General features: G+C 70.3%; 46 protein-coding genes. 23 read left to right on the forward strand and 23 right to left on the reverse strand.

Annotation, left to right across the window (positions count from 1 at the left end):
- Window positions 1-256 precede the first annotated feature (256 nt).
- Window positions 257-688, forward strand: a complete 432-nt coding sequence (locus AC5P1C_RS08345) for a Zn-ribbon domain-containing OB-fold protein (RefSeq protein WP_493865040.1) — start codon at window positions 257-259, stop codon at window positions 686-688.
- A 40-nt stretch (window positions 689-728) separates the two neighbouring features.
- Window positions 729-1,616: a GNAT family N-acetyltransferase gene (locus tag AC5P1C_RS08350; RefSeq protein WP_493865041.1), complete on the forward strand. Its 888-nt coding sequence runs from the start codon at window positions 729-731 to the stop codon at window positions 1,614-1,616.
- Between the two features lie 21 nt (window positions 1,617-1,637).
- Here AC5P1C_RS08350 and AC5P1C_RS08355 read toward each other — a convergent pair whose 3' ends face one another.
- Together AC5P1C_RS08355 and AC5P1C_RS08360 are read right to left on the reverse strand one after the other, a co-directional pair.
- Window positions 1,638-2,324, reverse strand: a complete 687-nt coding sequence (locus tag AC5P1C_RS08355; protein ID WP_493865042.1) for a pyridoxine/pyridoxamine 5'-phosphate oxidase — start codon at window positions 2,322-2,324, stop codon at window positions 1,638-1,640.
- Window positions 2,325-2,403: 79 nt separating this feature from the next.
- Window positions 2,404-3,660 carry a thiolase C-terminal domain-containing protein gene (locus AC5P1C_RS08360; RefSeq protein WP_493865043.1) on the reverse strand — a complete coding sequence of 419 codons (1,257 nt, stop codon included), beginning with the start codon at window positions 3,658-3,660 and terminating at the stop codon, window positions 2,404-2,406.
- A gap of 148 nt (window positions 3,661-3,808) precedes the next feature.
- Here AC5P1C_RS08360 and AC5P1C_RS08365 point away from each other — a divergent pair, with 148 nt between their 5' ends.
- Together AC5P1C_RS08365 and AC5P1C_RS08370 are read left to right on the forward strand one after the other, a co-directional pair.
- Entirely contained in the window at window positions 3,809-5,134 is a 1,326-nt protein-coding gene (locus AC5P1C_RS08365) for an acyl-CoA dehydrogenase family protein (RefSeq protein ID WP_493865044.1), read from the forward strand.
- Window positions 5,134-5,607 (forward strand): nitroreductase family deazaflavin-dependent oxidoreductase, encoded by a 474-nt coding sequence (locus AC5P1C_RS08370; protein WP_493865045.1) that lies wholly within the window; start codon window positions 5,134-5,136, stop codon window positions 5,605-5,607. Before AC5P1C_RS08365 ends, AC5P1C_RS08370 begins: the two co-directional genes overlap by 1 nt.
- Window positions 5,608-5,752: 145 nt before the next feature.
- Here the strand turns inward: AC5P1C_RS08370 and AC5P1C_RS08375 are convergent, their stop codons facing one another.
- Complete coding sequence (locus AC5P1C_RS08375; protein ID WP_135335578.1) at window positions 5,753-6,400, reverse strand: TetR family transcriptional regulator; 648 nt, start codon at window positions 6,398-6,400, stop codon at window positions 5,753-5,755.
- A 327-nt stretch (window positions 6,401-6,727) separates the two neighbouring features.
- Between AC5P1C_RS08375 and afsK the strand changes: the two genes are divergently transcribed.
- On the forward strand, window positions 6,728-9,109 hold the full coding sequence (gene afsK / locus AC5P1C_RS08380) for a protein serine/threonine kinase AfsK (protein WP_493865046.1): 2,382 nt from the start codon (window positions 6,728-6,730) through the stop codon (window positions 9,107-9,109).
- Window positions 9,110-9,244: 135 nt separating this feature from the next.
- Here the strand turns inward: afsK and AC5P1C_RS08385 are convergent, their stop codons facing one another.
- The 3 genes from AC5P1C_RS08385 to AC5P1C_RS08395 are packed head-to-tail and all read right to left on the reverse strand — an operon-like array spanning window position 9,245 to window position 11,684.
- Window positions 9,245-10,027 carry an enoyl-CoA hydratase/isomerase family protein gene (locus tag AC5P1C_RS08385; protein ID WP_493865047.1) on the reverse strand — a complete coding sequence of 261 codons (783 nt, stop codon included), beginning with the start codon at window positions 10,025-10,027 and terminating at the stop codon, window positions 9,245-9,247.
- On the reverse strand, window positions 10,024-10,473 hold the full coding sequence (locus tag AC5P1C_RS08390) for a Zn-ribbon domain-containing OB-fold protein (RefSeq protein WP_493865048.1): 450 nt from the start codon (window positions 10,471-10,473) through the stop codon (window positions 10,024-10,026). Before AC5P1C_RS08390 ends, AC5P1C_RS08385 begins: the two co-directional genes overlap by 4 nt.
- A 59-nt stretch (window positions 10,474-10,532) precedes the next feature.
- The gene (locus tag AC5P1C_RS08395) at window positions 10,533-11,684 is read right to left on the reverse strand and encodes a lipid-transfer protein (protein WP_493865049.1); all 1,152 of its coding nucleotides are present in this window, start codon (window positions 11,682-11,684) and stop codon (window positions 10,533-10,535) included.
- 126 nt (window positions 11,685-11,810) lie between these two features.
- On the opposite strand from AC5P1C_RS08395, the gene AC5P1C_RS08400 reads away from it, so the two are divergent.
- Entirely contained in the window at window positions 11,811-13,415 is a 1,605-nt protein-coding gene (locus tag AC5P1C_RS08400; protein ID WP_493865050.1) for a FadD3 family acyl-CoA ligase, read from the forward strand.
- Here AC5P1C_RS08400 and AC5P1C_RS08405 read toward each other — a convergent pair.
- The gene (locus AC5P1C_RS08405; RefSeq protein WP_493865051.1) at window positions 13,412-13,792 is read right to left on the reverse strand and encodes a VOC family protein; all 381 of its coding nucleotides are present in this window, start codon (window positions 13,790-13,792) and stop codon (window positions 13,412-13,414) included. The two genes, AC5P1C_RS08400 and AC5P1C_RS08405, sit on opposite strands and share 4 nt — an antisense overlap.
- Window positions 13,793-14,181: 389 nt before the next feature.
- Between AC5P1C_RS08405 and AC5P1C_RS08410 the strand changes: the two genes are divergently transcribed.
- On the forward strand, window positions 14,182-15,162 hold the full coding sequence (locus AC5P1C_RS08410) for an alpha/beta fold hydrolase (protein WP_493865052.1): 981 nt from the start codon (window positions 14,182-14,184) through the stop codon (window positions 15,160-15,162).
- 167 nt (window positions 15,163-15,329) lie between these two features.
- Window positions 15,330-15,764: an SRPBCC family protein gene (locus AC5P1C_RS08415; protein WP_493865053.1), complete on the forward strand. Its 435-nt coding sequence runs from the start codon at window positions 15,330-15,332 to the stop codon at window positions 15,762-15,764.
- A gap of 47 nt (window positions 15,765-15,811) precedes the next feature.
- Here AC5P1C_RS08415 and AC5P1C_RS08420 read toward each other — a convergent pair whose 3' ends face one another.
- Window positions 15,812-16,432: a DJ-1/PfpI family protein gene (locus AC5P1C_RS08420; protein WP_493865054.1), complete on the reverse strand. Its 621-nt coding sequence runs from the start codon at window positions 16,430-16,432 to the stop codon at window positions 15,812-15,814.
- Between the two features lie 297 nt (window positions 16,433-16,729).
- On the opposite strand from AC5P1C_RS08420, the gene AC5P1C_RS08425 reads away from it, so the two are divergent.
- Entirely contained in the window at window positions 16,730-17,629 is a 900-nt protein-coding gene (locus tag AC5P1C_RS08425) for a putative endonuclease domain-containing protein (protein ID WP_493865055.1), read from the forward strand.
- 180 nt (window positions 17,630-17,809) lie between these two features.
- On the opposite strand, the gene AC5P1C_RS08430 is transcribed toward AC5P1C_RS08425, so the two are convergent.
- The 3 genes from AC5P1C_RS08430 to afsR form a co-directional block, all read right to left on the reverse strand.
- Entirely contained in the window at window positions 17,810-18,016 is a 207-nt protein-coding gene (locus tag AC5P1C_RS08430) for a DUF397 domain-containing protein (RefSeq protein WP_493865056.1), read from the reverse strand.
- Between the two features lie 365 nt (window positions 18,017-18,381).
- Window positions 18,382-18,546, reverse strand: a complete 165-nt coding sequence (locus AC5P1C_RS08435) for a hypothetical protein (protein ID WP_493865057.1) — start codon at window positions 18,544-18,546, stop codon at window positions 18,382-18,384.
- Window positions 18,547-18,752: 206 nt separating this feature from the next.
- Complete coding sequence (afsR, locus tag AC5P1C_RS08440) at window positions 18,753-21,707, reverse strand: SARP-family global regulator AfsR (RefSeq protein WP_493865058.1); 2,955 nt, start codon at window positions 21,705-21,707, stop codon at window positions 18,753-18,755.
- A gap of 342 nt (window positions 21,708-22,049) precedes the next feature.
- Between afsR and AC5P1C_RS08445 the strand changes: the two genes are divergently transcribed.
- From AC5P1C_RS08445 to AC5P1C_RS08475, 7 genes are all read left to right on the forward strand, one after another.
- Entirely contained in the window at window positions 22,050-23,276 is a 1,227-nt protein-coding gene (locus AC5P1C_RS08445; protein WP_493865363.1) for an amidohydrolase family protein, read from the forward strand.
- A gap of 264 nt (window positions 23,277-23,540) precedes the next feature.
- Window positions 23,541-24,500 (forward strand): LLM class F420-dependent oxidoreductase, encoded by a 960-nt coding sequence (locus AC5P1C_RS08450; RefSeq protein WP_493865059.1) that lies wholly within the window; start codon window positions 23,541-23,543, stop codon window positions 24,498-24,500.
- A gap of 80 nt (window positions 24,501-24,580) precedes the next feature.
- A complete protein-coding gene (locus tag AC5P1C_RS08455; protein ID WP_493865060.1) occupies window positions 24,581-25,366 on the forward strand; it encodes an SDR family NAD(P)-dependent oxidoreductase in 786 nt (261 codons plus the stop codon).
- A 127-nt stretch (window positions 25,367-25,493) separates the two neighbouring features.
- Complete coding sequence (locus AC5P1C_RS08460) at window positions 25,494-26,621, forward strand: LLM class flavin-dependent oxidoreductase (RefSeq protein ID WP_493865061.1); 1,128 nt, start codon at window positions 25,494-25,496, stop codon at window positions 26,619-26,621.
- Between the two features lie 169 nt (window positions 26,622-26,790).
- On the forward strand, window positions 26,791-28,530 hold the full coding sequence (locus AC5P1C_RS08465; protein WP_493865062.1) for an N-acyl-D-amino-acid deacylase family protein: 1,740 nt from the start codon (window positions 26,791-26,793) through the stop codon (window positions 28,528-28,530).
- The gene (locus AC5P1C_RS08470) at window positions 28,527-29,999 is read left to right on the forward strand and encodes an aldehyde dehydrogenase family protein (RefSeq protein ID WP_493865063.1); all 1,473 of its coding nucleotides are present in this window, start codon (window positions 28,527-28,529) and stop codon (window positions 29,997-29,999) included. The genes AC5P1C_RS08465 and AC5P1C_RS08470 overlap by 4 nt, the downstream gene beginning before the upstream one ends.
- Before the next feature lie 247 nt (window positions 30,000-30,246).
- Entirely contained in the window at window positions 30,247-31,806 is a 1,560-nt protein-coding gene (locus tag AC5P1C_RS08475) for an APC family permease (RefSeq protein WP_493865064.1), read from the forward strand.
- 60 nt (window positions 31,807-31,866) lie between these two features.
- Here AC5P1C_RS08475 and AC5P1C_RS08480 read toward each other — a convergent pair whose 3' ends face one another.
- The 3 genes from AC5P1C_RS08480 to AC5P1C_RS08490 all read right to left on the reverse strand — a co-directional run bounded on the left by AC5P1C_RS08480 (window position 31,867) and on the right by AC5P1C_RS08490 (window position 34,380).
- The gene (locus AC5P1C_RS08480) at window positions 31,867-33,408 is read right to left on the reverse strand and encodes a CehA/McbA family metallohydrolase (protein WP_493865065.1); all 1,542 of its coding nucleotides are present in this window, start codon (window positions 33,406-33,408) and stop codon (window positions 31,867-31,869) included.
- 151 nt (window positions 33,409-33,559) lie between these two features.
- Window positions 33,560-33,916 carry a hypothetical protein gene (locus AC5P1C_RS08485; RefSeq protein ID WP_493865066.1) on the reverse strand — a complete coding sequence of 119 codons (357 nt, stop codon included), beginning with the start codon at window positions 33,914-33,916 and terminating at the stop codon, window positions 33,560-33,562.
- A 47-nt stretch (window positions 33,917-33,963) separates the two neighbouring features.
- Complete coding sequence (locus AC5P1C_RS08490; protein ID WP_493865067.1) at window positions 33,964-34,380, reverse strand: ankyrin repeat domain-containing protein; 417 nt, start codon at window positions 34,378-34,380, stop codon at window positions 33,964-33,966.
- Window positions 34,381-34,513: 133 nt separating this feature from the next.
- Between AC5P1C_RS08490 and AC5P1C_RS08495 the strand changes: the two genes are divergently transcribed.
- From AC5P1C_RS08495 to AC5P1C_RS08505, 3 genes are read left to right on the forward strand one after another with little or no spacing between them, the layout of a single operon-like run.
- Window positions 34,514-35,053: a hypothetical protein gene (locus AC5P1C_RS08495; protein ID WP_493865068.1), complete on the forward strand. Its 540-nt coding sequence runs from the start codon at window positions 34,514-34,516 to the stop codon at window positions 35,051-35,053.
- A gap of 42 nt (window positions 35,054-35,095) precedes the next feature.
- The gene (locus AC5P1C_RS08500; RefSeq protein WP_493865069.1) at window positions 35,096-35,998 is read left to right on the forward strand and encodes an LLM class F420-dependent oxidoreductase; all 903 of its coding nucleotides are present in this window, start codon (window positions 35,096-35,098) and stop codon (window positions 35,996-35,998) included.
- A gap of 36 nt (window positions 35,999-36,034) precedes the next feature.
- Window positions 36,035-38,668 (forward strand): bifunctional FO biosynthesis protein CofGH, encoded by a 2,634-nt coding sequence (locus AC5P1C_RS08505; RefSeq protein WP_493865070.1) that lies wholly within the window; start codon window positions 36,035-36,037, stop codon window positions 38,666-38,668.
- A 19-nt stretch (window positions 38,669-38,687) separates the two neighbouring features.
- On the opposite strand, the gene AC5P1C_RS08510 is transcribed toward AC5P1C_RS08505, so the two are convergent.
- Complete coding sequence (locus AC5P1C_RS08510; protein WP_493865071.1) at window positions 38,688-40,091, reverse strand: FG-GAP and VCBS repeat-containing protein; 1,404 nt, start codon at window positions 40,089-40,091, stop codon at window positions 38,688-38,690.
- 342 nt (window positions 40,092-40,433) lie between these two features.
- Between AC5P1C_RS08510 and AC5P1C_RS08515 the strand changes: the two genes are divergently transcribed.
- On the forward strand, window positions 40,434-41,579 hold the full coding sequence (locus AC5P1C_RS08515) for an ADP-ribosylglycohydrolase family protein (protein WP_493865072.1): 1,146 nt from the start codon (window positions 40,434-40,436) through the stop codon (window positions 41,577-41,579).
- A 98-nt stretch (window positions 41,580-41,677) separates the two neighbouring features.
- Here AC5P1C_RS08515 and AC5P1C_RS08520 read toward each other — a convergent pair whose 3' ends face one another.
- Complete coding sequence (locus AC5P1C_RS08520) at window positions 41,678-43,264, reverse strand: sodium:solute symporter family protein (RefSeq protein ID WP_493865073.1); 1,587 nt, start codon at window positions 43,262-43,264, stop codon at window positions 41,678-41,680.
- Window positions 43,265-43,556: 292 nt separating this feature from the next.
- On the reverse strand, window positions 43,557-44,345 hold the full coding sequence (locus AC5P1C_RS08525) for an SDR family oxidoreductase (RefSeq protein WP_493865074.1): 789 nt from the start codon (window positions 44,343-44,345) through the stop codon (window positions 43,557-43,559).
- Between the two features lie 90 nt (window positions 44,346-44,435).
- On the opposite strand from AC5P1C_RS08525, the gene AC5P1C_RS08530 reads away from it, so the two are divergent.
- Complete coding sequence (locus AC5P1C_RS08530; RefSeq protein WP_493865075.1) at window positions 44,436-45,275, forward strand: hypothetical protein; 840 nt, start codon at window positions 44,436-44,438, stop codon at window positions 45,273-45,275.
- Between the two features lie 187 nt (window positions 45,276-45,462).
- On the opposite strand, the gene AC5P1C_RS08535 is transcribed toward AC5P1C_RS08530, so the two are convergent.
- The 3 genes from AC5P1C_RS08535 to AC5P1C_RS08545 all read right to left on the reverse strand — a co-directional run bounded on the left by AC5P1C_RS08535 (window position 45,463) and on the right by AC5P1C_RS08545 (window position 47,938).
- Window positions 45,463-45,672 (reverse strand): DUF397 domain-containing protein, encoded by a 210-nt coding sequence (locus tag AC5P1C_RS08535; protein WP_351162781.1) that lies wholly within the window; start codon window positions 45,670-45,672, stop codon window positions 45,463-45,465.
- Between the two features lie 227 nt (window positions 45,673-45,899).
- On the reverse strand, window positions 45,900-46,757 hold the full coding sequence (locus AC5P1C_RS08540; RefSeq protein ID WP_493865076.1) for a helix-turn-helix domain-containing protein: 858 nt from the start codon (window positions 46,755-46,757) through the stop codon (window positions 45,900-45,902).
- Window positions 46,758-47,155: 398 nt separating this feature from the next.
- The gene (locus AC5P1C_RS08545; RefSeq protein WP_160505604.1) at window positions 47,156-47,938 is read right to left on the reverse strand and encodes a GOLPH3/VPS74 family protein; all 783 of its coding nucleotides are present in this window, start codon (window positions 47,936-47,938) and stop codon (window positions 47,156-47,158) included.
- A gap of 144 nt (window positions 47,939-48,082) precedes the next feature.
- Here AC5P1C_RS08545 and AC5P1C_RS08550 point away from each other — a divergent pair, with 144 nt between their 5' ends.
- Window positions 48,083-50,962, forward strand: a complete 2,880-nt coding sequence (locus tag AC5P1C_RS08550; protein ID WP_493865077.1) for a D-alanyl-D-alanine carboxypeptidase — start codon at window positions 48,083-48,085, stop codon at window positions 50,960-50,962.
- 206 nt (window positions 50,963-51,168) lie between these two features.
- On the forward strand, window positions 51,169-53,031 hold the full coding sequence (locus AC5P1C_RS08555; RefSeq protein WP_493865078.1) for a DUF8823 domain-containing protein: 1,863 nt from the start codon (window positions 51,169-51,171) through the stop codon (window positions 53,029-53,031).
- A gap of 4 nt (window positions 53,032-53,035) precedes the next feature.
- Here AC5P1C_RS08555 and AC5P1C_RS08560 read toward each other — a convergent pair whose 3' ends face one another.
- The 3 genes from AC5P1C_RS08560 to AC5P1C_RS08570 form a co-directional block, all read right to left on the reverse strand.
- A complete protein-coding gene (locus AC5P1C_RS08560) occupies window positions 53,036-53,890 on the reverse strand; it encodes a MerR family transcriptional regulator (protein WP_493865079.1) in 855 nt (284 codons plus the stop codon).
- 69 nt (window positions 53,891-53,959) lie between these two features.
- The gene (locus AC5P1C_RS08565; protein WP_493865080.1) at window positions 53,960-54,613 is read right to left on the reverse strand and encodes a hypothetical protein; all 654 of its coding nucleotides are present in this window, start codon (window positions 54,611-54,613) and stop codon (window positions 53,960-53,962) included.
- 160 nt (window positions 54,614-54,773) lie between these two features.
- Entirely contained in the window at window positions 54,774-56,852 is a 2,079-nt protein-coding gene (locus tag AC5P1C_RS08570; protein ID WP_493865081.1) for a transglycosylase domain-containing protein, read from the reverse strand.

Consider the following 56,852-nt stretch of genomic DNA (forward strand, 5'->3'; position numbering starts at 1 on the left):
GCGGTCACTTGATGGGGGACGGTCAAGCCCCAAACCGATTGCGAATTGATCACGGGTGTACGCGGTGGGCTCCCCGATGCGGGATTCACGGCACGTCGACGGCTCCGCGCCTCGTACGTCCTCCTGCGTACGTCCCTTGCGTACGCCTCTTGAGTACGTCCCTTGCGTACGCCTCTTGCGCACGAGTCGGGCATGCGTTGAACTGACGTACCGTCAGAAAGGCGCATCGTATGCCGGCAGTCAGGAGTCAGGAGTGGTGAGCAGCAGCAAGGTGAGCACCGCGGGCCCGCGCTACGACCTTCCCGAGCCCGACGCCTTCACCCGCCCCTACTGGGACGCGGCGGCCGAGGGGCACCTCCTGATCCGCCGCTGCGGGGGCTGCGGCGAGGCGCACCACTACCCGCGCGAGTTCTGCCCGCACTGCTGGAGCGAGGAGGGCGGCTGGGAGCGGGCGAGCGGCGACGCCACGCTCTACACCTGGTCCGTGGTGCACCGGAACGACCTGCCGCCGTTCGGCTCCCGCGTCCCGTACGTCGCCGCGGTCGTCGACCTCGCCGAAGGCCCGCGCATGATGACGGAGATCGTCGACTGCGAGGAGGGCGAGCTGCGCATCGGGATGGCGCTGGAGGTCGGGTTCCGCGAGGCGGCGGAGGGTGTGGTGGTGCCGGTGTTCCGGCGGGCCCCGTAAACCGCTTCTGCTGACGGCGCGGCGCGGGGGATCATGGCCCATGGCTCATTCTCCGCGCCCCGGCTGGCAGTTGACCTCGGACCTCGACGAGTTCCACTCCCGCGCGGCGGCCTTCCTGCACTCGGCGCCCGCCCTGCACACCGCGCTGCTGAGCGTCACCGACACGCTGCGTATGCGCGGGCTCCACGTGTACGGGGGCCGAGAACCCCTCTTCGGATTCCGCACCGAGGGCCGCGCCAACGGCGTTGACGGCACCGTGAGCGGCGCCTTCCTGTGGACCCCGCCGCACGTCCTCGCGCTGAGCCCGCTCGCCGCCGACGCCGCCGATGAGCTGGCCGGGGTGCTCGCCGCCGCGGGCGTGCAGCCGCCCGGGGTCGGCGCCGAGAGCGCCACCGCGGCGGCCTTCACGGAGGCCTGGCAGCGGCATACGAGCGCCCCCGCCGCCGTCAGCTACTCCCAGCGCCTGTACCGCCTCGGCACCCTCACGCCGCCCGAGCCCGCACCGGCCGGCAGCGCGCGCGTCGCCACCGGCGCTGACCGGGAGCTTCTCGTGCGCTGGCACGGGGAGTTCCACGAGGGCATCGGGGAGAAGGGCGCGATGGGCGCGGGCGAATGGGCCGACGCACGTATCGCCTACGGAGGCGTCACCCTCTGGGAGACCCCCGACGGCACCCCCGTCTCCATGGCAGGCAACACCCGCCAGGTCGCGGGCCAGGTCCGCGTCGCCCCCGTCTACACCCCCGCGCACCTGCGCGGGCGTGGCTACGCGGGCGCGGTCACGGCCGCGGTGAGCCGCGCGGCGTCGGCGGCGGGCGCGGACGAGGTGCTGCTCTTCACCGACGTCGCCAACCCCACGAGCAACGCGTTGTATCAGCGGCTGGGGTACCGCCCGGTGCGGGACTTCACGCAGTACAGCTTCACGCGCTGAGCGTCGTCCGCGACGTGGCCCTCACGGCCAGAGCAGCTCCTTGACCCAGCGGCCGTCCGCGTCCCTCCGGTACCGGAGCCGTACGTGGCGCCGCCGGGCGTCGCCCTGGAAGAACTCGACCTCGTCCGGTTCGAGTACGTACAGCGTCCAGCTCGGCGCCGGGGCGTCCGGCTCCGCCTGCGCGTGCTCCCACGCCGCCTGGCTCGCGGCCACGAGATCCCCGTACGACGGCAGTACTTCGCTCTGCCTGCCGACCAGCGCCGACGCCAGTGCCCCGGGCGAACGCCGGGCGAGATCGGCGCGGCTCTCGGCGGCACCGGCGGCCGTGACCCGGCCGCGCACCCGGACCTGGCGCCCCTGCACGGGCCAGTAGAACCCGAGCGCCGCCTCCGGACGCGCCGCGAGCTGACGCCCCTTCGCGCTGCCTGAGTGCGAGCCGAAGTGCCATCCATCGGCATCAGCGTCGTGCAACATCAGCGTCCGCACATCGGGCCTCCCCGACGGGTCCGCCGTGGCCAACGTCATGGTGTGCGGCTCCACTTGCCCCGCCTCGGCCACGTCCACGAACCACTGCCAGAAGAGGGGCAGCGGTTCGGCGGGGGCGGCCTCCAGATCGAACGCGGGCAGCTCGGTGTCCCACACACGGAGGGTACGAAGGAGGGCGCGTCCGTGGGCGATGTCATCAGGCCTGGTGTCGGTGTCGTCCATCGGACGAATCTACGCGAGGCGCCGCCGAGACCGCGCACCTGCTGAACGGTCCCTGGCCGCCCCGCCCCGCGAGGGCCCCTCACCCCCGGCCGAGGACCACCGTCCCCGATGAGCAGAACCAGCCGCCCGTCCCCGACGCCACCGCCACCTCCGGGAGTCTTCCGCCCGCCTTGCGTACCTGGCGGCCCTCGCCGGCCTCGCCGCGTAATTGTCGTACCGCCTCCACCAGCAGGAACAGGCCCCGCATTCCCGGGTGTTGGGCCGAGAGGCCGCCGCCGTCCGTGTTCGTCGGGAGTTCGCCGTCCCGCAGCAGGCGGCCCTTCTCCACGAATGCGCCGCCCTCGCCCTTCGCGCAGAACCCCAGATCCTCAAGCGTCACCAGCGTCATGTACGTGAAGGCGTCGTAGATCTCCGCCACGTCCACGTCCTCGGGGCGCACCCCCGCCCGTTCGAACGCCAGACGGCCGCTCACGGCCGCCGGGGAGACCGTGAAGTCCTGCCACTCCGACATCGTCGTGTGCGAGACGTGCTCGCCTGTGCCGAGTACCCAGACGGGGGTCGACGCGCAGTCGGCCACGTACTCCTCCGCCGCCAGGAGCACCGCGCATCCGCCGTCGGAACGTATGCAGCAGTGCAGCTTGGTGAACGGGTCCGCGATCATCGGGCCGGTCAGGACCTCGTCGACCGTGATCGGGTCGCGGTACATCGCGTCGGGGTTGGTCGCGGCGTTCGCCCGCGCCTGGACCGCCACCGAGGCGAGCTGTTCGAGCGTCGTGCCGTACTCGTGCATGTGGCGGCGCGCGGCCATCGCGTACTTGGAGATCAGGGAGTGGCCGTACGGCACCTCGAACTGGAGGGGGCCGCGCGCGCCGAAGGAGAGGTTCGACGTGCGTCGTTTCGCCTTGATGTCCGCCCTCGCCGTCGAGCCGTAGACGAGGAGCACCGCGTTGGCCCGCCCCGCCGCGATCGCGTCCGCCGCGTGCGCCGCCATCACCTCCCAGGTGGAGCCGCCGACGGAGGTGGAGTCGACCCAGCGCGGCTTCAGGCCCAGGTACTCGGCGACCTCGACCGGAGCGAGGGTGCCCAGGCCCGCCGATGCGACGCCGTCGATGACCTCGCGGCCCAGGCCCGAGTCGGCAAGGGCGCTGCGGGCCGCCTGGGCGTGCAGGGCGTAGGGGGTGGCCTCGTCGACGCGGCCGCAGTCGGAGAGGGATATGCCGACGACGGCCACCTTGCGCGGGCGGGACGCCGATGCCGTGCCCGCATCGGCCGACGGCTCAAGGAAGCTTGAAGGGAGGTGAGTTGACTGAGTCGGCAGAGTTGGCTGAGTCGGCATGAATCTGACGGTACATCAGATTCGGGCGGTCGCGGGAGGGGGTGGATGCCGTCGCGGGCCTGTGCATCTGGACGGTGCCGTCTTAGCATGACGGCCCGTCAGATCTGGGCCGGCGGACACCGCCGCGGCCCGGGGGAGGAGCCCGCCGATGGACGCCGCCTTCACCGCGGAGCAGGAAGAAATCCGCCGCACCCTTCGTGAGCTCGTCACCAAACGCTGCGGTCCGGACGAGGTGGAGACCGCGATCCGCACCCCCGCCGGCTACGACGCCGCCCTCTGGCCCGCCATCGCCGGACAGCTCGGCCTGCCCGGCATCGTCGCCCCCGAGACGTACGAAGGAATGGGGTGCGGCCCGGCGGACCTCGCCCTCGGCATCGAGGAGTTGGGCCGCGCCCTCGCCCCCTCGCCCCTCTTCGCCACCGCCGCCCTCGCCGCCCCGCTCCTCCAGCGCCTGGGTACCGAGGAGCAGCGGCGGGAGCTGCTGCCCCGCATCGCCGAAGGCGGACTCACCGCCGCGCTCGCCGTCCCCGGCACCGGGCTCGCCACCGCGCTCGGCCTCGTCGGCGACAACCTCGGCGACTGGTCGGGCGGCGGCCGTGCGGGCGGCGTGCAGGCCAAGCTGTCGGACGACGGGGTCTGGCGGCTCTACGGGCAGGCCGAGCAGGTCCTGGACGGACACAGTGCGGCGCTGCTCGTCGTGGCCGCGCACACGGGGGGCTTCGCCCGTTCTCGTACGTTGCTCTATCTCGTGCGCGAGGGGGCCGCCGGACTCGTACGGACCCGGCAGACCTCCCTCGACGCGACACGGCCGCAGGCCCGCGTCGAACTGCGGGACGTGGAAGCGGAATTGCTCGGCACCGCCGACGACGCCGATGTGCCGGGCGCGCTCGCCGGGGTGGGTGACGCAGCCGCCACCGTGCTCGCCGCGGAAGCCGTGGGCGCCGCGGACCGGGCCCTCGAGCGGACCGTCGAATACGTCAAGCAGCGGGAGCAGTTGGGGCGGGCGGTCGGGTCATTCCAGGCCGTCAAGCACCGGCTCGCTGACGTGTACGTGCAGGTGCAGGCCGCGCGATCGGCGGCGTACTACGCGGCGTGGGCCGCCGGGGGCCCGGACTCCGAGCACGTCGGGGGACTGGCGCTCGCGCAGGCGCTCGACGCGCTGCGGACCGCCGCCTCGGAGGCCGTGCAGCCGCACGGCGGCATGGGATTCAGCTGGGAGCACGAGGCGCACCTGTACTTCAAGCGGGCGTCCAGCGACGAGCTGCTCTTCGGCCCCGTGCACCGGCTGCGGGCGCGCGCGGCGGAACGGGCCGAGCTGTTCGCACCGCCGAAGTCGCATGCGACATCGCCGCCGAAGCCGCACGCGACAGCGCCCGCACCTTCCCCCGCGACATCACCCGCACTGTCACCCGAACCGTCCCCCGCGACTTCACCGGCACCCGACGCCCCGCAACAGCCGAAGGCGGCCGTCTGATGCCGCCCGGTGTCCGCCTGATGCAGAAGGTGTCGTCCACCCGGACCTTCGCGAGGCTCGCCCCGCACTTCATCCCCGCGATGGATCGCACGGTGCACCGCCTCACGCGCGGCAAAGTACTGCTCAGCGCGAAGATGCTGCCGGGGGTGATCCTGACGGTGCGCGGTGCCAAGAGCGGGCTTCCGCGGCGCACCCCCTTGGCCTGCATGCCGGAGGAAGCGGGGAGTTGGATCCTGATCGGCTCCAACTTCGGGCGCCCCGGGCACCCGGCATGGACGGCCAACCTCCTGGCCAACCCCGACGCGGACGTCAGCCGGCAGGGCAAGGACATCCCGGTGCGGGCCCGGCTGTTGAGGGGCGAGGAGCGGGAGATGGCCTGGGAGGCGGTCCTGAAGTTCTGGCCGCCGTACGCCACGTATCAATCCCGCGTGGAGAGGGAGATCCGCTTGTTCCGCTTGGAGAGGCGGAACTGATTCGGCGAGGCCCGCTGCCGCTGTGGTCCCTGTTGGGTTCCTGCCAGGAAACCCGGCAGGAACCCAACAGGGACCACAGCGGCGGATCACGCAAGTGATCCGCCGCTGTGGCTGACAGGACAAAAGGACGGGAGCCCCGCAGGGGCTACTTCGTCGGCTTCTTTCCTGTTACGCCCAGATGCACCAACAGTGCGAGATTCGGCTTCAGTTCGGCCTGCTTGACGCCCCACGTCTGGAAGCCCCGCTGGTGCGAGGCGACCGCGGCGAGCATCGCCACCAGGGAGCCCGCCATCGCGGCCGGGCTCACGTCCTTGTCGACCTTGCCCTTGGCCTGGAGTTCCTTGACCGTGTCCGTAAGGGAGTTGTTGACCGAGTTCAGGATCTTCATGCGGATCTTGTAGAAGCGTTTGTCGCCCTCCGCGGCGCCGAGGTCGACGACCCGGAGGATCGCGTCGTTCTTGCGCCAGAAGTCGAGGAAGCCGTCGACAAGCTCCTGTGCGGTCTGCCACCCCGCCTTGCCGACCCAGGAGCGGCCGTCGAGGAGTTGGGTCAACTCCGCGCCCTCCGCCGCCATTTGCTCGGCGATCTCAAGGACGGCGCCCTCGACGTCCGGGAAGTACTGATAGAAGGTCGCGGGTGAAGTCCCCGCCTTCCGGGCGACGTCGATGACTTTGACGTCCCGGTAGGGCGAGGAGCTGAGCATCTCGCTGAGGCAGTCGAGCAGCTTCTGACGCGTCGCCTGACCGCGCCGACCGGCCACGCGGCCGTCGACGGTACGTACCTGTCCTGTCATGCCGTCAGCTTACCGAGGGGTGATCGGAGCGCGATTCGGCCGAGTGCAAATGGGGTTGGGGGCCGCGTTGAGGGGCGTATGCGGCTCGATCGCGCGCTCCGGTCCGGCGCCGGAGTCGAATGGTACATCTGTTCGAATCAAGTTTCGCTCACACATCTCCTTCTTCTTGCGTCTTCTTTGTCCCACAACACCCCGATCCCGCCCCGGGTTCGCAACCACCGCCCCGGACAGGAAGAATCAGGGTGCGTGCCGCCGGAGCGGCTCGGTGGTGAGACGCTGCACGGGGCCGCTCATACGGCGCCCGCGTACGGGGAGGTGGCAGGGCAAGTGGTGGATCAGCTGACGCAGCACGATCCGAGGCGGATCGGCCCGTTCGAGGTGCTCGGCCGGCTCGGAGCCGGTGGCATGGGCCTTGTCTACCTCGCGCGCTCCGCGTCAGGGCGGCGCGTGGCGATCAAGACGGTCAGGACCGAGCTCGCCGAGGACCAGCTGTTCCGTGTCCGCTTCACGCGCGAGGTCGAGGCGGCACGGGCCGTGTCCGGCTTCTATACCGCCGCTGTCGTGGACGCCGACCCGCGCGCGGCGGTGCCGTGGCTGGCCACCGCGTACGTGCCCGCTCCCTCGCTCGAAGAAATAGTGAATGAACACGGGCCGCTGCCCACCCAGGCCGTGCGCTGGCTGGCAGCGGGCGTCGCCGAGGCCCTGGAGTCCATCCACGGCGCGGGCCTCGTCCACCGTGACCTCAAGCCGTCGAACGTCCTCGTGGTGGAGGACGGGCCCCGCGTGATCGACTTCGGCATCGCGTCCGGCGTCTCCAATACCCGCCTGACCATGACGAACGTCGCGGTGGGCACACCCGCGTACATGTCGCCCGAGCAGGCCAAGGACTCACGCAGCGTCACCGGCGCGAGCGACGTGTTCTCGCTCGGCTCGATGCTCGTCTTCGCCGCCACCGGGCACGCGCCCTTCCACGGCGCCAACCCCGTCGAGACCGTCTTCATGCTCCTCCGCGAAGGCCCTGACCTGGAGGGACTCCCGGACGAGCTGCGCCCGCTCATCGAGACGTGCATGCAGATGGAGGCGGCGCTGCGGCCCAGCCCCGCCGACCTCCAGACCCAGCTCGCCCCGCACCTCTTCGCCTCGGAGAGCGACGACGGCGACAGCGGCACGGCGTCCGCCTGGCTGCCGGAGCGCGCCGTCGCGCTGATCGAGTCCCGCCGGGGCGGCCGCCCGCCCGCGCGGGCCGCGCTCGCCGCCTCCGGACGGAGCGGCGGCCGTGGTGGCCCTGGTGGGGGCGGCGGGGGCGCCCCCGCCGTCGCGCCCCCGCCCCCGCAGCACGCCCCGCCGGTGCCACCGACGCAGCCGCCGCCCTTCGGGGGCGTGCCGGACGCGGGGCCCGTGCACCTCGCCGGGGCGAAAGTTCCGATCGGTCCTGGCCCGCGCGTGGCCGACGCGCGCGCCGCAGCCGTGGGCGCCGCGCCCGCCGACCCCGGGCTCGCCGCTTCGTGGTCGCGGTCCAAGGCCGCGGCGAACGGCGCGGACCCCGTGGTGCCCGCGCCCACCGTCGCGCCGGACGCGGGTGCCGCGTGGCGGCCGTGGCGGTTCCGGATGTCGAACGACGTATGGGGGACGCCCGCCGTCGCCGGGAACCTCGTGTACGTCACGTCCTTCGAGGTCCACGCCCTGGACGTGGGCACGGGCCGCCGCAGCTTCAAGACGCGGGACGTCGCCTGGTCCATGGCGGTCGCCGACGGACGTATCCACGCATCGGACGGTCCCACGCTGTACGCCCTCGACGGCGCCGACGGCACCGACCTGTGGCGCCTGAACACCGACGCCTGGGTGTATTCCCTGCAAGCCGACCGCGGCACCGTCGTCACCGGCACGCGCGGCGGCGGCGTACAGGCCTGGGAGGCCGCGAACGGCGCGAAGCTCTGGGAGATCACAGGGGCCCAGACCGACTTCGAGACCCCCGAGGCGGGACCCGTCGTCCACGACGGCACGGTCTACGTCTGGAAGGACGCCCGCCTGCGCGCCCTGGAGGCCCGCACGGGCGACGAGCGCTGGTCGTACCCCATCGGTGACGCGGCCTCCTGCGGCGGCGTCCCGGTCCGGCTCGCGCCCGCGCAGGACGGGTACGTGTACGTGTCGGCGGGCTCCCGTGTCCTCGCGATCGACGTGGCCGCCGGCCATGTCCGGTGGCACTTCGAGGCGCCCGCCGCGTTCCTGTGTCCGCCCGCGTTCGCGCCCGGTCCTGCCGTCACCGGCGGTGGCGTGTACCTGGCGGACTACCTGGGGACGGTGTACGCCCTGGACGCGACGGACGGCCGCGACCGCTGGCGCATCGCCACGGAGTCCCGGGCGTCGATCGAGCCCGTGCTCGTCGCCGACGGCCATGTGCACGTCGGCAGCGGCAAGGGGCTCTACACCCTTGACGCGGTGACGGGGACGCCCAAGTGGCGCTTCCAGGCCGGCGGCGAGGTCGTCGGCGCGCCCGTCGTGGCCGACCGGCGGATCCACTTCGGCTCGACGGACCACCTGCTGTACACGCTGAAGGCGGACGACGGCCGCCTGCGCTGGAAGCTGGCCACGGGCGGCGAGATCACCGGGGCGCCGGTGGTGCGGGACGGCGTCGTGTACGCGTGCAGCAAGGACCGGTGCGTGTACGCGCTGGACGCAGAGCGGGGGACCGGCACCGCGCGGTCCTAGCGGGCCCGGGTGCCTCTCAGGTGCGGGACTCGCCTCGTGACGGCCGTCGCACCAGCTTTGGAAGGGGCTCCGGGCGGCGGCCGTCCACTCGTGACGCTACGCCGACCGGATGAACCATGCCAGGCGGGCCCTCGCTCACCTGATACGGAAGTCGCTGCCGCGCCCCGTGAACAGCCCCGCCTGCCGCTCCGGCGGCAAGTTGCCGAGTGCGATGAGGTGCGGGGCCTGGGCCAGGGCCTGCGTACGGGCGGCCTCCTTCGCCGCCCACAGTGCGCGTACCGTGCCCTGGACCGGCTCGGTCGGATGGGACGCGATCACCTCGGCCGCGCGCCTGGCCGCCGCCAGAAGGTCGGCGGAGGACGTCAGTTCCGAGACCAGGCCTGTCTCGTACGCCCTCCGCGCGGAGACCCGCTCGGCCGTCCCCATCAGCGACATCCTGGCGACCTCGCCGAGGGGCATGCGCTGCGCCATGAGGATCGCCTCGTACGCGCTGACCATCCCGTACGTGGTGTGCGGGTCGAAGAACGTGGCGTGCTCGGCGGCGATGACGAACTCCGCCTCGCCCAGGAGGTAGAAGGCACCCCCGCACGCCATGCCGTTGACGGCGGCGATGACCGGTTTCCACAGGTCGTTGGCCTTGGGCCCGATGGAGAGGAGCGGATCGTCCATCGAGTAGGGGGAGCCGGGCTGCGGTACGTCCGTGTCGCGGTCGATGCCCGTGCAGAACGCCTTCTCTCCGGCGCCGGTGAGAACGATCGCCCGCACGGAGTCGTCGAAGCGGAACTCCCGCCAGGTGGACGTGAGTTGTTCGGCGGTCCCGGAGTCGATGGCGTTGTGCCGGGCGGGGCGGTCGAGGGTGACGACCGCGACGCCCGTGTCCTTGTCGATCTCCGTACACAGGGTTCCGGCCGCCGTCATGGCCGCTCCAGGAGCCAGCGCGGCATCGCGACCCCGTCCACGTCGGTGAACGCGACCTGCACCTTCGCGCCGATGCGCAGGCGGTCCGGGTCGACGGAGTTCAGCGGGGCGTCCGGGGTGGCGACGAGGTTGCCGACCAGGCGGATGCGGGGGGCGTCGGCCAGTTCGACGATGATCGCGTTGTACGGGGCCTGTTCCGCGTACGCGGGGAGCAGGGGTGGGTGTGGGCGGACGTAGGACCAGATGCGGCCGCGGCCGTTCATGCGCCGCCATTCGCTGTCGAAGGACTGGCAGTGGGGGCAGCAGGGCCTTGGCGGGAACCTCAGCTCGCCGCAGGCGGTGCAGGCTTGTATCCGGAGTTCGCCCTGGGCCGCGTACTCCCAGAAGGGGGCGCCGTCCGTATCGATGGTGGGGGGCAGTAGGGGCTCGGTCTTCGCGTCTGCCATGTGGATGTCCCTTTGCGGGTGCCGGTCCGATGTGGTTGCTCGCGCGGTTCCTCGCGCCGCTATGGGGCCCGGAGCAGCACCGCCGACGTCGGTACGCCCTCGCCCGCCGTCACCAGGCACGTGGAGGCGTCGGGTACTTGGGCCGTGCTCGTGCCCCGCAGCTGCTTCACGCCCTCGTTGATGAGGTTGAAGCCGTGGACGTACGCCTCGCTCAGGCCGCCGCCGCCCGTGTTGATCGGCAGCCGGCCGCCGCTCTCCAGGGCGCCACCCTCCGTGAACGCGCCGCCCTCGCCGCGTCCGCAGAAGCCGTAGCCCTCCAGGGACAGCGGGATCAGCGGCGTGAACGCGTCGTAGATCTGGGCGACGTCCACGTCCTGGGGCGCGAAGTCCGCCTGCTTCCAGAGGTGGCGGGCCGCCGTCCACGCGGGGCCCGTCAGCGGGTCGTCGTTCCAGTAGTTGACCATTCCGTGGTGCTGCGCGGGCAGACCCTGGGCGACGGAGTGGACGTACACGGGCTTCTGGCGGCAGTCCCGCGCTCGCTCGGCCGACACGATCACGCACGCCAACGCACCATCTGTCTCAAGGCAGTTGTCGAAGAGACAGAGCGGCTCGCTGATCCAGCGCGAGGACATGTACATCTCGCGGGTCAGGGGGCGTTCGTACATCATCGCTGCCGGGTTCTGGTTCGCGCGGTTCCTGCACGCGAGGGCGACGTTGAAAAGGTGGTCACGGGTCGCCCCGTACTCGTGCATGTAGCGGCGCGCCAGCATCCCGATCTCGTCCGCCGGGCGGAGGAGGCCGAAGGGGCGTGTCCACTGGCCGGGGGTGGGGAGTTGGACCGCCGTGTTCTTCCAGGGGCGCGGCCCGCTGCCGCGCTTGCGGGAGCGCCAGGCGATGCCGACGCTCGCCTGGCCGGTGGCGACGGCGGCGGCGAGGTGCGCGATGGTCGCGCAGGAACCGCCGCCCCCGAAGCCGACCTTGCTGAAGAAGGTCACGTCGCCCGCGCCGATCGCCTTGGCGATCTCGACCTCGTCCGTCTCCTCCATCGTGTACGAGGCGAACGCGTCGACCTCGGACGGGTCGATGCCCGCGTCGTCGAGCGCGGCGACGATCGCCCGGCAGGCCAACGTCTTCTCGTCCTCGGGCAGTTGTTTCGCGAACGCGGTCTGCCCGATCCCGACTATCGCTGTAGCGTCCTTGAGTGAAGCCATGGGCCACGGCACCTCCGCGAGTGGCGAGGCTCCAGGGCTTCGCCATACGTCGTCCCGACTGCTGACAGCGCGTCAGGTTACAGCTAATCTGACGGATAGTCAGCTACTGCGGCGGAGGGGCTTGCGATGCGCGGCGACCTGGAGTGGGGCAGCATCCCGGGACTGGTCCGGGCGGCGGCCGAGCGGTACGGGGACCGGGAGGCGGTCGTCGAGGGCCGCACCCGCATCTCGTACGCGGAGCTCGGTCGGCGTGTGGAGCGGGCCGCCGCCGCGTGCATGGCGGGCGGCGTCAACTCCGGTGACAGAGTGGCCATCTGGGCCCCGAACACCCTGGACTGGATCGTCTCCGCGCTCGGTGCGGTGACGGCGGGCGCGGTCCTCGTACCGCTCAACACCCGCTTCAAGGGCGCGGAGGCGTCCTACGTCCTGCAGCGCAGCCGCGCGAAGCTGCTGTTCGTGACGGGCACCTTCCTCGGCACGTCGTACGTGGCGTCGCTGCGGCGCGCGGCGGTGGAAGGAAAGGGCGAAGGGCCCCTGCCCGGCCTCCCGCACCTGGAGCAGGTGGTGGTCCTCTCCGACGACGCCCCGGAGGACTTCCGGACCTGGAAGGACTTCGTGGCCGGCGGTGACGGGGTGAGCGGGCAGGACGTACGGGCGCGCGCGGACGGCGTCGACGGAGCCGAACCCTCGGACATCATCTACACCTCGGGCACGACGGGACGCCCCAAGGGCGCGGTCATCACCCACGCCCAGACCCTGCGCTGCTACGGCGTCTGGAGCGAACTGGCGGGCCTGCGCGAAGGCGACCGCTATCTGATCGTCAACCCCTTCTTCCACACCTTCGGCTACAAGGCGGGGATCATCGCCTGCCTGATGCGCGGCGCGACGATGATCCCGCAGCCGGTCTTCAACGTGGACACGGTCCTCGCGAACGTGGCGGCGGAACGGATCTCGGTCCTCCCGGGCCCGCCCACCCTCCACCAGTCCCTCCTCGACCACCCCGCCCGCGACCAGCACGACCTGTCGGCCCTGCGCCTGGTGGTGACGGGCGCGGCGGTGGTCCCCCTGCAACTGGTCGAGCGTCTGCGCGCCGAGCTGCACATCGCCACGGTCCTGACGGCGTACGGCCTCTCGGAGGCCAGCGGCATCGTCACGATGTGCCGCCAGGGAGACGACGCCCGGATCATCGCATCGACCTCGGGCAAGGCCATCCCGGACACGGAGGTGCGGGTGGTGAGCCCCGGCGGCGAGGCGCTCCCGCCGGGCCATCCCGGCGAGGTCCTCGTACGCGGACACAACGTCATGCAGGGCTACTTCGAGGACCCGGCGGAGACGAAGAAGGCGGTCACGCCGGACGGCTGGCTGCGGACGGGTGACGTCGGGGTCCTCGACGAGGCGGGCAACCTCCGCATCACGGACCGCATCAAGGACATGTTCATCGTGGGCGGATTCAACGCCTACCCCGCGGAGATAGAGCAGCTCATCGGTGTACATCCGCAGGTGGCGGACGTGGCGGTGATCGGCGTCCCCGATCCGCGGCTGGGTGAGGTGGGGAAGGCGTACGTGGTGCGGCGTCCGGGGGCGGTCCTCACCTCCGACGACCTGATCGCGTGGTCACGCCGCGAGATGGCGAACTACAAGGTCCCCAGAGAGATCGAGTTCGTGACGGAGCTGCCGAGGAACGCGAGCGGCAAGGTCGTCAAGCGCGAACTGCGGCTGCGGCGCGACTAGTTGCCGGACTTTCGCTCGCCGGCACTGCGCTCGACGCAGAATTCATTGCCTTCCAGATCGCTGAGCGTGACCCAGCCACGCCCATCGGGAAGGCGATGATCCCCCACGACCTTGGCGCCGAGCTCCAGGAGCCGCTCGACCTCTTCGTCGCGGGTGCGGTCCTGCGGCTGCAGGTCGACGTGCAGCCGGTTCTTTATGCCCTTGGCCTCGGGGACGGTCACGAAGAGCAGGGTGATGCCATCGGCCTCGACGAGAGCTTCCGGATCACCGGGAACGTCCTCGTCGGAAACTTTGCCGCCGAGCACTTCGGCCCAGAAGGTGCCCTGACGGTAGGCGTCGGAACAGTCGAACGTGAGGTGGCGCACGAGAGAGGTCATGCGCGGCACTATCGGCCAGCGGGGGAGGGGGTGTCCAACGAGTTTCGGGTCACCGACCGGCCCATGCTGGTCACGAGCACCGAGGCCTTCACCCAGGCCTAGCGGTCGCCCGGCTGAAGGAGATCCTCCGCGCGCACCCGGGCCCCACGGAGGTGCGACTGCGGGTGCGGGGGAGGGAGCGGACGAGGGCGTACCGGCTGGGGTTCAGGGTCGCGGTCGGCCCGGAGTTCTGGTCGGACCTCAAGGCGGCGGTGGTGGTGGCGCGGGGCTGAGCCATTTGCCGACTCGGCAAAGTTCCTCGCGGGCGGGGGAGGCGGCGCCCCAGGATCATGAGTACGAAGTGCGTCGTGCGAAGCACGTCGTACGTATCCGCTGATCCGGGAGGAAATATGCCGCACCACACCCCGCACCACCAACTGGTGGACGTCCCTGGCGGCGGCCGGATCCATCTCGTCGAGCAGGGCACGGGCCCGCTGGTCCTCCTGGTCCACGGCTTCCCCGAGTCCTGGTACTCGTGGCGCCACCAGCTCCCGGTCCTGGCCGAGGCGGGCTTCCGCGCGGTGGCGATCGATGTGCGCGGGTACGGCCGCTCGTCGAAGCCGGGCGAGGTGGACGCGTACCGGATGCTGGCGCACGTCGCCGACAACGTGGGCGTCGTGCACTCGCTCGGCGCGGAGACGGCGACGATCGTGGGCCACGACTGGGGCTCGACGATCGCGGCCGACTCGGCGCTGCTGCGGCCCGACGTCTTCACGGCGGTGGGCCTGCTGAGCGTCCCGTACGCGCCGAGGAACGGCGTCCGCCCGACGGACGCCTTCGCCGGAATCGGCGGCGAGGAGGAGGAGTTCTACGTCAGCTACTTCCAGGAGCTGGGCAGGGCGGAGGCGGAGATCGAGCCGGATGTGCGGGGCTGGCTCGCGGGGTTCTACGCGGGCCTGTCGGCCGACACGATGCCGTCGCCGGAGACCCCGAGCCTGCACTTCGTGGCCAGGGGCGGAAAGATGTCGGACCGTTTCGCGATGGACGGTCCGTTGCCCTCCTGGCTGACGGAGGGGGACCTGGACGTCTACGCGGCGGAATTCGAGCGCACGGGCCTGACCGGCGCGCTCAACCGCTACCGCAACGTCGACCGAGACTGGGAGGACCTGGCGGCGTGGGACGGAGCGCCCATCCCCCAGCCGTCCCTCTTCATCGGCGGCGACCAGGACGCGTCGACGACGTGGCTGGCCGACGCGATCAAGGCGTACCCGCAGACCCTCCCGGGCCTGGTCTCCTCGCACATCCTTGAGGGGTGCGGGCACTGGGTGCAGCAGGAGCGGGCCTTCGAGGTGAACCGGCTTCTTGTGGAGTGGCTGAGGGCGTTCCACTGAGGGGAGCGCGACGACGCTTCACCTTCCCTCCTCCGTGCCCACCTCCGCCCCCACCTCCGTGCCCACCTCCTTCCCCTCCTCCTTCCCCTCCTCCGTCCCCTTTCCTGACCAGGCCCGGTCCGATTCGTACAAGAAGGCGGCGCCCGTCGCCCACTACCGTCGCCGTCATGAGCAGCAACAGCAACAGCAACAGCAACAGCGCAGGCAAGGAATCCCGCCACCTCAGCGTCCGCATCGACCGTCACGCCGATGACGTCTACGCCTACGCGTCGGACCCGGCGAACCTGCCCGCGTGGGCCCATGGGCTCGGCGGCTCCATCCGGAAGATCGGCGGTCGGTGGATCGCGGATTCCTCCCCCCTGGGGCGGGTCGTGGTCGCCTTCGCGCCCGCCAACGAGCTGGGCGTGCTCGACCACGACGTCACGCTGCCCTCAGGGGAGACGGTCTACAACCCGGTTCGCGTGATCGCCGACGGCACGGCGAGCGAGGTGGTGTTCACCCTCCGCCGACGCCCGGAGATGAGCGATGCCGACTTCCGGCGTGACGCCGACGCGGTCGCCGCCGACCTGGCCCGACTCAAGGAGCTGATGGAGGCCGTCTAGGAGACGGTCCAGGAGGAGGGCACTTCCGAGTCTGCCTAGGAGGCGGCTTAGGAGGCGGCCTCGGCCCGGAACTTCTCCACCAGCGCGCCCGGAGCCTTCTCCGGTGAGCCGGCGTCGTACGGCGGCTGGGGGTCGTACTCGATCAGCAGCTGCACGGTCTGCGCATGCTCGTCGCCCGCGATCTTCCCGGCGAGCGTGAGACCCATGTCGATCCCGGCGGAGACGCCCGCGCCGGTGACGTACTTCCCGTCGAAGACGACGCGCTCCCCGGTCGACTCGACCCCGAACTGCTTGATCTGGTCGAGCGCCAGCCAATGCGACGTGGCGCGGCGGCCCTTGAGGAGACCAGCGGCGGCGAGGATGAGCGAGCCGGTGCAGACGGAGGTCGTCCAGGTGGTGGTGGCGTCGACGGTGCGGAGCCAGTCGAGGACGGCCTGGTTGTCGAGTGCGGGGTCCGGGCTTCCGGGTACGACGACGATGTCCGGGCTGCTGACCTCGGCGAGGGACTTCGTGGCGACGAGGGAGAGGGCGCGGGTGTCGTCGAGTACGGGACCGGCCTCCTCGGCGACGAAGACGACTTCGGCGCCGGGCAGTCCGGCGAGGGTCTGGAAGGGGCCTACCGCGTCGAGGACGGTGAAGTTGTCGTAGAGGAGGATCGCTATCTGCATGGGGTCCCTTCCGGGCTGGGTGCGATGTGGTGTGCCGTGTGCCGTGTGCCGTGTGCCGTGTGCCGTGTGTCTGTGCCGTGTGCCGTGTGCCGTGACTCAAGTCTTCAGGCGGCCACAAACGTCTGCAATGACAAGTAGCCCACCTTTACTGCCACTTGGGGGGAGCGTGGTTGTCCACAGGGGCGTGGTTGTCCACAGGCCGATCCGCGCGCGGGCAAGGTGCGGCAGCCTGGGGTGATGGGGGGTTCAAGGGGGCCGCGGGGTGCGAGGGGCGGGGATCGGCTGAGGGAGTTGGCCGTGGAGGGGGTGCTGCTCACGCGCTGGGCCAGGGAAGCGGGTTGGCCGACGGGCACGCTGTCCCGAAATCTGGCCGCAGAGGGGTGGACGCGCATCCCGGGGGGCGGCTGGGCGGAGCCGGGGCGCACGGTCGACCTGGCGATGCGTCTCTGGGCCGGACAGCTGACGATGCCGGAGTTGGTGGTGAGTCACCGGTCTGCGGCGGCGCTCTGGCGCATCGAAGTGCTACGGGAAGAGCTGGAGTTCATCGACCCGCTGAGGTTCCGGCGTAAGACCGGTGGTGCCCGGATTCACTGGCTCCCGCTGACGCCGGCCGAGATCACCGTGGTGGGAGACCTGCGGGTCACGAGCGTCGCGCGGACGTTGGCGGATCTGCTGCGTGACGGCCCTCGTGACGACGCGCTGGTGGCGCTCGACTCGGCGTTGAGCTCGCGCCGTTACGGGGGCCGTCACCGGCGGGGCCCGCTGCTCGGCGGCCTGTCCCCGGTAGCCGCGGCCCTGCAATCCCCGCAGCCGAGGGGGACGGTGAGGGCGCGGCAGTGGCTTGCGCTGGCCGACGCGGGGGCCGGCTCACCGGCGGAGACGGTCGCGCGGCTCCGGATGTATGACGCGGGGCTGCGACCGGAGTCCCAGGCAGAGTTGCTGACCCCGTCCGGCCGCCGCCTGCGCCCGGACTTCTTCTTCCGTGGGGAGGGCGTGGCCGTGGAGATCGAAGGCTACGCGTACCACGGCTCCCGGGACGCCCACCGCCGAGACCTGGCCCGCTACAACGACCTGGCGTCATGCCCCGAGATCCGGCTGGTGCTGCGCTTCGGCGCGGAGGAGGTCTTCCGGGCGCCGGAGAGGTTCGTGGGGAGGGTGAGGGAGGCGGTGACGGGGGGCGGGGTGTGGCGGGGATGAGGTTGGTGGTGGCGCGGGGTGAGTTGCGGAAAAGTTCCACTTGGGGGGACTTGCGGTGCGGGGGGTGCGGACATTTCCTGCAACTCGTACTCTTCGCTGACGCTGACGCTGACGCTGACGCTGACGCTGACGCCGCTGATCCGGTGGGCCCCACGCTCGCTCGACGTGGCCTCGTGTCGCCTACCGGGACCGGGAGTTCAGGGTTCCGCTCTTTACGCCGCGTATGAGGTGGGCCAGGCGTTCGGGCGTGAGGGAGAGTTCGGTGGACGGGGCGTCGCTCTCGCGGAGGCTGACGGTGCCGGGGTGCTGGGCGCGGAGTTCTACGCAGTTGGCCCCATCGCCGCCGCCGGAGAATGAGGACTTCTGCCAAGTGGTCGACGTTGCCATGTCTGGATTCCTCACACTTCCTTGGCCAGTCGGTGGATGAGCTCCCTCGACCTCGTCGAGTGCTGAGCACTGCACCTTGTGAAGCTTCGTGGGCGCGATCCCCAGTAGCCGGGCTGTCTCGCCAACGGAGAGCCCCGCCCTTTCGGGGGCGGTGGGGGCAGTGGGGGCGGTGGGGGCAGTGGGGGTAAGTACGTGTGGTGCGAGTTGGCTTTTGCGTAGGTGGGGTGCGGGCAGCGCGATGGGGCCGAGCGTTGTCGCTTCGGCCCCATCGGGGTGGTGGCTTGCCTTGGGTCTGGGGACATGCGTCGACCGCGGTGGCTCCCCCTCCGCGCCACCGCGGTCGAACGATCCCCGTGCGAGAAGGTCTAGTTGGCGGGCTCGCTGCCCGCGTGGTTGTCCTGCGTGGTGATCTTCGCGGGCTCGCTGCCCGCGTGGTTGTCCTGCGTGGTGATGTCCGCGGGCTCGCTGCCCGCGTGGTTGTCCTGCGTGGTGGGGTCGTCGGTCTTCTTCGTCTTCTTGGCGTCGCTCATGGAATGAACTCCCCTGTTGGTAGACCCGAGTCTGGGAACAAGGCCCGCCCGGCAGCTCCCCCGAGGGCCGCCGGACGGGCGTTGTAGAGCCGAACACGATATCGGTTCGGCTCTCCGCCAAGCCGTCTGCCCCCCGAGGCGACGGATCGACATGTATGAGAGTGCCGGGTGGCGATAAACGATTGATGAACGGCGGCGACAGTCTTCTAGGCCGCCGCAACGGGGGTGAGTAGCCGCCGTACCTCGTCTGCTTCCGCAGCGCCTGACTGCTGGTAGATCGCGAGCGCTTCCGTCCAGCATGCCTTCGCCCTGTCCGCCTGCCCCAGCTCCGCCAAGGACCGCCCCAGGGTCGTCAGAACGTTGCCACGCATCCAGTCGCCACCGATGCAGCGAAGGGCCAGAGCCTGCTCCGCGTGCTGTGCTGCCTGCGCGGGGCGCCGAGCTGCAAGGTGCGCTTCAGCGATCCTGAAGTGAGTGGTTCCTTCCCAGAGGCGCTGGCGGTTCTCGGTGAAGATGGTGAGTGCCTCGGACAGCTCGTCGAGAGCCTCGGAGTGGCGGTCTGCCCGGGTCAGTGCGATGCCCAGAGCGAAGCGTCCGTTGGCTAGACGCAGCGTCAGCCCCATGTTGTCGTAGATGGCGATGCCTTGCTGCGCGAGCTCTACAGCGCTGGTCGTGCGCCCCATGGCGACATGGATCCGGGAAAGGTTGCAGAGGGCGCTTGCCTCGCCTACCTGGTTGCCGATGGCGCGGAAATGGTCGATCGCCTGCCGCAAATAGCGCTCTCCGTCCGCATGGCGGCTCTCGTAGAAGGCGATGATCCCGCGATCGTTCGAGGCCCAGCAGATGGGAACGGTGTCTCCTGCCTTCTCGGCGAGCATCGTGGCGATCCGCGCTTCGTCGTCCGCCGCGTTGAAGCGCCCCGAGACCAGCAGCACATTGGTCAGGGTCGTACGGGCGCGTCCCTCTGCCCGCGCGTCTCCGGCGGCGTTGGCTGCATCGCGGACAGCGACCGCCGTCGTCTCGTACTGATGCGAGTTGGCGCCCGACTCGGCGAGGTCCTTGGCAGCCCACAGGAGGTCGACGGCTCGCCTGAGCATGCTTCCTTCGCCTGCGGACTGCCGTACGCAGGCGAGCAGGCTGTTGGCTTCGGCGTACAGCCAATCGAGGGCGGTCACGCCCTCGGAGAACTGCAGACCCGCGTAGTCCGTCCGTTCCAAGTGGTCCACGAGCCGGTCTCCCGGCCGCTCCAGCGCATAAACCCCCGCCGCCGTAGCCAAGTAAAAGTCCAACAACCGCGACATGGCCGCCCCCCGCTCACTCGGCGGCAACTCATCCCGCTCCGCGCACGCACGCGCGTAGAGCCGGACCAGGTCGTGGTACCGGTACCGGCCCGGCGCCGCCGACTCCACCAGGGACGTGTCGACCAGGGACTCCAGCAGGTCCTCCGTCGCCTCCACCGGCAGGTCGAGCACCGCGGCCGCCGCGGCGAGTGAGAGGTCCGGGCCGTCGGCAAGGCCCAGCAGGCGGAAGGCCCGCGCCTGTGCCGGCTCCAGTTGGCCGTAGCCCAGCTCGAACGTCGCCTTCACCGCGAGGTCGCCCGCCTGGAGTTCGTCCAGGCGCCGCCGCTCGTCGGCCAGCTTCGCGGCTAGGGTCGAGACCGTCCACGTACGGCGGGCCGCGAGGCGCGAGGCCGCGATGCGGATCGCCAGCGGCAGGAAGCCGCACGCCGCCACCACGTCCAGCGCGGCCTTCCGTTCCGAGGTGACCCTTTCCTCGCCCACTATCCGCGTGAAGAGGAGCAGCGCCTCCTCGGGGGACATCACGTCCAGGTCCACCAGGTGGGCCCCGGCCAGGTCCACCATCCGGATGCGGCTCGTCACCAGCGCCGCGCAGCCCTCCATGCCCGGCAGGAGGGGACGGACCTGGGCCGCGTCCCGGGCGTTGTCCAGGACCACCAGGACCCTGCGGCCGTCCAGGACCGACCTGTACAGCGCCGCCCTCTCCTCCAGGGAGTCGGGGATCGCCGAGTCGGCCGTACCCAGGGCCCGCAGGAAGGCGCCCAGTACCGTCTCCGGTTCCGCCGCCCTCGCGCCCGCCCCCTGTAGGTCCACGTACAACTGACCGTCAGGGAAGTAGGTACGGGCGACGTGCGCCACGTGGACCGCCAGCGTCGTCTTGCCCACGCCCCCGATGCCCGCGAGCGCCGAGACCGCCATCACCCGGCCCTCCGCCGCCGACAGGATCTCGCTCAGCTCGGTGACGAAGGAGGCGCGACCCGTGAAGTCCGGGACCGTCGCCGGGAGTTGCGCCGGGCGTACCGCCGCCGCCGCAGGCTCCGGGGCCGCCGCCGACGGTTCCGCCAGGGCCGGGTCCGCCTGCAGAATGCGCTGCTGGAGTTCCTTCAGGCCGGGGCGTGGCTCCACGCCCAGTTCGTCGTCCAGCAGGCGGCGCGTGTCCGCGTATACCGCAAGGGCCTCGGCCTGGCGCCCGCTGCGGTACAGCGCCAGCATCAGGAGTTCGCGCAGGCGTTCCCGCAGCGGGTGCGCCGCCGTCAGCGCCGTCAGTTCCGAGACCGCCTCCGCGTGGCAGCCGACCTCCAGGTCCATGTCCAGGCGGGACTCGAGGAGCTGGAGGCGCCACTCCTCCAGGCGCGTGCGCTCCGTCTCCGCGTACGGGCCCGGCACGTTCGCCAGCGGTTCGCCGTCCCACAGGCTCAGCGCCTTGTTGACCAGGGAGCGGGCCTGGCAGAGGTCGGACACCCCGCGCGCCTTCTCCGCCTCCGCCCACAGGTCCTCCGCGAGCGCCAGGTCGAGCGCGCCGTCGGCCACCGCGATCGCGTAGCCGCCCGACTCGCTGACCAGGACCCCGGCCGGGAGCACCTTGCGCAGGCGCGACGCGTACGTACGGACCGCGGCCAGCGCCTGCGAGGGCGGTTCCTCGCCCCAGAGGGCGTCGATCAGTTCGTGCGCCGTGGCCGTGCGGCCGTCGCGCAGCAGGAGCGCCGCGAGCAGGGCGCGCTGCTGCGGAGAGCCCATGGAGAGCTGCTCGGCGCCGTGCCACGCGCGTACGGGGCCGAGCACGCTGAAGTGCGGTCTCAGTTCCTCGGGGGCGTTCCCCGGGGCCGGACGCCGCTGGTCCGGTACTCGCGGTACACCGTCCATCGCTCCCCCTGCTGCCCTGCCGTGCCCGGCCGTCGCCGTGCCTGGTCGCGCGCCGCGGGTCTGCCCTACCCGCGATTGCTGTGCTTCACCTGCGTCGGTTCTTTACCAGGTTCTTGCTCCCCGCCAGTTTGCCTTGTTCATGGCGGATACGTCAGCCGTGCGAGACGGCTCTCACAGGGTCCACGCACTCGTCTGCCAGTAATGATCAACGTGCGAACGGGCGGTGGACGACCGATGGACGGCCGACAAGTCGCCGCCGAGCAGCTGACGGGTCGTCAGATCGGCGCTACCGTGGAGCACATGGAGACCACTGAGACCTTGCCGACGAACATGCCGACGAACCTGCCGACGTTCCCGAGGATCATCTCGGTGGACGACCACACCGTCGAGCCCGCCACTGTCTGGCAGGACCGGCTCCCGTCGAAGTACCGCGACAGCGGGCCGCGCATCGTCCGGGCGCCCCTGAGGGAAATGTCCTTCCTGGGGGGAAAGTTCGCCCCCGTGATGGGCGAGCAGGGGGAGGACGGGCCCATAGGCGACTGGTGGATCTACGAGGATCTGCACCGGCCGCTCACCCGCCTCGACACCTCCGTCGGGTACGACCGGGACGAGATCAAGCTCGAGGTCATCACGTACGAGCAGATGCGCCCGGGGTCGTTCAGCGTGCCCGACCGCCTCGCCGACATGGACGTCAACCACGTCCAGTCCGCCCTCTGCTTCCCCACCTTCCCCCGCTTCTGCGGGCAGACGTTCACCGAGGCGAAGGACCGTGAGCTGGGGCTTCTCGGGGTGCGTGCCTACAACGACTGGATGGTCGATGAGTGGTGCGGGCCCGAGGCGCAGGGTCGCCTCATCCCGCTCACCCTCATCCCCCTCTGGGACGCCGAGCTCGCCGCCGCCGAGGTCCGCCGCAACGCCGCCCGCGGCGTGCGCGCCGTGGCCTTCTCCGAGATACCGCCCCACCTGGGCCTCCCCTCCATCCACACGGACGAGTGGGACCCCTTCCTGCGGGCCTGCGACGAGACCGGCACCGTCATCGCCATGCACATCGGGTCGAGCAGCAAGATGCCCAGCACGTCCGCGGACGCGCCGCCCGCCGTCGGGTCCACCATCACCTTCGCCAACTGCTGCTTCTCGATGGTCGACTGGCTGATGAGCGGCAAGTTCGAGCGCTTCCCGAATCTCAAGATCATGTATGCGGAAGGGCAGATCGGGTGGATCCCCTACATCCTTGAGCGCGCGGACGTGGTCTGGGAGGAGAACCGCGGGTGGGGCGGGGTCGCCGACAAGGTGCACCGGCCGCCGTCCGAGCTCTTCACCGAGCATGTCTACGGGTGCTTCTTCGATGACGCCTTCGGGCTGAAGAACCTCGACGCGATCGGGGTCGGGAACGTCCTCTACGAGACCGACTATCCGCACTCCGACTCGACCTGGCCGAAGTCCAGGGAGGTGGGGGAGTCCCAGATGGGGCACCTGGCGCCGGATGTCGTCGAGCGGATCGTGCGGGGCAACGCGATCGAGTTGCTCGGGCTGACGGATGAGGGGCTGTGGGGCGGTCCGGGGGCCTGAGGGCCCGGCCGGTGGTGGGCCGAGGGCTCGCCCTGAGGACTGAGGGTTCGCCCTGAGGGCTGAGGGTTCGCCCTGAGGACTGAGGGTTCGCCCTGAGGGCTGAAGGTTCGCCCTGAGGGCTGAGGGGGCCGCGCGTGGGATAGGCGTGGGATGCGCGTGGGATACCCGCCTCCGACCCCTTGCCTGATGGATCGTCAGCTACGACGATGAGTGCCGTCGCCGTATATGACACACCGTCAGATCAAGGTGAGGGGTCGGGTTCCCATGGCTGCCAACGCGCTGGCGCACATCTTCCCGCAAGGGCGACTGGTCTACGGGATGCAGCTCCCGATCCAGTCGCAGAGCGTCATCTACGCGGAGGCGTGGGAGGCGGACGCCACCACCGACGACCTCGCCGAGATAGCCCGCACCGCCGACCGCGGCGGCTTCGCGTACATCGCCGGTTGTGATCACGTGGCCATTCCGCGGCGGCTCGCCGACACGATGAGCACCGTCTGGTACGACCCGGTGGCCACCCTCTCCTTCCTCGCGGGGATCACCGAGAACGTACGGCTGATGAGCCATGTCGCCGTCGTCGGCCTGCGGCATCCGCTCGTCGGCGCCAAGCAGTACGCCACCCTGGACCGGCTCAGCGGCGGGCGGCTGATCCTCGGCGTCGGGGCCGGGCACGTGCAGGAGGAATTCGACGCCGTCGGCGCCGACTTCGCGCGGCGCGGGCCCGTGCTCGACGAGACGATCGATGCGCTGAAGGCCTCCCTCGGGCCCGACGAGTATCCCGAACACCACGGTGAGCACTACGACTTCAGCGATCTCGGGCAGCAGCCGCGCCCCGCGCAGGAGCGCGTGCCCATCTGGGTGGGCGGCTCCTCGCCCGCCGCCGTCCGCAGGGCCGCCGTGCGGGGTGACGGATGGCTGCCGCAGGGTGACCCGCGCGACAAGCTGCCCGCGCAGATCGCCAGGCTGGGGCGGCTCCGCGAGGAGGCGGGGGTGGTCGAGCCGATCGTCGTGGGGGCGATCACCGAGCCCTTGTACGTGGGGGAGCCCGGCTGGTCCGTGGGCCGGCGCACCCTCAGCGGGAAGCCGGATGTCCTCGCCGAGTCCCTGCGGGCGTACGGGGCGATGGGCGTGCAGCAGATCCAGGTGCGGTTCCGCAGCCGCAGCCGCACCGAACTCACCGACCAGATGGCGGCGTTCGCCGCAGAGGTCGCGCCGTATCTCAACTGAGACCCCGCACCTCAACTGAGACCCCGCACCTCACATGAGACCCCGCACCGGCCTCACCGACCTCACTCAAGGAGACAGGTATGGGCAAGCTGGACGGCCGCGTCGTCATCGTCACCGGCGGGGCGCGCGGGCAGGGCGAGCAGGAGGCGCGGCTCTTCGCCGCCGAGGGGGCGCGCGTCGTCATCGGCGACGTGCTCGACGACCAGGGCGAGGCCCTCGCCAAGGAACTCGGCGGCGACGTGGCCAAGTTCGTGCACCTCGACGTCAGCCAGGAGACCGACTGGCAGTCCGCCGTGAGTGCCGCCAAGGACGCCTTCGGGAAGGTCGACGGCCTGGTCAACAACGCCGGGATCCTGCGCTTCAACGAACTCGTCAGCACCCCGCTCGAAGAGTTCAAGGAGATCATCCAGGTCAACCAGATCGGTTGCTTCCTCGGCATCCGCGCCGCCGCGCCCGAGATCGAGGCCGCCGGCGGCGGGACCATCGTGAACACCGCCTCGTACACCGCGATGACGGGCATGGCGTACGTCGGCGCGTACGCCGCGACCAAGCACGCCATCCTCGGGCTCACGCGCGTCGCCGCGATGGAGCTCGCCGCCAAGAACATCCGCGTCAACGCCGTCTGCCCAGGTGCCGTCGACACTCCGATGACCAACCCCGCGCAGCTCGACCCGACCGCCGACCCGACCGAGGCGCGGGAGGCCGTCGCCGAGCTCTACAAGAAGCTCGTGCCGCTCGGGCGGATCGGGAAGCCCGAGGAGGTGGCCGCCCTCGCGCTCTTCCTGACCGGGGACGACTCGGCGTACATCACCGGGCAGCCGTTCGTCATCGACGGGGGGTGGCTGGCGGGGGTCAGCATCGTCTGACGGAACGTCAGTAGGGCTGGCCCCAGGTATTGACGGTCCCTGCCGCCGGTGGAACAGTCGACGCATCGCAATCTGACGGTTCGTCAGAAACTCGTTCGTCAGAACCTCACGAGGATGGTGAACCTCCTTGGAATTCGGTCTCTTTGTACAGGGATACGTGCCCGCCAAGCGGGCCAAGGTCGACCCCGAAGCCGAGCACAAGGCGCTCATCGAGGAGACCGAGTACGTCATCCAGGCGGACAAGTCCGGCTTCAAGTACGCCTGGGCCTCCGAGCACCACTTCCTGGAGGAGTACTCGCACCTCTCCGCCAATGACGTCTTCCTCGGCTATCTCGCCCACGCGACCGACCGCATCCACCTGGGCTCCGGGATCTTCAACCCGCTCGCCCCGGTGAACCACCCGGTCAAGGTCGCCGAGAAGGTCGCCATGCTCGACCATCTCTCCGAAGGACGCTTCGAGTTCGGGTCAGGCCGTGGCGCGGGGTCGCACGAGATACTGGGCTTCATGCCGGGCGTCACCGACATGAACCACACCAAGGAACTCTGGGAAGAGACCATCGCCGAGTTCCCCAAGATGTGGCTCCAGGACGAGTACGTCGGCTTCCAGGGCAAACACTGGTCGCTGCCGCCCCGCAAGATCCTGCCCAAGCCGTACGGGAAGTCGCACCCGGCGATGTGGTACGCCGCCGGGTCCCCCCCTTCGTACGCGATGGCGGGCAAGAAGGGGCTCGGGGTACTGGGCTTCAGCGTGCAGAAGGTCTCCGACATGGAGTGGGTCCTCGAGTCGTACAAGACGGCCGTGAAGGAGGCCGAGCCGGTCGGTGACTTCGTCAACGACAACGTCATGGTGACCTCGACCGCGATCTGCGCCGAGACGCACAAGAAGGCGGTGGAGATCGCCGTCAGCGGCGGGCTCAACTACCTGCAGTCGCTGCTCTTCCGCTACCACGACACCTTCCCGCGGCCCGAGGGCATCCCCGAGTGGCCCGAGCTGCTGCCCGAGTACAGCGAGGAGATCATCGAGCTGCTCATCGCCGAGGAGCTGATGATCTGCGGCGACCCGGACGAGGTGCTCACGCAGTGCAAGCGGTGGGAGCAGGCGGGGGCGGATCAGCTCAGCTTCGGTCTTCCGATCGGGATCTCGCCCGAGGACACGAAGAACACGATCAAGTTGATCGGTGAGCATGTGATTCCGAAGATCGACACGGATCCTGTGCACCGGACCTCCCGTTTCCGGCAGGCGGCCTCCTCCTGAGGTTCCTCTAGCTGCCCCGGCTTCCCCTTCCCGGACGGGAGCCGGGGCTCCCTGTTCGCCCTTCGGGCGTGTCCTCAAGCGCCGGACGGGCTCTTTCCCGCCCGACCACCCGTGCTGGACGGGCCGAATCCGCACCGTAAATTCCACCGCCAAGGGGGACGACCTCGCCATGCTCGACCACCTCATCAAGGGCGCGACCGTAGTCGACGGAACCGGCGCCCCCGCATTCACGGCCGACGTAGGCATCCGGGACGGGCGCATAGCCGTCGTCGCCGAACCCGGTACCGTCACCGAGCCCGCCACGACCAGCGAAGACGCCCAAGGCCGCGTCCTGGCGCCCGGATTCGTGGACCCGCACACGCACTACGACGCCCAGCTCTTCTGGGACCCCTACGCGACCCCCTCCCTGAACCACGGCGTCACCACCGTCGCGGGCGGCAACTGCGGTTTCACGCTCGCGCCGTTGAACCCCGCGCGGCCCGACGACGCCGACTACACGCGGCGGATGATGTCCAAGGTCGAGGGCATGTCCCTGGTGGCGCTCGAAGAAGGCGCGCCCTGGTCGTGGAGCTCCTTCGGCGAGTATCTCGACGCCCTGGACGGGCGCGTCGCCGTCAACGCCGGCTTCATGGTGGGGCATTGCGCACTGCGGCGGTATGTCATGGGCGCGGACGCGGTGGGTGGCCAGCCCTCGCCCGAGCAGCTCGAAGAGATGCTGCGGCTCTTCCACGACGCCATGGACGCCGGCGCCTGGGGGCTCTCCACCACGCAGTCCTCCACGCACTCGGACGGTGACGGACAGCCGGTGGCCTCGCGGCACGCGAAGCCCGAGGAGCTGCTCGCGCTCAGCCGGGCCGTCGCCGAGCACGAGGGCACGCAGCTGGAGGCCATCGTCGCGGGCTGTCTGGATCAGTTCAGCGACGACGAGATCGATCTGTTCGTGGAGATGAGCGCCGCCGCGGGACGCCCGCTCAACTGGAACGTCCTCACCATCGACGCCGCCGTGCCCGAGCGCGTCCCGCGCCAGCTGATCGCCAGCGAGCGCGCCCGTAAGTCCGGTGGCCGGATCGTGGCGCTGACGATGCCGATCCTCACCCCGATGAACATGTCGCTCGGCACCTTCTGCGCGCTGAACCTGATCCCCGGGTGGGGAGACGTGCTCGGCCTCCCCGTTCCCGAGCGCATCGCCAAGCTCCGCGACCCGGACGTCCGGGGCGAGATGCTGCGGCGGGCCGACAGCAAGGAGGCCGGGGTCTTCCGGCGGCTCACGCACTTCGACCGGTACGTCATCGGGGACACGTACTCCAAGGAGAACGAAGGCCTCACCGGCCGCGTCGTCGGCGACATCGCCACCGAGCGCGGACAGGAGGCCTTCCAGTGCCTCGTCGAGATCTGCGCCAACGACGACCTGCGTACGGTCCTGTGGCCCATGCCCTCCGACAACGACCCCGACTCGTGGGCCCTGCGCCAGGAGACCTGGCAGCACGAGGACGTCATGCTGGGCGGCTCCGACGCGGGCGCGCACCTGGACCGCATGTGCGGAGCCCCGTACACGACCCGTTTCATCGGGGACTGCCTGCGGGGCCGCAAGCTCGTCGGCCTCGAACAGGCGGTCAAGATGCTCACCGACGACCCCGCCCAGCTCTTCGGGCTGCGGGACCGGGGCCGCATCGAGGAGGGCTACCACGCCGACCTCGTCCTCTTCGACCCCGAGCGCATCGACGCGGGCAAGGCCATGCTCGTGCACGACCTGCCCGGCGACAGCCCGCGCCTCGACTCGAAGGCGATCGGCGTGAATGCCGTATGGGTCAATGGAGTTGAAGCGATCCGCGAGGACCAGGTGACGGGTGCGACGCCCGGCACCATCCTGCGCTCGGGCCGGGACACCAGGACGGTGAGCACCAAGTGAGCGACCAACTCCCGGACGGTCAGCGGCTGTTCATCGGCGGCGAGTGGGTCGAACCCGACGGCGGCCATTACGAGGTGATCAACCCGGCGACCGAGGGTGTCGTCGGCCTGGCCCCCGAGGCGAGCCGCGAGCAGGTGTACGCGGCGGCGGGTGCGGCCCGCGAGGCCTTCGCCGCCTGGTCGCGTACGACGCCGGAGGAGCGGGCCACGGTCCTGGACCGCGCCGCGGCGATCATGCAGCGGGACTTCGCCTCGTACGCGGAACTCGCCCAGGCCGAGAGCGGCGCGACGACCGGCACGGCGCGCGGAATGCAGGTCGCGGTGTCGGTGGCGCGCTTCAAGCGGTACGCGAAGGGGGCCCTGGAACCGGTCGAGGCGGCGCTTCCCCCGCAGATCAACGAGGCGGGCCCGATGGGGAAGGCGGGCGTCGTGGGGGCGCTCACCGTCCGGCAGCCGGTGGGCGTCGTCACCTGCATCACCTCGTACAACAACCCATGGGCCAACCCGGCGGGCAAGGTGGCACCCGCCCTGGCCATGGGCAACACGGTCGTGGTGAAGCCCGCCCCGCAGGACCCGCTCTCGGTCTACCGGATGGCGGCGGCCCTTGAGGCGGCGGGAGCCCCGCCGGGAGTGGTGAACGTGGTGTCGGGCGCGCGCCCGGAGGTCGGCGAGGCGGCCGTCGACTCCCGGGACGTCGACATGGTGAGCTTCACCGGTTCGACCTCGGTGGGGCAGCGGATCGCCGAGGTGTGCGGCCGCGACATGAAGCGCCAGCTGATGGAGCTGGGCGGCAAGGGCGCCGCGCTCGTCTTCGAGGACGCGGACCTGGACTCGGCGGTGGCGGGGATCGGCACGACGTACGCCTTCTACAGCGGCCAGATCTGCACGGCTCCGACGAGGGTGATCGCGCACCGGGCGATCTACGCCGACCTGATCGAGAAGCTGACGCAGCACATCGGCTTCATGAAGGTCGGGGACCCGCGGGAGAAGGGGACGGTCGTCGGCCCGGTGATCTCGGCGGCGCACCGGGACCGCATCGAGTCGTACGTGGAGTTGGGGCGGAAGGAAGGCGCACGGGTCGTCGCGGGCGGCGAGCGCCCGGCCTCGTTCGAGAAGGGCTTCTACGTCGCCCCGACGCTGCTCGCGGACTGCACGAACGACATGCGGGTGGTCCGGGAGGAGATCTTCGGCCCGGTCGTGGTGGTGGTCCCCTTCGACGACGAGGAGGAGGGCATAGCGCTCGCCAACGACAGCGACTACGGCCTTCTCGACTACGTCTGGTCGGGTGACGTGGCCCGCGCGTTCCGGGTGGCGCGGAGGCTGCGGGCGGGCGGGGTCGGCGTGAATACGATCGGCAGGAACATGGAGGCGCCGTTCGGAGGGTTCAAGAGGAGCGGGGTGGGCCGGGACGTGGGGTCGTACGCGCTGCACGCGTACAGCGAGCTGCAGTCGATCGTGTGGCCGGGATGACCGCTCAAACGTCCGGTATGTGGAATGTGAGAGAGGGCTCGGGAAAATTTTGAAACAGGGCAAAACGGACAGTGCTGCGGTTCCCGCATACCGGACGGTCTGAGTTTTGCCTGGCAATGAATAAGCGAGGTCGTTAAGGGATCAAGTAATCGATGGTGACTGCCCCGATTTCTCCATCGATTGCAAGCTCTGAGATCCGGATCTGAACCCTCCGGATGTGGAAACCGCAGCCCTTAACGTCCTGTTCATGACCCAGTTGGACGTACGGCCCCAGGCCGGAGACACGGTAAGCGGCGCCCCCGACGGGGGCGTACGCGCCAAAGGCCTCGGCGGGAACTCCGTCGGCCTCATGGGCAGCGCCGTCATCGGTATTTCCACCGTCGCCCCCGTCTACTGCCTGACGTCGACCCTCGGCTCCACGGCCGGCGAGGTCGGCCTGGCCATGCCCGCGGTCTTCCTCGCGGGCTTCCTGCCGATGCTCCTGGTGGCCTTCGCCTACCGGGAGCTCAACAAGGCCATGCCGGACTGCGGCACCTCCTTCACCTGGACGGTCAAGGCCTTCGGCCCGCGGATCGGCTGGATGTGCGGCTGGGGCCTGGTCATCGCCACGATCATCGTCCTGTCGAACCTGGCGGGCGTGGCGACCTCGTACTTCTGGCTCCTGGCGGGCGAGATCACGAGCAACGACTCGGTGGCCGCCCTGGACGACAACAAGGCCGTCCACATCCTCACGTGCCTGGCCCTGATCGCCGCGGCGACGGCGATCAGCTATCGGGGGATGACGGCGACGAAGGGTGTGCAGTACCTCCTGGTCGGCCTGCAGCTCGTGGTCCTCGCGCTCTTCGTGGTGATGGCCCTGGGCAAGGCCCGCAGCGGCGACATCGCCGGGTCCATGGACTTCTCCTGGTCCTGGCTGAACCCGTTCTCCGTCCAGTCCTTCGGTGCCTTCACGGCCGGGCTCTCCCTGTCGATCTTCATGTTCTGGGGATGGGACGCGTGTCTGACCGCCAATGAGGAGACCACCGGCAGCGAGAAGACCCCGGGCCGCGCGGCGCTCATCTCGATGGTCGTCCTGATCGGCTCCTACCTCGCGACCGGCATCGCGGCCCAGATGGCCGTCGGCTCCGGAGACAAGGGCCTGGGCCTCGCCAACCCGGACACCTCCGACAACGTCTTCGCCGCCCTCGCAGGCCCCATCATGGGCAGCGGCCTGGGCATCCTGCTCTTCGTCGCCGTCCTCGCATCGGCTGCCGCGAGCCTGCAGACCACGTTCATCCCGGTGGCCCGCACGGTCCTCGCCATGTCGACGTACGAGGCGCTGCCGCCGTCCTACGCGCGCGTGCACCCCAAGTTCAAGACCCCGGGCCGTGCGACGGTCGTCGCGGGCGTCGCGACCGGCGTCTTCTACACGGTCATGACGCTGGTCTCCGAGCACGTCCTGGTCGACACGATCTACGCGCTCGGCCTCATGATCTGCTTCTACTACGCGCTCACGGCCTTCGCCTGCGCCTGGTACTTCCGCCGCGAGCTGTTCACGTCGGCGCGCGACTTCGCCTTCAAGGGCTTCTTCCCGGTGTTCGGCGGCATCCTGCTGACCGCGGTCTTCTTCAAGACGCTGGTGGACATGTGGAACCCCGCCTACGGCAGCGGCTCCTCCGTCTTCGGCGTCGGCTCGGTCTTCGTGATCGGCGTGGGCCTGCTGCTGCTCGGCGTGGTGATCATGCTGGTGATGGGCCGCAAGAGCCCGGCGTTCTTCCGGGGCGAGATCCTGAAGCGGGACACGCCCGCCCTGGTGGTCGCGGACTGACCCCGCCGCACTGTTCGGATGGCTGCCCCTGGCCGGAGTCAGGGGCAGTCATCCATCGTGCTAGTTCCGGCCCAGGAACACCGGGTTCGTGAAGGCCGTCAGGGGGCCCGGGAGGCCCGGCGTCACCGGGGCGTGCCGGACCTCGGCCCGTACGTAGGCGGCGTACGACGGGGTGGTCCGCCACTCCGCCTTGCCCGTTCCGGATGCGGGGAGCGCGGGGCTCGTGAAGAGGACGCCCTGGTCCGTCACGAAGCGGATCGTGCAGCCGGGGGCGCCCGTGACGTCCAGGCGGACCGTCACCGGGGCGTCCTGCTCGACGTGGAGCCGCTCGCCGATGCCTGCCTGCTTGCCCCTGCCGCCGGTGGCCGTGAACGTGAGCGCGACCTTCTTGGACTCGGCCACGTAGCTGTGGCCCGCGCGGATGCCCGCCTGGATGGCGTCGCGGGTCAGGTCGTCCGCGAGGACCACCGTCTGCGGGGTGCCGACGGGGTCGGGGTCGCGGTGGGCGTCGCTGTTGCCCATGGCCGGGATCCAGGGCTTATGGCCGCGCACGGACGCGACGAGCGTGCTGTCCCAGTCGGCCAGGGACACCTCGTCGTCCGGGGTGTACGCGCCGTTCCACACCTCCACCGCGTCCGCCTCCCCGAAGCCGAACTTCCAGTTGCAGCCGATGCAGGTGGCGTGCGGGTGGGCGGGGACGACGAGGCCTCCCGCGTCGCGGACCTCGCGGGCGTACTTGCCGAAGCGGTTGTCGCGGGCGCGGTAGCGCCAGTCGATGAACGTGCCGGGATCCGTGCCGAGCGCGACCACGTGACCGTTGCGCGTGGTGACTTCCTCGCCCAGCATGACGAGGAGGTCGTCGTCCGCCTGGTCGGCCCAATGGGCGTGCGCGGAGTGGGTGTTGTGCTCGGATGTGTTGATGAAGTCGAGGCCCGCCGCGCGCGCGAGGGCCGCGATCTCGGCCGGGGTGCGCCTGCCGTCCGAATGCCAGGAGTGCAGGTGACAGTCGCCGCGGTACCAGGCGCGGCCCCTCCCCTTCGCGCGCTCCGGCGGGTAGGAGGGCCTGGGCGTCTTGCCGGGCGCCCCGTACTTGAGCGTGATCGTGACCTCGTAGGGGAGGCCCTGCGGCGCGACCGTGTACGGGCCGAGCGCGATGTTCCAGGTGCCCGCCCTGACCGGGCCCGGGATGTAGCCGGGGGTCGCCTCGTCGGCGCGGATGAAGAACTCCGTGCGTGCGCCGCCCGACCAGCCACGGAAGCCCTTGCCGCCGAGGGCGGTGCCGCGCTGGTCGAAGATGCCGATGTCGAGCGCGTTGCCCTGGGTGCCCGCCGGGACCGTGACCTTCTCGTAGGTGTACGCGACGTGGATCTCCCGTACGCCGTCGGGGACTTCGACCGGCAGATACACGAAGTCGGGTGACCCGGTGGGCAGCGTCCCGCGCACCACCTTGGTCTCGTCGCCACTTCCGGGTTCACGCCCTGCGGCGCTCGCGAAGCTCACGCTGTTCAACGTAAGCGCGGCGGCGGCTCCCGTCACGAGCAGACCGCGCCGGTTCAGGGGTGTGTTGGCGGGTCTGGCCGGGCGGTGTTCGTCCTCGCACATGTGTCGGCTCCCCAGGGTGTCGGATGGGACTGAAGGGCAACCCTGGTATTCAGCCGTGAACTTCCCGGCAAGGGAAGGCAATTGACAGACTTACGGGTGGTGTCGGGCGCGGTCCGCCGGCCGCCCGCGACGCTCACTCGCCGCCTCGCGCTCACTCGCCGCGGCGGGCCTTGTTCACGCGGTGGCGGGCGATCAGGATGATGACGATGATCGCGACGACGGCGACGATGATCCCGGCGATGAGGCCGATGGACCCGCCCTTGGACTTCTTCTTATTCTTCTTGGGCTTGGGCTTGGGTTTCTGCTCGGGCTCGGACCTGGTCTGCGGTGTGCCCGCTGCCCTGGTGTCCGCCTGAGCGGCCGACGCCGCTGAAGCAGAAGCTGCTGAAGCAGAAGCCGCCGAAGAGACCGTCGCCGCTCTCGGGGCAGCCGCGTACGCCCCAGCGGATGCCGTTCCCCCCAGCAGAGCCCCGAGCAGCAGCAGTACGGTCGCGCATCGAAGTCGCATGATGAACCCCCCCGATGGCGGATCCTAGGACGCCGGGCGCCCCGCGCCTAGGCGCTCGCGCCCGCCGCCCGAAGCACGGCGGCCGTCTCCTGGTGCGACCCCTGCGTCGCCCAGGACAGCGGCGAGTTGCCCGTGCCGTGGTCCTCGCGGAGGTTGGGGTCCGCGCCATGGGCCAGAAGTTCCCGCACGGCTTCGGTGTGGCCCCAGCACGCGGCCCCGCACAGGGGCGTGCCCTGGTCGCCGTGGCCGCTCTCCAGGTCGGGGTCGGCCCCCGCTTCGAGGAGCGCCCTGACGATGGGCGCCGTGCCGTGGACGGAGGCGCCGTACAGCGGGGTCGTGCCGTCGGGGTCGGGGGTCTTGGGGTTCGCTCCCGCGCGCAGCAGGGCCTTGACCTGTGTGGTGCTGCCCAATTGCGCCGCCAGGACCAGCTGTTGTGTCTGCTTCTTGCGTCGTCTTCTGCTCATCGGGCGCCACGGTAGTTCGGGCGGCGCGTGAGGTGGTCGGATTTTCCGCTCCCCCGTGCGGCGGAGGCCCGGCGTCCCTGGTCGGCCCGTACGCCGATGTGACGGGCCGGCGCCCACGGCCAGCATGAGGCCCATGCTGAAGATGAGCGCTCTCCCTGGTGTTCCCCGGTGGGCCGTGATCGCCGCCCACGCCGTACCGCTGGCCATCCTGCCCTCGGGGCTGTGGCGCGTCGCCCTGGTCGCCGGGCTTCCGGTGGCCGACATGCCCGTGGAGGGGTGGGGGGAGATGCTCTACGTCCTGGGGCTCAGCGTCGTGTCCGAGGGCCTCGCCCTGCTGACGCTCGGCCTGGTGCGGGGGTGGGGCGAGGTCGTGCCGGGGTGGATACCGCTGCTCGGCGGGCGCCGGGTGAAGCCGCTCGCCGCGGTGGTCCCGGCGCTGCTCGGGGCGGCCGGGCTGTTCCTGATCACCGGCTGGTTCGTGTACGCCGCGTACGCGGACCTGGGCTCCGGCGTCACGGACAGCGCGGCCAAGCAGACGCTCCTGATGGTCTGCTATGTGCCGCTGCTCCTGTGGGCTCCGCTGCTCGTCGCGGTGACGGTCGCGTACTACCGCAGGCGCAGGGGAGACACGGGCGCGGCATGGACTCCTGCGCCGCTGACGGCTAGTAAGTGAGCCCCGTACCTCGATGCGTACACCGCCCGGGAGGCCCGTTCCATGCGAGTTGCCGCCACCCTCTACCTCACCGACGAGACCATCACCCCGACCCGCCTGGCCCGTGAGCTGGAGCAGCGAGGCTTCGCGGCGCTCTACCTCCCCGAGCACTCCCACATCCCCGTCTCCCGCGAGACTCCGTATCCCGGGGGTGAACTCCCGCCCGAGTGTGCCCGCATGCTCAGCCCCTTCGTCGCCCTCGCGCAGGCAGCCGCCGTCACGGACCGGCTCGGGCTCGGCACGAACATCACGCTCGTCGGGCAGCACGACCCCATCGACCTGGCCAAGCAGATCGTGACCCTCGACCACCTCTCCGGCGGCCGGTTCACGCTCGGCATCGGCTACGGCTGGAACAAGGAGGAGGCCGCCGACCACGGCGTCGAGTGGCGCACGCGCCGCGCGCTCGTGCGGGACCGGATGGCGGTGATGCGGGCGCTGTGGGCCGAGCAGCCGACTTCGTACGAGGGTGAGTTCGGCGGTGTGCGCGCCAGCGAGGTCCATCCGAAGCCGGTGCGCGCACCCCGCCGGAGGAAGGAAGGCCCCCTCTTCGGCCCTCGCACCCTCATCGGCGGAGCCGCCGGGCCCAAGCTGTTCGCGCACATCGCGGAGTTCGCCGACGGCTGGCTGCCCATCGGCGGCGGCGGGCTGCGCGACGCGCTGCCCGCGCTGCGTACCGCGTGGGCGGACGCGGGCCGCGAGCCCGACGGCCTGTACGTGGCGCTCTCCGCCGTCGAGCCGACCGAGGGCAAGCTCGCCCACTACGCGGAGCTGGGGGTGGACGAGGTCATCGTGCAGCTTCCCGCGCGCGGTGAGGCGGAGGTGCTGCGGGTGCTCGACGGATTCGAGCGATACGTGCACGTCACACCTGCCGCGCCCCCGACCCCGGCAACCAGCACTGGCCTGTAGCTGTTTCTGTCGGCGCTCGCTCGTATGCTCGGAGTCATGACCAACAGCGCGCCGCAGGACCCAGGCCCTCAGGAGTCGACGCCCGCGCCGGCCCGACCCACCGCCAACGCCATGCGACGCGCACTCAAACGCGCGAGGGACGGTGTCGCGCTCGACACCGCCGAGGCCGCCGTGCTGCTCCAGGCGCGGGGCGACGACCTCAAGGACGTCGCCGCGTCGGCCGCGCGGGTGCGTGACGCGGGGCTCGCGGCGGCGGGGCGGCCCGGCGTCATCACGTACTCGAAGAGCGTCTTCATCCCGCTGACCCGCCTGTGCCGGGACAAGTGCCACTACTGCACGTTCGTGACGGTGCCGGGCAAGCTGCGGCGTGCGGGCCACGGGATGTTCATGTCTCCGGACGAGGTCCTGGACATCGCGCGGCGCGGAGCCGAACTGGGCTGCAAGGAAGCCCTGATCACCCTCGGGGACAAGCCTGAGGACCGCTGGCCGGAGGCCCGGGAGTGGCTGGAGGCAGAGGGGTACGACGACACGATCGCGTACGTACGCGCCATCTCCATCCGCATCCTGGAGGAGACGGGCCTGCTGCCGCACCTCAACCCCGGCGTCATGACCTGGACCGACTTCCAGCGCCTGAAGCCGGTCGCGCCATCCATGGGCATGATGCTGGAGACCACCGCCGAGCGGCTGTGGAGCGAGCCGGGCATGCCGCACTACGGCTCGCCCGACAAGGAACCCGCCGTCCGGCTTCGGGTGTTGGAGGACGCGGGCCGGTCGTCCGTGCCCTTCACCAGCGGGCTGCTCATCGGGATCGGTGAGACGTACGAGGAGCGGGCCCAGTCGCTGTTCGCGCTGCGCCGCGTGTCGCGTTCGTACCACGGCATCCAGGAACTGATCATCCAGAACTTCCGCGCCAAGCCGGACACGGCGATGCGCGGCATGCCGGACGCCGAGATGGACGACCTGGTCGCGACGGTGGCCGTGGCCCGGCACATCATGGGCCCCACGGGCTGCATCCAGGCCCCGCCGAACCTGGTGGACGGGGAGTACGCGCGCCTGATCGGCGCGGGCATCGACGACTGGGGCGGCGTATCGCCGGTCACGATCGACCACGTGAACCCGGAGAAGCCCTGGCCGCAGCTGGACGAGCTCGCCGAGCAGTCGGCGGCGGCCGGCTTCCGCCTCGAGGAACGGCTGTGTGTCTACCCGGAGTTCGTGCAGCGCGGTGAGCCCTGGCTCGACCCGCGCCTCCTGCCGCACGTGCGCGCGCTCGCGGACCCCGAGACGGGTCTGGCGCGTCCGGACGCGGTCGTGGAAGGCCACCCCTGGCAGGAGCCCGACGAGGGGTACGTGGCGGCCTCCGGCCGCACGGACCTGCACCGCACGATCGACACGACGGGGCGCACGTCGGACCGCCGGGACGACTTCGACGAGGTGTACGGCGACTGGGAGGTCCTGCGCGAGCAGGCCGCGCCCGGCATGGTCCCCTCGCGCATCGACGGCGACGTGCGGGCGGCCCTGAAGACGGCCGCCGACGATCCGACGCGCCTGACGGACGCGGAGGCGCTGACCCTGCTGCACGCGGACGGGCCAGCGCTCGACGCGCTGTGCTCCACCGCCGACGACGTACGCAAGTCGATGGTCGGCGACGACGTCACGTACATCGTCACGCGCAACATCAACTTCACGAACGTCTGCTACACCGGCTGCCGCTTCTGCGCCTTCGCCCAGCGCCGCACGGACGCGGACGCGTACACGCTCTCCCTGGACCAGGTCGCCGACCGTGCGGCGCAGGCGTGGCAGGTCGGCGCCACCGAGGTGTGCATGCAGGGCGGCATCCACCCGGACCTGCCCGGGACCGCGTACTTCGATATCGCGCGTGCGGTGAAGGAGCGCGTGCCGGGGATGCATGTGCACGCGTTCTCGCCGATGGAGGTCGTGAACGGCGCGACGCGCACGGGACTTTCGATTCGGGACTGGCTCAGCGCCGCGAAGGAAGCGGGCCTGGACTCGATCCCCGGCACGGCCGCGGAGATCCTGGACGACGAGGTGCGCTGGATCCTGACCAAGGGCAAGCTGCCGACCGCGACGTGGATCGAGGTGGTCAAGACGGCCCACGAGCTGGGCATCCGCTCGTCCTCGACGATGATGTACGGGCATGTGGACCAGCCGAGGCACTGGCTCGGCCACTTCCGCACGCTGGCCGGGATCCAGCAGGAGGCGCTGGCCAAGGGGGTGGAGGGCTTCACGGAGTTCGTGACGCTGCCCTTCATCCACACGAACGCCCCGGTGTATCTGGCGGGCATCGCGCGTCCGGGACCGACGACGCGCGACAACCGCGCGGTGGTGGCGATGGCGCGGCTCTTGCTGCACCCGCACATCCCGAACATCCAGACCAGTTGGGTGAAGCTGGGCACGGAGGGGGCGGCGGAGATGCTGCGCTCGGGCGCGAACGACCTGGGCGGCACGCTGATGGAGGAGACCATCTCCCGGATGGCGGGCTCCAGTTACGGCTCGTACCGCTCGGTCAAGGACCTGATCGCCATCGCGGAGGAGGCGGGACGCCCGGCCAAGCCGCGGACGACGCTGTACGGGGAGGTGCCGCCGGAGCGCCAGGAGGCGGCCGCCGCGTCGGACGGCCACCTCCCGGAGTTGCTGCCGGTTCTGGACTGAACGGCTCCCGGAGGAGGGGTCAGCCGGTGAGGTTGGCGCCGAAGTGGGCCCCTGCCTCCGGGGTGCCGAGCGAGGACGGGCTGAACGACGTGATGCCGGTCGTCGTGAGCCCGGTCTTCGCGCCGCGCAGCAGCCAGGCTGCGCCCGAGTCCTTGGTCGTGCCGTCCTCCTGGGGCACGCCCACGGTGAGGTCGGCGAGGCCGTCCTTGTTCACGTCGGTGAGCTGGACGGCCTCACCGAAGTTGTCGCCCTTCTCCGAGACGCCGGGGACGTTCGCCGTGGACTGGTTGAAGGCCTGGGCGCCGGTGCCGGTGAGGCCGCCCGAGCCGCCCTTGAGCAGGACGACCGCGCCGGTGTCCTGGACGTTGTCCAGGTTCTCGCCGGGCACGCCGACAACGATGTCCTGGTAGCCGTCGCCGGTGACGTCGCCCGCGGACAGGGAGTAGCCGAACTGGTCGCCCCGCTCCGGTCCGTTGATCTCCGCCGCCTCACTGGCGCCGGGGACGCCCGCGGTGGCCTGGTCGATCTTCGCGGTGCGGCTGGAGAAGCCGGAGGCGGAGCCGTAGACGACACGGACCGCGCCCGCGTCGTAGACCTGGGTCTCGGAGACCTCGTCCACCTCGTGGGCCACGAGGTCTCCGTACCCGTCCTTGTTCACGTCGGCGATGACACCGTTCGTCGTGAACTTCTTGGTGGGCGTCGAGGTCTTGGCGAGGCCGTTCTCGCTGCCCTTCCACAGCTGCGAGGAGTACTGCATCTCCTCGAAGCTGTGGCTGGTCACGAGGTCGTCGGCTCCGTCACCGGTCACGTCGCCCACCATGAGCTCGTCGGGGCCGTCGTCGCCGTTCTGCACGGACGACGTGGAGGCGGGCTTCCCGTCGCGGGTGAACGGGCCGTACTGAACCTCCATGGTGTCCCGGGAGTTGGCGACGAGGTCGGCCTTGCCGTCGCCGTTGAAGTCGCCGGACTTCAGGTTCTGCACGTACTCGCCGGGGAGTTCGGTGCCCTTGGTCAGGCCGTTCGCGGAACCCCAGATCACGGCGTCGGTCTTGCCGTTGTTCACGGTGAGGTCGGTGTATCCGTCGCCGTCGAAGTCGCCGGCGCTGGTGGACGCTCCGAAGCCGCCGCCCTCCTCGGGGTCGCCGGGAACGCCTTCGGTGGTGCGGTTGATCTGCTTGGCGTGCGCGGTGTCGGCGCCGGACGCCGAGCCGTACACGATCGATACGTAGCCCGCGCCGGCTATGCCGTCGACGGCGCCGCGGGACGCGGAGACGGCGAGGTCGGCGTACCCGTCGTGGTTGAAGTCGGTCACCGGCTTGCCCGCCGCGGTGGGCGCTGCGGCGGCGGAGCCTGCCGTGGCCACGAGGGCGAACGGGGTCGCGAGCGCGGTGACCGCGACGGCGGCGATGAGTGAACGGCGCACTGGTCCTCCTGTGGGGAAATTTCTGTGACACCAGAGAAGACAGGAGCCTCGGGCAAGTGGTTGTACACCCCAGGTTCATCGTTACGACGCCCGGACATTTCCGTTACAGGGCACGGGAGTTCACCCGCGTTACTTCCTTTTGGGTCCCCGCCTTCGGGGCGCCCCCTGTGTGCTCGCGACATGGACGTTTCGCGACCCTCTGGAGATCGATGAAGAGGCCTGGTGAAGGCCGGTCAAAAGTGATCTCCGGGGCGACTCTTCAGATATCTCATCGCCTCCGAACCGACCGTTCCCGGTCGATTACAGTGCTGCGCAGACGTACGCAGACGTACGCAGACGTCCATGGGGAGAGCCAGGGGAGGAGGTGCCGTGAGCACCGCAGCAGCCACCGGAGTCTGGGGCCGCGCCGAGCAGCAGGACTTCCGCAGCCGGGTCCGCGGCACGCTGCTCGGGGCCGCCGTCGGCGACGCGCTCGGCGCGCCCGTCGACGCGCTCAGCCTCGACGGGATACGCGAGGCCCACGGCGCCGAAGGCCTCACCGAACCCGCTCCCGCGCACGGCAGGCGCGGCGCCGTCACGGCCGCCACGCAGCTCACCCTCTTCACCGTCGACGGACTCATACGCGCCCAGGTGCGGCGCGACACCGGCGCCTGGCATCCGCCCACCGATCTGCACCGCGCCTATCGGCGCTGGGCCGCCACCCAGAGCGACTGGGGGCCCGACGAGCGGCGCAAGGAAGACGGCTGGCTGGCCCGCGAGGAGTGGCTCTACTCGCGGCGGTCGCCCGCCCGCGCCTGCCTGGCCGGGTTCGGCGACGAGAACATGGGGACGCTCGAGGCACCCAAGAACCCGGAGGAGAGGGGAGCCGAGGCCGTCACCCGGTCCGCTCCCTTCGGACTCCTGGTCGGCTGGGAGCCGCAGCTGGTGCTTCAGCTGGCCGTGGAGTGCGCCGTCCAGACGCACGGGCACCCCAGCGCCTACCTCGCGGCCGGCGCGCACACCATCCTCGTGCACGGCCTCGCCCGCGGGGATTCCCTGGACGGAGCCATCCAGCGGGCTCTCGCGCTCCTTGCCGCCCGCCCCGGTCACCAGCCCGTCACCGATGCGCTGAAGCACGCGCTGGGAGCCGTGCGGCAGGGCATGCCCACGCCCTCCCGGGTGGAGGAGCTGGTGGGGGACGGCGGCGCGGAGGGCGCGCTCGCCGCCGCCGTCTACTGCGCTCTCGTGGGCGAGGACATCCGCCACGGGCTGCGCCTGGCCGTCAACCACGGGGGCTCGTCCGCCGCGGCCGGCGGCCTGTGCGGGGCGCTGCTGGGCGCGCTGCACGGCGAGACCGCGCTGCCTCCGGGCTGGCTCACCGAGCTGGAGGGGCGCGCGACGATTCTTGAGCTTGCGGACGATTTCGCGATGGAGATGACGCAGGGGCCCGCGCTGCACGGGCCCGCGGTTTCCTCGCCGGGGTGGCTTGTGCGGTATCCGCGGGCTTGAGGGGCCTCAAAACAGAGGACGGGCCGGAAGACACCCCTGCCCGGGGGGATCTTCCAGCCCGTCCGGCGTTCGAGGTCGAACTCGGCGGAGCCGGTGAGCTACGGCAACGGACGTCGGGCCGAGCCGAGCACCTCGTCCTGTGCCTCCGCTGGCGGGGGGATCACGGCTCCACCGGCGGAGCCACTGTCATCGTCATCCGTATTGATCTTCTCGATGATCGCGTCCCGCTCCGGGGTGTCCTCCGGCTTCAGGTAGCCGACCAGGATGTAGAGGATGAGCGAGACCGCCAGCGGGATCGAGACCTGGTACTCCAGCGGCACCCCGCCCTCGACGCTCCAGTTGATCGGGTAGTTGACCAGCCAGAAGGCGAGCAGCCCCATCGACCAGCTGGTCAGCGCCGCGGTCGGTCCTGACTTGCGGAACGTACGCAGCAGACCCAGCATCATCGGGATCGCGATCGGGCCCATCAGTCCTGCCACCCACTTGATGACGACCGTGATGATGTCCTTGAACGCCGGGGAGTTGACCTGCGTGGCCACCGCCATCGACAGGCCCAGGAAGACCACCGTCGTCAGGCGGGCCGCGATGAGGCCCTTGCGGTCGTTCCAGCCCCTGGCCGCCTTGGACACCACCGGTGCCACGTCCCGGGTGAACACCGCGGCGATCGCGTTCGCGTCCGACGAGCACATCGCCATCGTGTGCGAGAAGAAGCCGACGATGACCAGGCCCAACAGGCCGTGCGGCAGCAGCTGTTCGGTCATCAGGGCGTACGAGTCCGAGCCGTCGGGCTTCTTCGCGTCCACCAGGAGCGGGGACATCCACATCGGGAAGAAGAGGACGACCGGCCACACCAGCCACAGGATCGCCGAGAGCCGGGCCGAGCGCGCCGCCTCGCGGGGCGTCGCCGTGGCCATGTAGCGCTGGGCCTGGTTGAGCATGCCGCCGTTGTACTCGAAGAGCTTGATGAAGAGGAACGCCAGCAGGAAGACCGTTCCGTACGGGCCGACCAACGGCTCGCCGTGGCCGGCGAGTTCGGGCTCGTCCCAGACCCCGAAGAAGCCGCCGTGGTCGCCGAGCTTGGCCACCACGGCCACGAACATCGCGACACCGGCCAGGAGCTGGATGATGAACTGGCCCAGCTCGGTGAGCGCGTCCGCCCACAGGCCGCCGATGGTGCAGTAGACGGCGGTGATCACGCCGGTGATCAGGATGCCCTGGTTGATCGAGATGCCGGTGAAGACGGAGAGCAGCGTGGCGATGGCGGCCCACTTGGCGGCCACGTCCACGATCTTCAGGAGCATGCCGGACCAGGCGAGCGCCTGCTGGGTCTTCAGGTTGTAGCGGTTCTTCAGGTATTCGAGCGGTGAGGCCACGTGCAGGCGTCCGCGCAGCCGGTTGATGCGGGGCGCGAAGAGCTTCGAGCCGATGGCGATGCCGAGCGCGATCGGGAACGACCAGGTGATGAAGGACGTGACGCCGTAGGTGTACGCGATGCCCGCGTACCCGGTGAACATCACCGCGCTGTAGCCGGACATGTGGTGCGAGATGCCGGACAGCCACCAGGGCATCTTGCCGCCCGCGGTGAAGAAGTCGCTGACGTTGTCCACGCGCTTGTGGGACCAGATGCCGATCGCGACCATGATGCCGAAGTAGCCGATGAGCACGGCCCAGTCGAGACTGTTCATGTGCCCCCTCCAGGGGTCCGCCTTGTGAACTGCGCAGAAATGCCGTGCACTTCGCCAGTTTCGTGACATACGGGACGTGGGCGGCCTTGAAGTGCCCGCTCATCGTGGGTTCGGGCGTACGCCGCGGACAACCGCCCGTGAGGTCAAGAGCGAGTAAAATCGTTCTGTTTACTGACCCTCGTTCACATCTATGATCCAGGAGGTGGCGCCTCGGAGGGGTGCGAAGGCACACAAAAACGGCTGTACGGGTCCCAAGTCCCGTACAGCCGTGATCCGTTGCTTGCGGCGACGCCTACCGCATCAGTTCCCCCGCGTTCACCAGAAGCGACTGCCCCGTGATCGCCCGCGCCCTGTCCGACGCCAGGAACACCGCCGCGTCCGCCACATCCCCGTCCGTCGCGAGGTCCGGCAGCGCCATCCGCTCCGCGAGGCGGCCCCGCACCTCCTCCTCCGGCACGCCCTCGGTGTGCGCGGTGAACTGGACGTACGCCTCGACCGGCGGGCCCCACATCCAGCCGGGCAGCACCGTGTTGACCCGGATCCGGTCGGGGCCCACCTCGTGCGCGAGGGAGTACATCGCCGACGTCAGCGCCCCCTTCGAAGCCGCGTACGCCGCCTGCCGCACCTGCGAGGGCGCGGCGATGGCCGACTGCGTGCCGATGAACACCACCGAGCCGCCCCGCTCCTTGAGCGCCGGCAGGCAGGCCCGGGTCATCCGCAGCGTGCCGAGCAGATTGACGTCGATGACCTGCCGCCAGGTCGCGAAGTCGGCGTCCTGCACGCCCCCGAAGTAGCTGTCCCAGGCGGCCACATGGACCACGGCGTCGATCCCGCCGAAGCGCTCGCGCGCCAGCTCGGCCAGGGCCTCGCACTGGGCCTCGTCGGTGATGTCGGTCGGGCGGTACGCCGTCCGCGTGCCCTCCGGGTCGATCTCCGCGGCCGACTTGGCGAGGTTGGCCTCCGTGCGCGCCCCGAGGACGGCGTGCCCGCCGTCGCGCACCACGGCGGCCGCCACCTGGTGGCCGAGACCGGCACCGACTCCGGAGACGACGACGGTCTTTCCTTCGAGGAGCGAGCGCATGGAGCGCCTCCCGGCTCTGGCAGTTTTGCTGACGGGGCGTCAGAGTATGGGCGTCCACCGGAGGAAGGAAGAGGGAGGAAGGGGAGAGGGATGAGCGACGACACCCGCAGTGAGACGTACGGGGAGCTGGCCTCCGTCGGCCCGTACGGCGTGCACCCGGGCCATGCCCTGATCACCATGGTCGAGCCGCACCCCGGCCACGAGTACGCGTACAACCGCTGGTACGAGGACGACCACTACTACGCCGGCGCGATGGCGATGCCCTGGATGTACGCGGGCCGCCGCTGGGTCGCCCCCCGAGAGCTCCAACTCCTGCGCTTCCCCGAGAAGTCGGCGGTCGCCCAGCCCGTGACCGCGGGCTGCTACCTCTCCACGTACTGGGTCACCGAGGGTCGCTACGACGAGCACATGAAGTGGACCGTCGGCATCAACAAGCGCCTCAACCGTGACGGCCGCGTCTACCAGGACCGCACGCACGTGTTCACGGCCTTCCAGGACCACGAGGCCACCGTCTACCGCGACGGGGCCGCCGGACCGCGCGACTTCCACGCGCTCGACCATCCCTACCAGGGCCTGGTCCTCGAAGTCATCGACGCCGAATCGGGCGAACAGCGGGCCGAGTTGCTGGAGTGGCTGCGGGCCAAGCACCTGCCGCGCGCCCTCACCGGGTCTCCCGCCGCGATGGTGACCATCTTCCGGCCGACTCCGCTGCCGGGGGACCGGATGACGTACGTGAAGCAGGTCGAGGGCGTCGACACGCGGCTGACGCTGCTGTGGTTCCTGCAGACCGATCCGCGGGAGTGCTGGCAGGAGCACTTCGCCGGGCGGGCGGACGCGGTGGCGGAGTCCGGGGCGGGGAGGGTGGAGCTGGTGGCGCCGTTCATTCCGACGGTGCCGGGCACGGACGCGTACGTGGATCAGCTCCGGTAGAAGGGTGTGAATCGGCTCCGGATCGGCTTCGGAGTGGGCTCCGGATCGGCTTCGGATCGGTTCCGGTGGAAAGGCCGAGCCCCCTCGGCCGGGACGGCGGGCCAGTCGAGAGGGCTCAATCGGTGCTGCTTATGCAGTTGTTGATCTCTCGCTGATCCTTTGACGCCGATGCGCGCCGGGGCTCGTATCAGCCGAGGTGTGACGTCTCCCGGCCGACCTCGGAGACGAACGCGCGCCATGAGTCGGAGGGGAAGGCGAGGACGGGGCCCTCGGTGACCTTCGAGTCCCTCACCGAAATTGCCGTTGAAATGGGGGACTTGACCTCGACACACGCGCCGTTTCCCGTGGAATACGAGGACTTGACCCACGTATTCGTAGCGCCCTGATGAATTGCCATGGTTACTCCGGTTTGCCCAGTTGTTGAGTTGCGGTCACCGCCAAGCGCGGTTGCGCCAACAGGTGTTGCTTGATGGCGTGAATGACGCTACTCGCCAACATCGCCGAGTGAAGGGAGCGTTCACTCGACCGGATGGCATATTCCAGTGGGGTCTTCCGCCTCGCCGAGGGCAAGGTGTACCGTGCGGCACCCGCTCGCGCGCGGGCCGATTCCTCCGTGAATTTGCGCTAGCGCGCGTACTCTTTCGCGATGTCTGCGATGAGTTGGCGTGATTGATCGACATTCAGGGCCTGGGCCCGCAGATGCTCGTACATCACGCTGTACTGCTGGACGTCGTTCGCCTTCTCCAGATAGAGATCGCTCGTGACGCCCTCGATGTAGACCACGCTGGAATCCGCGGCGTCCGGGAACTCGAGAATGGCGTACTGGCCGTTGAGGCCGGGGTGCGCGCCCATTTCGAAAGGGATCACCTGGACCGTCACGTGCGGCAGTTGGGACTGCTCCACGAGGTGCTCCAGCTGGTCGCGCATCAGATGCCGGGAGCCGACCACGCGCCGCAGCGCGGACTCGTCCAGGACGGTCCACAGGCGCAGTGGATTGTCCGGGGCGTTGATGCGCTCCTGGCGGCGGACGCGGACCTGGACGCGCTTCTCGATGTCCGTCGGCGTGGTCTCCGGGAGCGCGCCGGTGATGAGCGCCTCCGCGTACGCACGGGTCTGGAGCAGGCCGGGGACGACCTGCGGGTCGTAGACGCGCAAGGAAGCCGCGTCCGTCTCCAGGCCGATGTAGACGCTGTACGGGATGTCGCCGAAGGAGTGCCACCAGCCCTGCTGGCGGGAGTCCTTGGCCATTTGCATGAGCGAGTCGACGATGCGGTGGTCCTCGACCTCGTAGACGCCGCAGAGATCGCGTACATCGCGCTGGCTGATCGAACGACGGCCGTTCTCGAGGCGGCTGATCTTCGACTGCGAGACCAGCAGGCGCTCGGCGACCTCCTCGGCCGTCATGCCCTTGAGCTCGCGGAGCCTGCGGAGCTCCTGGCCCAACCGGCGTCGCCTGACGGTGGGATTGACATTGGACGCCACGGGACGTGCACCTCCGACTACATGCCTCTACTTTGCGTATCTGCTGTTCAGCAGAGTGCCACCAATGCGTCACGCACCGCCGGGAAACAGCCGATGTGAAGTGCGAAGTGCAAGCGCGGTGCGACGTGACGTGAGGACGGTGGACGTGAGGACGGGTGTGAGGGGTGCGGCCCGGCTGCGCGCGCCTGGATGTGCGGACGCGCGGGGCGGAGGCACCGGTGTCGTCGTCCGGACGTTCCGGTGCCACTGCCCCGCGCGGCCCAGCGGCTCCCGTACCGGGTCTGGGGGACTGCGGTGCGGCGTTGCTGTTGCCGATTACTGCGGTGTGTCTTGTTCGTGCCAGTTCACGCCAGGTGTGACTGTTCGTGCTGCTGTGTGCCTTGTCCGTACCGACCAGCTCAGTGGGCCACGGCACGTGCCATGGATCCGCGGCGCGGCTGCATCGGAACCCCGCCGGGTTCCGGCGCGGTCCTGGCCGGCTGGCGGCCACCGCCTGGTCCACCTGGTCCGCCCGGCCCACCCGGTCCCGCTGGGGCCGGGCTGCGGCGTGGCTGAGCGGCCACACCGTTCTGGACGTCCATCACGGCGTGCGCCACGAGGCCGCCCATCGGGTCGTGCCTGATCAGGTCCCGGAGACGGGAGCGCGATGAACGCCCTTCGTTGCCGGGGTAGAGGTGCTTGCCGAGTCCCACTGCGTGAGCGAGCGCGGCGAGCGCCGCGGTCCGCGGGTCCGGCGGGACGCCGGTGCGGATCGCACTGTCCAGTCGGGACCTGATGTCCCGGCTGATTGCCGTGTCCGTCGCTTGATAGCGAGTCGTCGGCAGCACTCCGCACATCTGGCCCGATACGGCATGCACCATGCCGCACCGCTCCAGGTGCGCGAGGTAAATCTGGCGCAGCCCCAGTCGGGGCCCGCCAATCCAGTGGACCGCCCGAACCGGGCTGCCGCGCCTGCGCAGCAGTTCCAGTGCGGAGTCCAGAGTCGGATCTCCGGTCGGCCGTGGCATCACCACGGCGATACGATCCCCGTCTGGGGCTATCCGTCCGGCCAGCGCCAGCTCCACTAGCTGTGCTCCGGCCAGACCGAGGTCGAGCGACTGCGGCTGCGCTGTGGTACCCGTGGCCGGGTCCAAAGCGAGCAGCAGAAGCTCCTCCGGAATTGTTCTGCGGCTCCTGCCCATCCATGCCTCCCCGCGTGGATGAATGACAGGGTGACCCCTCTCACATTGGTCTGTCGAGAGTGCGTGACCGGTAAGTACGGGAACCAGTAGGTATGTCGTTCTCGTCTACCACGGGGGTTAAGCCCTCACACAGGACACTGGTACATGGTTCGGACAGCGGGTCCGGCCATGTTTTGGCGCAACGGCAACGCGAGCGGCATGGCGTACGAGGAGGCATCGGTGGCGGGCGAGACCCCCGACAGGTCGAAGCAGCGGAAGTCGTCGGGGAACCCGACTGGGGCAGAACCGTCCGTGCCGGCACCGGATGAACGCGACCCGCGGCTCGCCGTGGCCCGCGAGATCCCCGCGGCGCGGGAGGTCCCTGAGGCCCCCGAGGTCCGGGAGGACCAGGCGACGGCGGTCTTCTCGACGAAGGCGGTGACGGAGGCGGGCTCTGCCGACTCCAAGGGTTCCGGGGATTCCAAGGATTCCGGGGGTTCCGAGGGTTCCGCTGAGGGCGCCGGCAGCGCCGAGGCCGATCCCAAGGCCGAGGAGAGCGGCGACGCACGGCTGCGGGCCGCTGTGGCGGCGTGGGTGGCCTCGGCGGACGAGGAGGACCCCGGGTCCGCGGAGGCGTCCGCTGAGGCGGAGGCGCCTGCTGGCGGCGGCTTCTCGGAGGGGAACTCCTCCGAGACGTCCGAGGCGGATGCCGCGTCCGGCGACTCCGACGCGGCGGACGGGGCGGCCGAGGCGGCCGAGGTTCGCTCCGGCGCATCGGGTGCGGCTGATGGCGGGGCTGAGGCGGAGGCTTCGGCCGCCGACTCCGGCACCGCTGACGACGCTGGGTCGGAGTCTGCTGCCGGGAGCGCCGATCGCGCCGACGGCGCGGGCGCCTCGGGTGACGCCGAGGAGCCTGCAGACTTGGACGGCGCCTCGGGTGATGCCGAGGGCTCGGGTGACGGAGACGCGGTCGACAGCGCTGAGGCGGAGGCCTCCGCCGACAGCGTCGACAGCGCCCGGAGTGCCGACTCCGCCGACGATGCCAGCACCTCGGGCGAGGTCGACGAGTCTGCGGACGTGGACGGTGCCTCGGGTGATGCCGAGGGTTCCGGTGACGGTGAGGCGGCCGACGCCGCTGAGGCGGAGCCTGCTGCGGGGAGCGACGACAGCGCCGACAGCGCTGGCGACTCCGGTGACGCCGCTGAGGCGGAGGCTTCCGCTGAGAGCGACGCCTCTGACGACCACCCTGACGACGCCCCTGACAAGCCCGCCGGTGGCGAAGGTGCCTCGGAGAGCTCCGACGGCTCGGAGAGCTCCGGTGACCCCGAGCCTGCCGACGGTGAGTCCTCGTCCGATGTCCCCGAACCCCGTTCCGGCGGAGTCGATCAAGCCACCGCCGTCTTCAAGGCGCTGCCCCCGAAGGCCGTGGACCAGCCGACCACCATGCTGAAGCTGGGCGATCACAAGCCCGCGGCCAAGAAGCCCGAGGGCAAGGCTCCCGCCAAGCCGGAAGCAAAGCCCGAGGCGAAGCCGGAAGCAAAGCCGGAAGCAAAGCCCGCCGCAAAGCCCGAGCGCGAGTCCGAGCGCACCAGTAAGTTCGTCGCGCTCAAGCCCCTGGACAACCCCCCGTCCAGCGGTGCGCTGCCCCCGGCCGCAGAGGCTCCCGCGGCCCCCGCGGCCAAGGCGCCCACGCCAGAAAGGGGCAACGTAGGGCCCGAGCGCACCACCCAGCAGCCGCTTCCCCCCAGGCCGCCGCTCGACCTTCTCGCCGAGCTGACCAACACTCCGCCGCCGCCCGAGACCCGGGTACGCACCGCCGTGCGGAGGGTCAAGATCTGGACGCCGCTGGTGCTGCTCCTCGTGGTCGTCTTTGCTGTCGTACAGGCCGTGCGTCCGCTGCCGACGCCCACTCTCGCGCTCACCGCGCAGGAGACCGTCTCCTTCGAGGGGGACAAGCCGTCCATGCCGTGGCCGAGCCAGGGCCAGGCCGCGATGGACGTCAACGGCATCGGGACCTTCGGGACGTCCGGCGACCAGAAGCCCGTGCCGATCGCGAGCATCGCCAAGGTCATGACGGTCTATCTCATCCTGCGCGACCACCCGTTGAAGAAGGGCGGCAGCCCCGGCCCGGACATCCCCGTCGACGCCGCCGCAGAGAAGCACTACGAGACGGGCAAGTCGGAGAACGAGTCGGTCGTCAAGGTGACCGAGGGGCAGAAGATCTCCGAGTACGAGGCGCTGCAAGCCGTCATGCTGCCGTCCGCGAACAACGTCGCCAAGCTGCTCGCCCGCTGGGACACCAAGAGCAATTCCGAGGACGAGTTCGTCGCGAAGATGAACAAGACCGCCAAGGAACTCGGCATGAAGAACACCCACTACACGGACCCCAGCGGCCTGGACAAGACGACCGTCTCCACCGCCGAGGACCTCGTGAAGCTGGGCCGTGCCGCGATGGAGGACCCGGTCTTCAACGAGATCTCCCGCCAGCCCAGCTACAAGGACCTCAACGGCGACAAGCAGAACAACTTCTTCGGGCTCGTCCCGACGGTCGCCATCGGCATCAAGACCGGCACCACCACCGCGGCGGGCGGCAACATCCTCTTCGCCGCGGAGAAGAAGGTCGGCGGCGAGACCCGGACGATCATCGGTGCCGCGCTCGGTCAGTACGGCAAGGACGGCGTGGCCAACATCGACGAGGTCACCGGCGTCACCCGCAAGCTCATCGAGGCCGGGCAGGACGCGCTCACCTCCAAGAAGATCGTGGAGAAGGGCGACGTCGTCGGCCAGGTCGACGACGGTCTGGGCGGTACGACCCCGGTCGTCGCCACCAAGGACGTCTCGGCCGCCGGTTGGTCGGGCCTGACCGTGAAGCTGAAGCTCGGCGAGGACGGTGGCGAAACCATCCCGCACTCGGCGAAGGCCGGCACCAAGGTCGGTGTGCTGAGCGTCGGTGACGGCAAGGACGGCGCCGTCGAGGTGCCCGTCGCGCTCCAGGAGGACCTCACCGAGCCCGGCTTCGGAGCCAAGCTCCAACGCGTCGGCTGAGGCGCAAGCCGCCGCCCACGCCCACGCATTGGCCGGACTCGGCTGAACCCGCACGGAGGGAGCCCCGCCCCCGGCTCCCTCCGGCGCGTGCGTGCTAGCGTCACAAGCTCGGGGGTAGTACGCCGGGGCTGCGTGACGGGGTGTTCCGGGACGGACCCCCTGGCGCGCCCCCTGGACGGACAGAACGACACGGGGAGTGCCGCAAAGTGGCCACAGCGGAGCCGACGCGAGCCGACGACGCCGATCCTGATCCCGGCACCGGTGGCGGCACCCGCACCGGGGCGCGAATAAGGCTGCCCGCCCAGCGCGGCGCCCGGCCCGTCGCGCCTGAACAGGCCCCCGGGTGGGTGCGGTTCCTGCGGCACCCCGTGACCATCACGACCCTCACCGCCGCCGTCCTGCACGTCGTGTGGTTCTTCACCTTCGCCAACAGCGGCGGTGACCTCGCCGCGCAGGACGCCTGGGCCGAGTTCGTCGGACGGCACCCCGACTCCGCGTACAACCTCGCCTGGTACGGCGGGATGCACCCGGTGTCGTACAGCGTCGTCTCGCCGTATCTGATGTCGGTGCTCGGCGTCCGGACCACGATGATGATCGCCGGAACGGTCTCCGCCGCGCTGCTCACGATGATCCTGATCCGCAGCCGTGCGGTGAAGCAGCCCCTGTGGCCCGCGTTCGCGGGTGTCTTCGCGCTGTTCTGCAACGCGGTGTCGGGCCGTGTGACGTACGGACTCGGCCAGATGTTCGCGCTGATGGCCGTCGCCGCGGTCTTCTGCTGGCCCTACCGCTGGCGCTACAAGCGGTGGGCGAAGGCCCTGGTCGCCGCGCCGTTCGCCGCGCTCGCGACCATGGGAAGCCCGGTGGCGGGACTCTTCGTGGGCCTGGTCGCCGTCGCGCTGTTCCTCAGCAAGCGCTACCCCGGCGCGTACGCGCTCGGGCTCGCGCCCGCCGTCGTCGTGGGCCTGTCCGCGTGGCTCTTCCCGTTCTCCGGCACGCAGCCGATGTCATTCGGGTCGGCTTCGCTGCCACTGATCTGCTCCGGCCTCGTCTTCTACGCCGTACCGAAGCAGTGGACGACCGTGCGGATCACCACCGCCGTGTACGCGGCCTTCGTGCTCGGCGTCTGGCTGATCAGCTCCCAGATCGGCTCGAACATCACCCGCCTCGCGATGTCCTTCGGGGGCGTCGCCCTCCTTGCGGCGCTGCCGTTCACGGTGCGCAAGACCCGCAAGTGGTACGTGATCGTCGTGGCGCTCGTCGGCTTCGTCGGCTGGGTCGGGTTCAAGGCGATCGACGACATAGTGCACACGACGCCCCAGGCCTCCTGGACGCGTGAGCTCGCGCCGCTCGTCAACGAACTGCAGGAGGTCGGCGCCGCGAAGGGCCGCGTCGAGGTCGTCCCCGCACGCAGCCACCGCGAGGCGTCCGCACTGCCCCAGAACGTGCAGCTCGCCCGCGGCTGGAACCGGCAGGCGGACATGGAGCGCAACCCCCTCTTCTACGACGACACCCTCAACTCCGCGAACTACCACGAGTGGCTGCAGCGCTGGTCCGTGCATTACGTCGTGCTGCCCAAGGGCGAGCCCGACGGCGACGGCGGCAAGCGCGAGGCCGCGCTGATCGAGAAGGGCCTGCCGTATCTGAAGCAGGTCTGGGTCGACTCCAACTGGCAGCTGTACGAGGTCACCGACCCGACCCCGCTCGCCACCCCGCACGCCGTCGTGGAGCGGGCCGAGCAGGGCGAGATGACGCTCCGCGTGAAGAAGCCGGGAAGCATCCTGATCCGCATCCCGTACTCGCCGTGGCTGAGCGTCGTCGACGCCGAGGGCAAGGGCCTCGAGCGGCCGCAGGAGACCGAGGAGTCCAAGCGGCAGCGCGAGACCGACGAGGACGCCCCCAAGCAGTTCGACAACGTCAACGGCTGCCTGACGCAGGCCGAGAAGAACCGGGACGGCGACGAGTGGGTCGAGCTGCTCGCCCCGAAGGCGGGCACCTACCGGCTCGGCTCGCCGTACCAGATCCCCCGCGGCACGCCCTGCCCGGAGGAACTGCGCGAAGGCGTCCGCTAGCGGCTCAGTCGCCCACGGGGAACGCCACGTCGCACACCTGGTCGTCCGGGCCCGCCGTGTCCCACTCCACGAAGTAGATCTCGCGGCACGGCCCCGTGATCTTCAGGCCTTCGCGGGCCACCCACGCCTCCACCGCCTCGAACGCGCCGATGATCTGCGGATACGAGACCTGGGCCTTGGTGATGCGGGTGTAGGCGATCCGGCGGGCGGGCTCCACGCGGGCGGTGGTGCCCCGCTGCCCGCCCGCCCTCTCGGCCCACTCCCGTGCCGCCGCGGCGTCCCTGACCGGGACACAGGCCTCCGCGGGGCCGTCGCTGTCCTGGGTCACCTCGGCGTGGTAGACGACGAACGGCGAGTCCGCCATGCCGCCGCACTCGCTCTCGGCCACCTCCTCCAGGCGGCCGGTCGACGAGCCGATCCAGACCGGCAGCTCCTCCGAAAGCAGGTGCCTGCTCTCGGAGATGACGTACTGCTCCGGCACGTCGACGGTCCTGACCTCGAAATCCTTGCCGTACATCTCGGAACCTCTTCCCGACAGTCGTCCACGCAGGTACCCCGCGAGCGTGCGCTGCTCCGCATGCCGCTCCTCGGCGCCCGCCCAGTAGGCGGCCACCGCCCGCCCCGCCTGCTCGCCGTCGAGCCGTACCGTCGCGGCGATGTCCGCGAGCGGCATGCCGAGGCGGCGCAGCAGGACGACGGTGCGGGCGTGTTCCACCTGCTTCGCGCGGTAGTAGCGGTAGCCGGTGGACTCGTCGACGTACGCGGGAGCCAGCAGCCCCAGGCGGTCGTACAGGCGCAGTGCCTTGGGCGAGAGCCGTGCGCGGGCGGCGAAGTCACCGATGGTGAGCAGCGGTTCCATGGGGGCATCCTCCGTCACCGGGCCCGTTGACCCGGCACCCGGACGATGGGCTCTGCCCCAGGGGGAAGGTCAACCGCTCGCAGGACCCGCAGGACCGCCGGGGTGCGGCGGGCCCCGGTAGCCGTAGTACGCCTGCGCCTCCAGCCACCGGCGGTGCCTGCCGCGCCGCACCCCGACGATGATCGCGATGCCGGACGCCGCGAGAAGGCCGAGCACCGGCACGACGACGGTCACGACGATGCCGCCGACGAACGACGCGAAGTCGGCGTCGTCACCGGGCGCGAAGGTGAGGACGCCGCGCGGGTCGTCGCACGTCACGCGGTAGTCCGCGTCCGTGTCCGTCTTGAGCACGAACACCCGCTCCCACTCGGCGCTGCCCTTGCTCACGGTGAAGCTGCTGTCGGGCGTGATCACGCGGGGCGCGGAGCCGGAAGGGCCCGAGACGACCTCGCAGTGCGCACGCGCGACGAAGGGGCTGCGTACGTAGATGGCGGCGTCGTCGTCGGGCCCGATCCGCACCGTGACGGACTGCCCGCTCTCGAACGCCCTGCCGTCCTCGACGGAGTCCACCGCCGAGGTCAGCGTCAGCACGAAGCTCGCGATGCCGATGCCCACGCAGATCGCCGCGATCACGCCGGCGACGACGAACCACCGCCGACGCGGCCTGAGTTGCCCCGCGTCTATGGGCGGCGGCGGGCCGGGCGGTGGCCCATAGGGATACATATCGGAACGATGACACCCCGCCGACGCCAGGGGAAGGTCCCTAAGGATGAGCCGGGGAAGGCCCTAAGGATGAGCTGCTGAGACCTACTGAGACCTACTGAGACCTACTGAGACCGATTGAGATCTACTGAGGCCTACTGCGGGCGTACGGAGTACTTGCCTACCGAGAACTGCCCTGTTCGGCGGGGGAGGCCACGTAATCCCGCCAGATCCGGACGGGGAAGACGTTCCCGTGCTGCGAACTGGCCCCGCCCACACCCGACATGGGCATCAGCCGTGCCTTGCCGGAGCTGGTCCGGAACATCGTCACGGCGGTCGACAGCTGCTCGGTGGTCGCGGTGAACCAGGCCGACCGGAGGCGGTCCTGGTCGCCGGTGCGCCCGGCGGTGATGGGGCGACGGACGGCGGATGCGCCCACGCCCCGCATCGCGTCCGCGACCTCGTCGGCCACATCCGGGTCCAACGCGCGCCGTGCGCCCGGCCGTTCGAGCCCGCCGACGGACGCGTCGTCCTTGACGACCTTGGTCACCGAGTAAGGGTCGTGCCGCAGGCCGCGGTTGGCGAAGGTGCTGTAGGCACCGGCCATGCGGATCGCGCTGGGGGTCGACGTACCGACGGGGAAGGTCTCCTCCAGGCGCGCCATGCTGCCTTCGAGCAGCCCGGAGGCGACGGCGGTGCGCCGCACCCGCTCCAGGCCGACGTCCTTGCCGAGGCGTACGTAGGTGGCGTTGCCGCCTTTCGCCAGGGCCTGGCGCAGGGTGGGGTGAGCGGAGTCCGGCTTCTCCGCGGAGCCGTGCCCCGGGGCGGGCGGGGAACCGTTCCCGACCGTGGGCGCGGCCGATTCCCGCAGGAGACCTTCGTCGTCGTAGAAGCTCCCGGCCGACACGGGCTGCCACCGAGTGGCGCGCCCGCCCGACGACCCGGCCGACGTACGGATGCCGTGCTGCAGGGCGGAGGCGAGCACGAAGGGCTTGAAGGCGGAGCCGACGGGGACGCCGGAGGTGTCGGCGTTGTTGGTGAAGTGCCGGGTGGCGTCGGCTCCTCCGTACAGCGCGACGATGGCGCCGTCGGACGGACGCACGGATGCGGCACCCACCTGCACGCCCTTGTCGGCGGGGCGCTTCTTCGGATCGATGTCGCGGTCGATGACGCGCTCGACCGCGGCCTTCATGCGCCGCACCTTGTCCTTGTCGAAGGTGGTGTGGATCTTGTAGCCGCCGCGGGCCAGGTCTTTGTCGGTGAGCGTGGTGTGCTGCTTGATGTACTTGTTCGCGACGTCGACGAGATAGCCGGTCTGCCCGCTGAGGCTGGTGGACCGTGACTCCTTGTGCGGCTCGGGAAATGCCGTGAACTTCGCACGCTCCTCGGCCTTCATGAGCCCGGCCTTCACCTGCCGGTCGAGGATCCATGCCCAACGGGCCCTGGCACGCTGGTGGTTGGCGCGCCCGACGGAGGGATCGTACTGCTCGGCGCCCTTGAGCAGGGCGGCGAGGGCTGCGCCCTGGCTGGGGTTCAACTGGCGTGCGGGGATGCCGTAGTAGGCGTGGGCGGCGGCCTCGATCCCATAGGCACCGCGCCCGAACCAACTGGTGTTGAGATACCCCTGAAGGATCTCCCGCTTGCTCTTCTTCCGGTCCACCTTCAACGCGATGACGAACTCCTTGACCTTGCGCGTCACCGTCTGGTCCTGGGAGAGGTAGGTGTTCTTCACGTACTGCTGCGTGATGGTCGAACCTCCCTGTGTTTCCTGGCCGCGGACCATGCTGACGGCGGCGCGGGCGAGGCCCTTGGGCGAGACGCCGGAGTCGCTGTAGAAGGTGTCGTTCTCGGCGGCGATGACGGCGTTCTCGACGGCATCGGGGATTTCCGAGAGCCGTACGTTCTGCCGGTTCACGTCACCGGTGCTCACCATCTGGGTGCCGTCGGCCCAGTAGTAGACGTTGGCCTCGCGCTGGGCGGTCACGTTCTCGTCGGGGATGTCTACGGAGGCGTACACGATGGCGAAAAGGACGGCGAGGGTGGAGAGGGCGAAGGTGAGGGAACCGAGACACTGCCGCCAGGAGGGCAGCCAGCGGCGGGCGCCGCGTCTGCCCTGGCGTGGGTAGTCGACGAGGCGTCGGCGGCCGGACTCGCGGGTGGCCTCGGGGCCGGACTTTCGGGCGGACTTGCGGGCGGCGCGGGGGTGTTCGGCGGGCTTGCGTCGTCGCGGCGCGGGCTTTCCCTGAGTGTGTGTCCCCAT

The organism is Streptomyces sp. A18 (genome assembly GCF_059026065.1).

What these genes read in the sequence shown, in the direction of transcription:
- AC5P1C_RS08350 (WP_493865041.1), top strand. Translation starts at nt 729, where the DNA reads ATGGCTCATTCTCCGCGCCCCGGCTGGCAGTTGACCTCGGACCTCGAC.
- AC5P1C_RS08355 (WP_493865042.1), bottom strand. Translation starts at nt 2,324, where the DNA reads ATGGACGACACCGACACCAGGCCTGATGACATCGCCCACGGACGCGCC.
- AC5P1C_RS08360 (WP_493865043.1), bottom strand. Translation starts at nt 3,660, where the DNA reads ATGCCGACTCAGCCAACTCTGCCGACTCAGTCAACTCACCTCCCTTCA.
- AC5P1C_RS08365 (WP_493865044.1), top strand. Translation starts at nt 3,809, where the DNA reads ATGGACGCCGCCTTCACCGCGGAGCAGGAAGAAATCCGCCGCACCCTT.
- AC5P1C_RS08370 (WP_493865045.1), top strand. Translation starts at nt 5,134, where the DNA reads ATGCCGCCCGGTGTCCGCCTGATGCAGAAGGTGTCGTCCACCCGGACC.
- AC5P1C_RS08375 (WP_135335578.1), bottom strand. Translation starts at nt 6,400, where the DNA reads ATGACAGGACAGGTACGTACCGTCGACGGCCGCGTGGCCGGTCGGCGC.
- AC5P1C_RS08385 (WP_493865047.1), bottom strand. Translation starts at nt 10,027, where the DNA reads ATGACGGCGGCCGGAACCCTGTGTACGGAGATCGACAAGGACACGGGC.
- AC5P1C_RS08390 (WP_493865048.1), bottom strand. Translation starts at nt 10,473, where the DNA reads ATGGCAGACGCGAAGACCGAGCCCCTACTGCCCCCCACCATCGATACG.
- AC5P1C_RS08395 (WP_493865049.1), bottom strand. Translation starts at nt 11,684, where the DNA reads ATGGCTTCACTCAAGGACGCTACAGCGATAGTCGGGATCGGGCAGACC.
- AC5P1C_RS08400 (WP_493865050.1), top strand. Translation starts at nt 11,811, where the DNA reads ATGCGCGGCGACCTGGAGTGGGGCAGCATCCCGGGACTGGTCCGGGCG.
- AC5P1C_RS08405 (WP_493865051.1), bottom strand. Translation starts at nt 13,792, where the DNA reads ATGACCTCTCTCGTGCGCCACCTCACGTTCGACTGTTCCGACGCCTAC.
- AC5P1C_RS08410 (WP_493865052.1), top strand. Translation starts at nt 14,182, where the DNA reads ATGCCGCACCACACCCCGCACCACCAACTGGTGGACGTCCCTGGCGGC.
- AC5P1C_RS08415 (WP_493865053.1), top strand. Translation starts at nt 15,330, where the DNA reads ATGAGCAGCAACAGCAACAGCAACAGCAACAGCGCAGGCAAGGAATCC.
- AC5P1C_RS08420 (WP_493865054.1), bottom strand. Translation starts at nt 16,432, where the DNA reads ATGCAGATAGCGATCCTCCTCTACGACAACTTCACCGTCCTCGACGCG.
- AC5P1C_RS08430 (WP_493865056.1), bottom strand. Translation starts at nt 18,016, where the DNA reads ATGGCAACGTCGACCACTTGGCAGAAGTCCTCATTCTCCGGCGGCGGC.
- AC5P1C_RS08435 (WP_493865057.1), bottom strand. Translation starts at nt 18,546, where the DNA reads ATGAGCGACGCCAAGAAGACGAAGAAGACCGACGACCCCACCACGCAG.
- afsR (WP_493865058.1), bottom strand. Translation starts at nt 21,707, where the DNA reads ATGGACGGTGTACCGCGAGTACCGGACCAGCGGCGTCCGGCCCCGGGG.
- AC5P1C_RS08450 (WP_493865059.1), top strand. Translation starts at nt 23,541, where the DNA reads ATGGCTGCCAACGCGCTGGCGCACATCTTCCCGCAAGGGCGACTGGTC.
- AC5P1C_RS08455 (WP_493865060.1), top strand. Translation starts at nt 24,581, where the DNA reads ATGGGCAAGCTGGACGGCCGCGTCGTCATCGTCACCGGCGGGGCGCGC.
- AC5P1C_RS08465 (WP_493865062.1), top strand. Translation starts at nt 26,791, where the DNA reads ATGCTCGACCACCTCATCAAGGGCGCGACCGTAGTCGACGGAACCGGC.
- AC5P1C_RS08475 (WP_493865064.1), top strand. Translation starts at nt 30,247, where the DNA reads ATGACCCAGTTGGACGTACGGCCCCAGGCCGGAGACACGGTAAGCGGC.
- AC5P1C_RS08480 (WP_493865065.1), bottom strand. Translation starts at nt 33,408, where the DNA reads ATGTGCGAGGACGAACACCGCCCGGCCAGACCCGCCAACACACCCCTG.
- AC5P1C_RS08485 (WP_493865066.1), bottom strand. Translation starts at nt 33,916, where the DNA reads ATGCGACTTCGATGCGCGACCGTACTGCTGCTGCTCGGGGCTCTGCTG.
- AC5P1C_RS08490 (WP_493865067.1), bottom strand. Translation starts at nt 34,380, where the DNA reads ATGAGCAGAAGACGACGCAAGAAGCAGACACAACAGCTGGTCCTGGCG.
- AC5P1C_RS08495 (WP_493865068.1), top strand. Translation starts at nt 34,514, where the DNA reads ATGCTGAAGATGAGCGCTCTCCCTGGTGTTCCCCGGTGGGCCGTGATC.
- AC5P1C_RS08500 (WP_493865069.1), top strand. Translation starts at nt 35,096, where the DNA reads ATGCGAGTTGCCGCCACCCTCTACCTCACCGACGAGACCATCACCCCG.
- AC5P1C_RS08505 (WP_493865070.1), top strand. Translation starts at nt 36,035, where the DNA reads ATGACCAACAGCGCGCCGCAGGACCCAGGCCCTCAGGAGTCGACGCCC.
- AC5P1C_RS08515 (WP_493865072.1), top strand. Translation starts at nt 40,434, where the DNA reads ATGGGGAGAGCCAGGGGAGGAGGTGCCGTGAGCACCGCAGCAGCCACC.
- AC5P1C_RS08520 (WP_493865073.1), bottom strand. Translation starts at nt 43,264, where the DNA reads ATGAACAGTCTCGACTGGGCCGTGCTCATCGGCTACTTCGGCATCATG.
- AC5P1C_RS08525 (WP_493865074.1), bottom strand. Translation starts at nt 44,345, where the DNA reads ATGCGCTCGCTCCTCGAAGGAAAGACCGTCGTCGTCTCCGGAGTCGGT.
- AC5P1C_RS08530 (WP_493865075.1), top strand. Translation starts at nt 44,436, where the DNA reads ATGAGCGACGACACCCGCAGTGAGACGTACGGGGAGCTGGCCTCCGTC.
- AC5P1C_RS08535 (WP_351162781.1), bottom strand. Translation starts at nt 45,672, where the DNA reads ATGGCAATTCATCAGGGCGCTACGAATACGTGGGTCAAGTCCTCGTAT.
- AC5P1C_RS08545 (WP_160505604.1), bottom strand. Translation starts at nt 47,938, where the DNA reads ATGGGCAGGAGCCGCAGAACAATTCCGGAGGAGCTTCTGCTGCTCGCT.
- AC5P1C_RS08550 (WP_493865077.1), top strand. Translation starts at nt 48,083, where the DNA reads ATGGTTCGGACAGCGGGTCCGGCCATGTTTTGGCGCAACGGCAACGCG.
- AC5P1C_RS08560 (WP_493865079.1), bottom strand. Translation starts at nt 53,890, where the DNA reads ATGGAACCGCTGCTCACCATCGGTGACTTCGCCGCCCGCGCACGGCTC.
- AC5P1C_RS08565 (WP_493865080.1), bottom strand. Translation starts at nt 54,613, where the DNA reads ATGTATCCCTATGGGCCACCGCCCGGCCCGCCGCCGCCCATAGACGCG.
- AC5P1C_RS08570 (WP_493865081.1), bottom strand. Translation starts at nt 56,852, where the DNA reads ATGGGGACACACACTCAGGGAAAGCCCGCGCCGCGACGACGCAAGCCC.